The organism is Pseudoalteromonas sp. APC 3250, assembly GCF_030407915.1.
In the GTDB taxonomy this organism is placed as follows: domain Bacteria; phylum Pseudomonadota; class Gammaproteobacteria; order Enterobacterales; family Alteromonadaceae; genus Pseudoalteromonas; species Pseudoalteromonas tetraodonis.
In genome coordinates this window covers 57,672-115,342 of sequence record NZ_JASDCM010000010.1, presented here as the reverse complement: position 1 = coordinate 115,342, position 57,671 = coordinate 57,672, and the positions used below count along the sequence as shown (strand labels likewise).

Below are 57,671 nucleotides of genomic sequence, written 5' to 3'. Positions count from 1 at the left end.
TTGAGTCACTTGATTTTCAATGATGTAGCGTGCCATCATGCCGCGCGCTTTTTTAGCGTAAAAGCTAATCACTTTATATTGGCCGTTTTTACAGTCTTTAAAGTGTGGTGTAATAATGTGTGCGTTCAGCGTTTTTTTATCTACTGCTTTAAAGTATTCGTTAGAGGCTAGATTTACTAAGTATTGTGCATCTTGTGCCGCTAATACGTCGTTAAGTTTATTAGCAATAACACTGCCCCAAAACTCATATAAGTTTTTACCCCGACTATTTTCAAGTTTTGTACCCATTTCTAAGCGATAAGCCTGCATTAAATCAAGCGGCTTTAATACTCCGTATAATCCCGAAAGTATACGTAAATGGTCTTGAGCGTAATCAAGCTGCTTAGTAGTGAGGGTATTAGCATCTAACCCGCCGTATACATCGCCGTTAAAGGCAAGCACGGCCTGTTTAGCATTATCGGTAGTGAATGGTTGTGCCCACTCACTGAAACGCGCTGCGTTGAGGCCTGCGAGTTTATCGCTAATTTTCATTAAACTGCCAATTTGCGCAGGAGTTAGTTCACGGCATACTTTCATGAGCGCTTCGCTGTGCTCAAGTAATTCAGGTTGAGTGAACTTATCTGTTGCGGGTGGCGTGTCGTAATCAAGATTCTTTGCTGGTGAAATAACAGTGATCATAGTTAGCTATTGACTTGTAAATTATTTAATGTCAATTTCAACATTAAATGAAACGAAAAGCACGTTTTGTTTAAAATTATCCTACCTAAAACTCAACCGTTACCGTTTTTTTATTGATAAGGACATAAGACCTATCAAGCATTGTCACACTGTTGCAGTATAGCTATATTAAGGTAGTTTAGATTTTCTTTTAACTTGCTTGGAATGAGGAAAAGCAAATGACTAGCGCTCTACAAAGGCTTAAACAACATTCTTCTATCGTGGCCGACACGGGCGATATAGAAGCCATAAAAAAACATCAACCTGAAGATGCGACTACCAATCCATCGCTACTTTTAAAAGCGAGCGAGATTGAAGCTTACAAACCTTATCTAGATAAAGCATGGCAGTATGCAAAAGAAACAGAGCAGCAGCCTGCAAAACAGCTAGAGCTGGCTTGTGATTATTTTGCTGTATTACTTGGAAAAGAAATTAGTGAAATTGTACCGGGTTATATTTCTACCGAAGTTGATGCACGTTTATCATTTGACACCCAAGCAACAATTAATAAAGCACACACGCTATTGAGCCTTTACGAAAAAGAAGGCGTAAGCAAAGACAAAATTTTAATTAAAATAGCGTCAACATGGGAAGGTATTAAAGCGGCTGAGCAATTAGAAAAAGAAGGCACTAAGTGTAACCTTACTTTATTATTCAGCGATGCCCAAGCGCGCGCCTGTGCTGATGCAAACGTATTTTTAATCTCTCCATTTGTTGGCCGTATTTTAGATTGGCACGTGGCAAACGGTATGGAAAAACCAACCGATCCGCTTCAAGATCCGGGTGTGCAATCTGTACGTAGCATTTTTGAGTTTTACAAACGTCACGACTACAAAACCGTAGTTATGGGCGCAAGCTTTCGTAATACCGGTGAAATTATTGCACTTACAGGATGCGATAAGCTAACAATTAGCCCTAATCTTTTAGAAGATTTGGGTAATTTAGAAGGTGCTGAAGAATACTTGCTAGCAAGTGATATTACTAAAGAGCCAAAACCTGAGCCACTTAGCGAAACACAGTTCCGTTGGTTACATAACCAAGATGCCATGGCGACTGAAAAACTCGCTGAAGGTATTCGCTCATTTGCAGATGCACAGGAACAATTAGAAGCACGCTTTAAAGCGATGTAACTAACCGCTGTTTTAAGAGTTTAAAAACGTCGCTTATTGCGGCGTTTTTTTATACCTGCAATTTTATTTTAAATACTCGCCTTGCCCCCATTTAAGTGCTGTTCTCATTGATCTTCATCAAAATACCACCCATTAGTAACAGTTTCGTCACATTTATATTCTATTTTATTAATAGCTGTGGTATAGATACTGCCGAGGTTCAAAAAGTGGTCAATAGGAGATAATCAATGGATAGCCTAAACGAAATAATAGAGATATTAGAAGATTCTGATACATCGAAAAAAACCTCTCAAAAAAATAAAAAAAGAAAATGGCGCGAAATAGAAGCAATAAAAGATAAGCAACGTTTGCGCAAAGAACTACTGGAGCTTGACTATTTTGCAGATAGTGTTGCTATTGATGAGTTAGAGTTTTAACCAACATAAGCAACTAAAAAGGCTTTCATAAATGAAAGCCTTTTTTAATGCCTATTACCCTATACCTGCCAATTAATGGGCTGCGCCCCTTGCCCTATTAACAGTTCATTGGTTTTGGAAAAGTGCTGGCAACCAAAAAAGCCGCGATGCGCTGAAAGCGGCGAAGGATGAGGCCCTGCCAATACATGATGGCGCTGGCGATCAATACTTTTACCTTTTTTTTGTGCATGTGCGCCCCATAAAATAAACACCACACCTTGGCAGTGTTCATTTATATGAGCAATCACATTATCGGTAAATTGCTCCCAACCTAAGTGTTTATGGGAATGGGCTTGCCCTTGCTCTACGGTTAATACAGTATTGAGTAAAAATACACCTTGCTCTGCCCAGCCTTGTAAATAGCCGTGTTCTGGCGTGGTAAAGCCATTAATATCAGTTACTAACTCTTTATAAATGTTTTTAAGCGAAGGCGGGAGCTTTTTAACCTCAGGCAATACTGAAAAACACAAACCATGCGCTTGCCCTTCTCCATGGTAAGGGTCTTGACCTAATATAACCACTTTAATGTCGCTAAGTGGAGTTGCATCAAATGCGCTAAACACCTGTGATTTTGGCGGATATACAGCAGTGCCTTCGGCTCGTTTATTCGCAATATATTCAAGGGTTTGCTGCATATATGTTTGGCTAAGTTCATGGTTTAAAAAAGATGACCAGTTGCTCATAATTGACTCTTAATAAATTCTCTAGATATATCTACTTTGTCACACATCTGCGCTAATCCATCCAACATTCTGGGGGTAAACCGATGTAATAAATCAGCATTGACACTAATAAACTGCTCATACTTTACCGCAGGAATTTCAGGCCACTGCTGCCAATTTACCGTAGGCATTACCCTTTTTGATTTTTCATCGGGAATAATAATAACTTGTGGCTTAGTAACTATCACGTTTTCGATGCTAATTTGTGGGTAATCTGTGTCGCTGTTTGCAAATACATTGGTTACTTGGCACGTTTCGATTAACTGATTGATCCATGTATTTTTTGATACAGTCATCATAGGCTCAGGCCACAACTGATAAAACCCAGTAAGCGTGGTTTTATCTTTCTGTGTAACTTTAATTGCGTTGAGTTTGGCCGTAAATGTCTCGGCTACTTGTTTACTTTGCTCAATATGACCCGTTAATTGACCTAGTTTTAGTATTTCCGAAGCAACCCCTTCAATAAAGCGCGGATCACTTAAATATAATTCAATTCCTAAACGCTTTATTTTTGCTAAATCTTCAGCCTGATTACCACTTTTCCACGCAATCACCATGTCAGGTTTTAGCATGAGTAACTTTTCAATAGAAATGCCATTGTAGCCACCAATACGCTCAATTTTAGTCGCCTCTTGCGGGTAATCTGCGTAATCCAACGTGCCCACTATTAAATCACCCGCCCCAATAGCATATAAATTTTCAACTATGTGTGGTGCTAAAGCCACTATACGAAGCGGCTTGTCAGCTAGGGCTTGAGGTACATTAACAGCAAACAATAACAGCCCAAAAACAATACGCTTGAACATTAGTAATCAAAGCCTTTCAATGCTTTTACGCCCGACTCAAACGCATGTTTTACATTACGTACTTCACTTACCGTATCGGCAAGCTCTATTAAGGTGCGATGCGCAGCACGACCAGTAATAATTACCGATTGCATAGGCGGTCTATTATTTACAGCAACAACCACTTCTTCAAGGTCGATATAACCATAGGTCACCATATAGGTGAGTTCATCGAGTAGTACCACATCGATACTGCTGTCGCTTAGCATCCGCTTTGACTCTTGCCATGTTGCTTGCGCTGCCGCGGTATCGGCCTCTTTATTTTGCGTATCCCACGTAAACCCGGTGTTCATAACAGCAAATTCAACCCCAGCACCTTGCAGTAAATTACGCTCACCACACTCCCATGTGCCTTTAATAAACTGACATACCGCAGCTTTTTTACCGTGCCCAACACAGCGTGCAACCACGCCAAAACCAGAAGTCGATTTGCCTTTACCGTTACCAGTAATAACCTGAAAAATGCCTTTTTCTCGTTGCGCTGCGGCTACTCGCGCGTCAACCTGTTCTTTTACTTTTTGTTGACGCTGTTGGTGCTTGTCGTTAGTTGATTCAGTCATTGTTATGTCCTTGATAAATTTTAATAATTTGTTCAATATTTAAATGCGCTTTACACATATCAGCTAAGCGTTCTAACTGGCGTTCACGATGCTCATTTATACTAATCGCACTAATTGCACTTTCTGGTTTCACCCACTTTAACAGCTGTTCTGTGGCTGCAGGGCTGTCAAACAAGCCATGTAAATATGTACCAGCAATGGCATTATCGTCACTCAAAAAACCATCGGTTTTAAAGTCATTGGGGTGTTTATTAAAGCGAATAAGTGGTTTGTTGAGCGCTTGACCTTTACTGATCCCAGCATGTATTTCGTAACCCTGACAAGCAACCTGCTGCTGGTTTAAATTGAGTATTGCATTTACTTGGCTTAGCACTTTTTGCCCACCCAATAGCGTATCAAAATCGCTAAGCGCTAAACCCGTCACTTGCCCCAACGATGACTCCACCCCATTTGGATCACTGATAGTATTACCTAGCATTTGCATACCGCCGCAAATACCCAATACTTTGCCACCATAACGTAGATGGCGCTTAATTTGCTGATCCCAGCCTTCATTTTTTAAAAACGCGAGATCGCTGAGTACATTTTTACTGCCAGGTACAATAATTAAATCAACAGCAGGAATTGCTTGTGTATGGCGCACATAGGTTATATTTATATTCGGGTGTAATCGCAGAGCATCAAAATCGGTATGGTTACTAATATGTGGCACTAACAGTACAGCAATATTTATACTGGCATCGGTCACATTATTATCTATGGCCACAGCATCTTCTGCATCAAGTGCTAAATCGTGCAAGTAAGGTAATACCCCTAATACAGGTTTACCGGTGTACTCCTCGAGCCAATCTAGCCCACCTTGTAATAAACTAATATCACCACGAAAACGGTTAATCACAAAGCCTTTTACCCGTGCTTGCTCAGACTCGCTTAATAACGCCAAAGTCCCGACTAAGTGCGCAAATACTCCTCCTTTATCAATATCGGCAATAATAATAACAGGGCAATCCACTTGCTCGGCGTAACCCATATTTGCAATATCGTTTGCGCGTAAATTAATTTCGGCTGGGCTGCCAGCCCCTTCTACCAGTAATAAATCAAAGCGTTTAGCTAAACGCTTATGCGAGGTTAATACTGCATCCATAGCCACTTTTTTGTAGTCATGGTAAGCATCGGCTTCCATATTGCTGATAGCTCTACCATGAATAATAACTTGTGCGCCGGTATCACTATTGGGTTTGAGTAATATAGGGTTAAAGTCGATTTCAGGTTCAACTTTTGCGGCTATGGCTTGTAATGCTTGGGCTCTGCCAATTTCGCCACCATCGTGCGTTACGGCACTATTGAGCGCCATATTTTGTGGTTTAAACGGTGCAACATTAACCCCTTGGTTAGCAAACACTCTGCAAAGTGCTGCCACTAAGGTGCTTTTACCCGCATCGGAGGTGGTACCTTGTACCATTAATGTTTTCATTATTTACCCATCAGCTGGCGCTTACGAAAATACAAGATACTTAAAAAGAATAGACTACCAATGGCCGCCGTGATCACCCCTATTGGCAGCTCTTGGTTAGCGAGTAATGAACGTGCCAGTACATCGACCCATACCATAAATATACCCCCGACTAATCCGGTCATTAACAATCCAACACTACTGCCTTGAGAGATAAAAAAGCGCACTATGTGCGGCACCATTAAGCCAACAAAGCCAATTCCGCCACACATAGCAACCAACACGGCTGTGATCAATGAGCTTAAAATAAGCATTAAAACTCGAAAGCGATGCACCCGAACACCAAGCGTTGTTGCGCTTTCATCACCTAACAACATAGCATTAAGTTGACGTCTAAAACCTAACATAATGACTGTACATGTAATGATGACCAAGGCAGGTAATAACAGTGACGGCCATTGCGCCCTAGCAAAACTTCCCAAAGTCCAAAATAAAATAGCCGCGACGGCCTGCGGATCGCTCCAATAAAGTAACAAACTGGTAAAGGCGCTAAATAAAAATGATAAGGCCACCCCAGCCAATAACATCGACTCAACTTGGGCGTTGCGTTGACTGCCAGCAATTAAAATTAATAACCCCATTGCTACTAAACTGCCAATTAAGGCTGCTGCTGATAGCGCAATGCCTGCGCCTATTCCAACAAAAGCCATTAATACTACGACTCCTAATGATGCTCCCGACGAAATACCAAACAAATAAGGGTCAGCCAATGGATTACGAGTAACTGTTTGTAATATCAATCCAGCAATCGCTAAACCGCTGCCGGCCAAAAAAGCCAGTAACGTACGTGGCATTCTTAATTCAATAATAATGCGGCTGGTAAATGAGGCCTCGCTTGAAAAAGTTAAGCTATGGTATACATCTGCGAGCGAGGTAGGGGCAGCACCAAAGCTCAATGCCACAAATAAACTAAATACAGCGCATAACAGTGCAATAATTAACGCCACACCATGGTTAGACATAATCGTCATGTTATTGGTATCCATAATAATAGGTAATATGGGGAATAGACTCACCATTGGACGCCGTTTGAGGGTGAGTACTAACTTGCGCGCAAACACCAAAAACCTCATCAAGCATTTGCTCGGTAATCACCTTATTAGGCTTTCCCGCGCTAGCGATTTCTCCGTTTTTAATAACCACTAACTCATCGCACATAGCTGCCGCTAAATTTAAATCATGAAATGAAGCAAACACACTAATGCCCAAAGATTTAGCCAGCTCCATTAATTGAATTTGATATTTAACGTCAAGGTGGCTTGTGGGTTCATCCATAATGAGTAGCTGTGGTTGCTGCACAATCGCTCTGGCAATAAGCGCTCGTTGCTTTTCACCGCCAGATAGTGAGTCAAATGACTGATTGCAATGAGATTCAAGCCCAACACGACTAATAGCCTGCGCTATTTTTTGTTTATCTGCTTGGGTGGTCGAGCTAAATAGCGTTTTATGCGGAGTAAGCCCTAAAGCTACAACATCGAATAACGAGAGATTAAATTGCGACGGTGTTTCTTGTAGCACTACCGCAACTTGCTTGGCATAGTCTTCGCTTTTTAGCTGCCAAATATCGGTATCGTTAAATTTAATGTCGCCTGCTGATGGCTGATTAAATCGATATAAGCACCGCAGTAAACTCGACTTTCCTGCCCCATTAGGGCCAATTAAACCAATAAATTTACCACGCTCAATGCTTACATTAATGTGCTTAAGAATTAATGTATTGTCCACTCGCCAAGAAACGTTGTTAACGGTTAAAAGCGGTAAGTTTAAAGAGGTGTGAGTGTGCAAAAAATTATCCTAGGCAGGGAAACACCCACACTCAGTACTAATATGTACCAAAAAGAAAATGAGTTAACCCGCTCGTTATATGAAGTTTTAAGGCATTTGTATTTGACTTACAGTAAAACTGATCACAATTACGGGAATAGTTGAGGAGTCCCACCTCATTCCAAATGCTTGGCTATTATGCGCAGATACGTAAATAATTTAAAGCAAAAAAACCGCACTCAACTGAGTGCGGTTAAAAGGGAGTGTTTTAACTAAGGTTTAGTTAAAACTTATATTCCATACCTAAACCTAGGTAATCTTGGTCAACGTTGTTGTCCATATCAAAGCTTGAGTAAAAACCAAATATTTTAAGGTTTTTGTTTAGCTTATGGTCAACACCTACCGATATCGCGCTTTTATCATCGCTGTCATCAAAATCCATTGTTTGGTATTGCATTTTGAAAGTGTTGCTACCCATAAGGTAAGCTGCATTCACTAAGTAACCGTCAGCCTCAGCGCTGCCATCTACTTTTTCTTGTGTTTGGTACATAGCGCCAACTCTAAAATCTTCAATTTTACCTTGAACTGTTGCACGCACTACATCGTAACCATTGACTTCGCTATCAGCAGCAATGGCAGCATATACTGCGCTCTTTTTAAGTGCTGAGTCACCGTAGGTCACTGCCATTGAATAACCGTTATCTGCATCTACATCGTCTTCGGCAATAAATGTAGCAAGTACTTTAAAGCCTTCGTAGCTTTTAGATGTATAAGTGATCGAATCACCTAAGCGGTTTTCACCTTTAAAAACATTTTTAATATCGCCTTCAAGGTCATTAAATAAATCTAACTTACCTTGTGATTGTTTAAGCGCTGTATCGTTACGACCCACAACAACTTGACCATAGGCACCTTTTAAACCTACATACTGGTTACGTGCAGAAATATTGTCGTCATTATCACCTTTCGAGTCAGCATCAGATACATCAACTTGAAACTCAAACTTATAAACCGCTTCTAAACCGTCTGAAATTTTTTCAGACCCTTTAAGTCCGAAACGAGATGCATTACTTTTAATTTCAGTAAAAGACCCTTCACCATCGTCAGATGATTGAACGGTTACATTTGCTTTACCGTAAATATCTACCTCTGCAAGTGCATTAAAAGATAAACCACTAAGTAGGGCTAAGCATAAGCTCGATTTTGCAAATTTCATGTTATTTCCTCGATAACCACAATAGACTAATTTTTAAAACAGCAGCAGTGTGTCACCACTAAATGACAAAAATATTACAAAGGACACATTTTTGTCTTTTTAAGTTAATAAAACTGCATTAAATCTGAAATCAAAATAACATGTAAAATAAACTGCCTACCGACTACTTACTTTGTTTCAATAAACTCGGTGTCATTTGCGTTAACAAATTAACCAAGGTTTCTATCAGCTCTTTCTGTTCGTTATCTCTATGATAAGCAACAAATACATCTCTTGAGGTATTTTCTACCCCTTTTACATGAAAAAGTTCGCCTTTTTCTAAATGATCTTTAACTAATGCCTGTGGAATAAACGCACTGCCGCCACATTGCAGTATTAAATCAAGCGCAATACGCCCTGTACTGGTTCTAAAATAAGGCGGTGTTTTACCGGTAAACTGACGCGCATGCCAAAGAGAAAACGCGGTTCCCCAATCAACATACACATATTGATTATCAAAAAAGTTATCACTGGTTGCCGTATCGTAACCACTCACCGGAATAATAGGCAGTTCACAAATACGTTCAACCACAAGCTCATCAACTTTAGGGGGATCAAACAAAATGGCTAAATCAAGTGTGCGCTCCAACAATAAGCGAGTACTTTCTTGTTGCGCCTTCACTTCTGCCACCAGCGATACACCAGGCATAGCCGATACAATATTTGTAATACCAAACTGTAAAAATGCATCCCAAATATTAGGCGTACCTGCTAAACTAATTTGCTTATGCATATTATCTGCAAGTGCAACATCCACTTTGGCTCTTTGCATCCCGGTAATAATCATTTGCGCATGCGGTAACAAACGCTCACCTGGGGCGGTGAGTTGAATATTATTACGCTGACGAATAAATAAATTTACGCCTAAGCCCTGCTCTAATTGGCGAATTCTAAAACTCACCGCAGACTGCGTTATGTATAGGTTTTCTGCCGCTTTACCAAAATGGCGAGTACGCACCACTTCAACAAATGTTTTTAATAAATCTATGTCCAATTTTTTATCCTCACGATAAAAATTTTTTGTTTAAAAAAATAGCGATTATGTCTCATACTCCAGCTAATAATTGGTATGAGGGTACAGCTATGAGCAATGATATTTCACTACTTCGTCAAGCATTCGTAAGTCAACGTCAATTTTATGATGACCAAAACTTTCCACGCGGATTTAGCCGCAGCGGACACTTTACCCTGTTAGAGGCAAGTATTTTAGAACAGCATGGTGTTGTTTTAAAAAGCCTGTATAACAAAACAGTTGAGCCACAAAACGAACATCAGCAACAATTTGTAAATGCTGTCAGTGGCATAATAGAGCCAAGTAACCCAATTGAGCGAGCATGGGTTAAATATTTAAAGTTAACAACCTGCAAAACAAAATTCCATACATTATTTGGACGCTCAAAAATTTCAGGGCCAACACCAATAAGCCAAGATTATTATTCTGAGGCAGACAATCTATAAGTCACTACAATAGTTGCTTTTTGGCGTTTTAGCAGTTACAACTTGTATAAGCAAACACTTTTGCAAAATTTAAACAAGGCTGTTACGTGACGCACAGAATACTTATTGTTGAAGACACTCCGACTATTGCGCGAGTGCAAAAGCATATCGCGCAAAAAGTCGGCTACGAGGTTGATATTGCTCAATCCTTGGCTGAGACTAAAGAGCTTATAAGTAAGCACCATTATTTTTGCGCAGTGGTCGACTTCATATTACCTGACGCGCCACAAGGTGAAGCGGTTCCATGCACCATTGCAGCAGATATTCCTACCATAGTGATGACAGGCAATATCGATAAGCATACCCGTGACACCGTTGAAAAATACCCCATTATTGATTACATCATCAAAGGCAATAAACAAGCCTACGAGTATTTAGAAAAGCAGCTTTACCGCCTGCCCCGTAATAAGCATGTAAAAGTATTGGTTGTTGATGACTCTGCGTCAACACGCCAATACATATGTAGTTTATTAACACGTCACAAATATCAAATATTACAAGCAGCCGATGGTCTAGAGGCGCTTAAAGAGCTTGAAAACACCCCCGATATTTCTGTGATTATTACCGACAAAGAAATGCCTAATATGGACGGCATTGAACTGTGTAATGAAATTAGACGCATTTATAGTAATGACGAAAAAGCCATTATTGGTATTTCAGGTATCACTTCGTCTAACTTATCCACTTTATTTTTAAAAAATGGGGCAAATGACTACTTGTATAAACCATTTAATAGTGAAGAATTTTACTGCCGGTTAAGTCAAAACGTCGATATGTTAGAGCTCATAGCCACCATAAAACGACAAGCTAATACAGATTACTTAACTAAACTCCCTAATCGTCGTTACTTTTTTGAAGAGGCCAATAAGTCATTAAAGCAGTTTAAAAAAGCAAAAGCACCAGCCATGTTAGCTATGCTTGATATTGACCATTTTAAAGCTATTAATGATACCTATGGCCATGATGCCGGAGATGAAGTGCTTAAAGGGCTGGCGGTATGCTTTAATAAATATTTTGAAAACCAATTGGTTGCCCGTTTAGGCGGAGAAGAATTTGCGGTATTTTTTACTGAACTGACCGAACAAGAAGCGCTAAAACGACTAGAAAGCTTTCGATTATTTATTGAGCTTAATAGCCATGAGTTTAGCCAAGCACAAATCAAGTTTACGCTGTCGATAGGCTTCAGCCACAGTGAAACCTATCAAATTGACGAACTATTAAAGCAAGCCGACTTAAAGCTCTACAAAGCTAAAGAGTCGGGGCGTAATAAAGTGGTTTAGTTTAACTAAACCACACCTGAGGCGACAATGGCTGCTTTTCTGCGTTTACGCGACTGATGGTATGAATCCCAACTAAAAATAGCCAGTGCACTCCAAATACACGCAAAGGTAATTACACGCTCAGCATCAAACACTTCACCATAAAACACCACTGCTAAAATAAACATTAAGCTAGGCCCTATGTACTGAAAAAACCCAAGCGTTGTGTATTGCAATCGCTTAGCCGCGCCGGTAAAACACAGCAATGGTAGCGTAGTCACTATACCTGCACTTACTAATAGCGCATTAGTTAGCCAATCATTCGCTGGTAAATTAGACGTTTCAGTCGGCACCATTAACCACCAATAGGTCAGTGCCACCGGTAATAATATTAATGCCTCAATTAAAATCCCAGGCAGGGCATCAACCTGTAGTTTTTTACGTAATAGGCCATATAACGCAAAAGAAGTCGCTAACGAAAATGCCACAATCGGAAATGAACCAAAACTAATTAACTGTAATAAAACACCTGTAAAAGCCAAGGCAACAGCAGCTCCTTGCAACTTACGTAACCGCTCGTTTAAAAACACCATACCAAGTAATACATTTAACAAAGGATTGATATAGTAGCCTAAGCTGGCATCTAGCATGTGGTTGTTATTAATAGCCCATATAAACAGCCCCCAGTTAAACCCCAATAAGGTCGAGGTAACAACTAGCATCAGAATTAATTTAGGTTGGATTAAAATGCGTTTAATTTTATCCCAGTAGTTGAGCACACTCACCACTAAAATAAGAAACATCACTGACCAAATAACACGATGCATTAAAATTTCAAATGCTGATACATGTTGGATCATCTTAAAATAAATGGGTGCTAGGCCCCACATAAAAAAGGCGAGGCAGGCAAAAATGGCGCCCTTTCGCTGCTCGGTATCAATCGACATAGTAACCACTTGATGATTTAAAAGGCCGTAAGTTTACCCCCCTCTCACTTTTTAGCCAACTAAATACGTGCCCGTTCCAAAAGCAATTTGTACTGACTGCTCATTGTGTAACTCCATTCGGCACACACATACTTTATTTCCTGAGCGAATAAGTGTGGCGCTGGCAATAAATACCTCCCCTTTACCTGGGCGTAAATAATCAGTACGTAAATCTATGGTGCCCAGTGTTGCTAACTTTTTATGCACACTGGGTAAGTCGGCATCGTCTAGTTTTCCTATTACACTTGCTGCAGCAAGCATTCCGCCTACATTGTCGAGCACCGCAGAAATCACTCCACCGTGAAGAATCTTTTGCGCCGGATTACCAATTAATACGTCTTGCCAAGGAAATGATATTTTAGCTTGTTCAGTACTAAGTGACTCTACTGCTATTTTTAAAAACTGGTTAAAGGGCATGTTATTAACAAACAGCGCCCCTACTTGATCGATCAACATTTCTTTATTCATTATTATTCTCTATGTTTTTAGTGGTACGATGAGTAAAGCACAGCTTGAGGCTATTGTAACCCCCTGCAGATTTTAGTTTATCACTACAGATGTGTGTACCAAGTAATGAAAGCTAAAGACATCCTGATAAAAAACCACTAAAATAGCACCGATGAATACACTAACTCCTTCTCCTAATACGCTTGTGCGTAAACCCGAAACTGTACTCAAACAAGTGTTTGGTTACAGTGAATTTCGCGACGGTCAAAGTGCAGTAATTGATGCCGCCATAAATGGCCAAGATTCATTAGTATTACTGCCCACCGGTGGTGGTAAATCGGTGTGTTACCAAATACCCGCGTTGGTATTAGAGGGAGTCACCATTGTTATTTCTCCGCTGATCTCTTTAATGCAAGATCAAGTCACCCAGTTACAAGCACTGGGAGTTAAGGCCGCTTATGTCAATAACAGCCTAGCTCGCGAAGAACAACAATTAGTGTATCAGCAACTGCATCAAGGGCTGATAAAGCTACTTTATGTAGCTCCTGAAAAAGTGCTACAACGCGATTTTTTAGAACGGCTCTCTCATTTGAATGTTAGCTTGTTTGCTATTGATGAAGCACACTGTGTTTCTCATTGGGGTCACGATTTTAGACCGCATTATTTTCGTTTAAATGAGCTTAAACAACGCTTTGCACATGTGCCTATGATGGCACTCACTGCCACTGCCGATAAAGCGACTCGCTTTGATATTGTTGAGCAACTCAAGCTACAACAGCCCTACATTCATACCGGCAGTTTTGATCGCCCTAATATTCGTTACACCATAGAAGAAAAATTTAAACCTATGGTGCAATTACTGCGTTATTTAAAAGAGCAAAAAAATCAAAGTGGTATTATTTATTGCACCAGTCGTAAACGTGTTGATGATATAGCTGAAAAGCTTGCTGATGCAGGCCTTAATGCTGCCGCTTACCATGCGGGAATGAGTAACGAGCAACGTCAGTTTGTGCAAACCGGATTTGCCCGTGACGATATTCAAATTGTGGTTGCCACGGTTGCCTTTGGTATGGGAATTAACAAGCCTAACGTACGCTTTGTTCTGCATTACGACATTCCAAAAAGTATTGAAGCTTATTACCAAGAAACAGGCCGTGCTGGACGAGATGGGCTGGCTGCAGAGGCCATCATGTATTTTGACCCTGCCGATATAGGCCGAGTTAGACGCTTTTTTGAAGATATTGACGATGAACAACGCCGCCGCGTAGAAGAGCAGCGCTTTAATGCCATGGCCAGCTTTGCCGAAGCACAAACGTGTCGTCGTCAAATATTATTGAACTACTTCAGTGAGTACCAACGCGAGCCCTGTGGGAACTGTGACATTTGCTTAAATCCACCTAAAAGTTTTGATGGCACATTAGTCGCACAGCAAGCGCTTTCATGTGTTTATCGCGCGCAACAACGATTTGGATTGGGTTACATTGTAGAGTTATTACGCGGCGCGAATACTAGCCGCATTCGTGATAACAATCATCATGAACTTAGTACCTATGGCATAGGTAAAGATAAAAGCAGTGAATTTTGGCTTAGTATTTTACGCCAACTTATTCATCAAGGGCTATTAAGCCAAGATATAACCCAAGGCGCTTCATTGCGTTTAACGGAAGCTGCACGCGCTATTTTAAAAGGTGAATATGCGCTGCAATTGGCCGAGCCTCGCTTACAAGCTAAACACGTTTATCAGGATAAGTTAGCGAAGTTTAATTACGATAAAAAACTATTCGCTCGCCTGCGTGCATTGCGTAAAGAGTTAGCCGATGCCGATGATGTGCCGCCTTATGTAGTATTTAACGATAAAACGCTAGCCGAAATGGCGCAGCTTATGCCCACTAACGACAGTGAATTTTTAAAAGTGTCGGGGGTTGGTTTTACTAAATTAAACAAGTATGGCGGTGAGTTTTTAACCGCAATTCGACATTACCTAGCAACGCAATAAGCCCCTTATGACCGAACTTGAATACGATCACACACATCAATGTATTATTATTAAACCGGCAGAGCTGCCGCACGATGAAGACTTTGAATTGTGGGGAACGTTATTTTTGCACAGCGATGAAATTAGCATTAATGAGTATGCCGCTGGGGCAGATCGTCATCAACTGCGTTTTAACTATGCTAACCACACATTTAATTTAAATTTTGAGCATTACAGCCAAAGTGTGTGGATTAATGGTGAAGGGCAAGATGCCGACAACCTATTGGCAGCGTTAACATTTTATTTAAGCTAAGGCCACGTCTATTTATCGCTAATACCTTATAATTGCTATAAAAAATAAACTAAATTGGCACTTTTACTTACATATTAATAACAATGATGTAAGCTAAGAGTAAGTGTTTTATTTTGCAAAATAGCGCTAAAGAGGGTAAATGCTAAATAGAAAATGGATTGCACGTAGTTGTTTTAGCCTTTCTATTTTGAGTATGTTTATGCTCAGCGTTTGCGCGCAAGAAACGCCACTAGCCCAAAGCTGCCAAAATGACGATTCATTGAAAACTTCTGCAATTAACTTGCGTCGACAAATCGAGTCTCAACCTCCACCGCTTACGATAAATAGTAACGCTAAAATTGCCTCAATTAATCTTAAACAACTTAATGTTTTTAATACCGAACTCGAAGCTGAAAACAACGCACTGTTTCGCTTTGCTAATCGTGCACATATACAAACTGAGCCTGAGGTTATTAAAAGCATTTTATTGTTTAAAGCGGGTGATACTTTTAATCAAAAAACCTTGGCCGAATCTGAGCGGCTACTGCGTAAAAAAAACTATTTATATGATGCACAAATTATTGCTGACGAAAATTGTGATGGAAATATTGATGTAACAGTAATTACTCGAGACTTATGGACTTTACTGCCCGAACTTAGCTTTAGCCGCAGTGGTGGCGAAAATAAATCAAGTATTGGTTTTCGCGAATCTAACTTATTTGGTTGGGGCAAACGGTTATCGTTTGCACGTAAAACAGACAGTGACCGAAATGGTTATTTATTTGTTTACGATGATCCTAATATCTTATCAACTCGCTACCGAGGGCGTTTAGAGTATGCCGACAACAGCGACGGCAAAAGTCATTTAGTTGAACTAACCTACCCGTTTTATGCCATCGATACGCCCTATAGTTATGGCGTCCTGAGTTACTCAACCCAACGAGAAGAAGCCTTATACATCAGAGGTGAAAAGTTTAGTGAGTTTGAACAAAAAACCGACCTAAACCAGGTGTTTTTTGGCCACTCTAAAGCCCTTAGTCATAACTGGACCCAGCGCTTGAGCCTTGGTTATATTGATGAGCAACACACTTTCAAAGCGATTGATTCTACCACTACAGCAGTGGCTGAAAACAGAAGCTTAAGTTACCCCTACATCAGCGGCCATTGGTTTGAAGATAACTTTATAAAAGTACGTAACTTTGACAGTATTTATCGTACTGAGGATTTAAATTTAGGCTGGAATATCAAAGCCACCCTGGGCTACTCCGATGAATCAATAAGTAACGACGATAGCCGCGCTGTGTACTCGTTTAATTTTAACAAAGCCCATTTTAGCACTAACCATACCCTTTGGCGTTTTCATGCAGATATTCAAGGCTATTGGAATAACAAGAAAAAACAGCTCGAAAACTTGCTCACTACTAGCCAAATTCAATATTATTTAAATACCAGTATTGATCAATCTTGGTATGTAAAAGCAAGGCTGCAATACGCAAAAAACCTCACTAATGATAAACAGCTCACCCTAGGGGGCGAAACTGGACTTCGTGGCTATCCTATGGAATTTCAACATGGGGATCGGAGTTTTTTAGTCAGTTTAGAAAAGCGCTATTACTGGGAATATGACTTACTACAGCTGTTTAAAGTGGGAGGGGCGGCCTTTTTAGATATCGGTCGAGCTTGGTATAACAGCGACTCGAACACTCAGTATCAAGTTGAGAACACCCCAGTGCTAAAAAATGTGGGCTTAGGTTTGCGCCTTGCGCCAAGTCGCGCCAATGCGGGTACCATGATCCACCTTGATATAGCCGCGCCACTAAATAAATATGATGATGTTGACTCGGTACAGTGGCTACTGAGCGTTAAAAATTCTTTTTAAATCACTACTGCGCACAAAGTTAACGCGTTACACTTTACGCCTATCATTATTGTGAGAATACGTTTTGGAATTAATCTCTCTTTTAGAGCTTGTGGGCACACAATATAAGCTAATCGTAACCGTGATTGCGCTGTTGAGCTTTCCGTTATTGTTAAAGCTCACTAAAAAGTTACTCGAAAAAGCCATTAGAGGTAAAATCGATTTACACCGAAAATACCGAGCAGAGTTACTATTAAAAATAATACTCGCCTTTGTTATGTTGTGTTTAGTGTTAGTTTTTTGGGGAATAGAGCTGCGTGGTTTACTAGTATTAGGCTCTTCCTTATTTGCCATGTTAGGTGTTGCGCTGTTTGCGGCTTGGTCATTATTGAGCAACTTAACTGCTTTTTTACTGATGTTTATTCAAAATGACTGCCGTGTAGGTTATTGGGTGAGAATTGTGGATGGAGCTAACGCCATTGAAGGGCGTATTATTGAAATGGGGCTGATGAATGTCTTACTCGAACACGTTGATGGTCACAGAGTGATTTACCCTAATAACTTATTTGTTACCCGCCCGGTGTTAGTGCTTAATACGGAGCCTAAACCAACAAAAGCGCCTAAAATTAAACGCATTATTGGCCCTAAACCGCGTAGCTAAACAACACCTATTAAAAAACCGCGTTAGCTTAAAACTAAGGCGGTTTTTTATATCTACAGATAGAGTCATACCAATTCACTTAATTGAGCAAATTGGTATTAATTATTTAGTTCAGCCGTTTTCAGCTCATCATCTAAATCATTTATCTCATCAATAAACGTTTCTAACTGCTGCTCTACCAAACTATTTGCATGCGCAAAATAAGCAATATGGAATACGGCATCGCCTTCATTTACCAGTGGCATAGTTTGCTGGCCAATAATAATACCGCTTCGAGGAGCAAGGAGTTCAAGTTCTGAATCGCCAAGCGGACTGCTAATATAAGCAAGCACTTGGCCTTTCATTACTCGCTCACCTAACGATACTTGCGCTCTCACTATGCCGTCTACTTCAGCACGCACCCAACTAGTTGAACTTGCAATCACAGGATCAGGCAGTTTTTTAGGGCGTTTACCGCGTATCATTTTTAAATGTCGCATAACATAATCAACCCCTTGCACGCCTGCAGCAATCGCAATAGGGTCAAAGCGTAGTGCTTCACCCGCCTCATAAGTAATAACAGGTATACCTAAATTAGCGGCTTCACTACGCAGCGAGCCATTACGTAATGACGCATCTATAACCGCAGGCGTACCAAAGGCTTTAGCCATTTGCGCTGTTGCTTCATCGGCTAAATTAGCGCGAATTTGCGGTAAGTTAGTACGGTGAATCGCCCCCGTATGCAAATCAATAATATGCGTACAATGCACAGCTACTTGGTTAAAAAACATATACGCCATGCGACCTGCTAATGAACCACGCTCAGACCCCGGAAAACTCCGGTTCATATCACGGCGATCGGGCAGATAACGCGATTTATGAATAAAACCAAATACATTCACAATCGGGACCGCAATTAATGTACCACGCAGCTGATTAGGGTCGATTTTAGCCAGTAACTGGCGCACAACCTCAACCCCATTTAGTTCGTCGCCGTGTATAGCCGCACACACCATCAATATAGGGCCTTCCATTACACCGTTAACCACTTCAATAGGAATATTAAGCGGTGAATGGGTGTAAAGCTTTGCAGCTTCTAGCGCGAGTGTTTTACGTTCACCTACACCAATACTTTCACCTAATAGGGTGAAAGGCCGGTTAATTTTAACCTTTGCCACGAGTTGCCGTTCCTTTACTTGCAGCATTTTTCTCGATGAAATCAATCACCATGCCCGCAATGTCTTTACCTGTTGCCACTTCAATCCCTTCAAGACCTGGCGATGAATTTACTTCCATAACCAAAGGACCACGAGATGAGCGAAGTAAGTCAACGCCAGCAACGTTTAAGCCCATTGCTTTTGCCGCTGCAACCGCTGTTTTACGCTCTTCTGGCGTAATACGCACCAGTGTAGCGCTACCACCACGGTGAAGGTTTGAGCGGAACTCACCTTCTTGTGCTTGGCGTTTCATTGCAGCAATCACTTTATCTCCGAGTACAAAACAACGAATATCCGCACCACCCGCTTCTTTAATATATTCTTGTACCATGATATTGGCTTTTAAACCCATAAACGCTTCAATAACACTTTCAGCCGCTTTACGTGTTTCAGCAAGTACCACACCAATACCTTGAGTACCCTCAAGTAGCTTAATTACGACCGGTGCGCCACCTACCATTTCGAGTAAGTCTTTTACGTCATCTGGCTTGCTAGCAAAGCCTGTTACTGGCATGCCTACGCCTTTGCGTGATAATAATTGTAGAGAACGTAATTTATCGCGCGAACGAGAAATAGCCACAGATTCATTAACCGGATAAACACCCATCATTTCAAACTGGCGTAATACAGAACAGCCATAAAAAGTAACTGATGCGCCAATACGCGGAACAATGGCATCAAAATCTTTTAGGTTTTCACCACGATAATGAATTTCAGGTTGCTCTGAGTTTATATTCATATAACAACGTAGCGCGTTAATCACTTTTACTTCATGACCACGTTGCTCAGCCGCTTCAATTAAACGACGCGTTGAATATAAATTTTTGTTGCGAGATAAAATACCAATTTTCATAGTTAAAACCTTAACTAAATTATGTTGAGCAAGCACATATAAGTATGTTTGCTACTCAACGAATTCTTATAATAAATGTGATAAAGCCGGATCAACGACTATACGATTTTCCATAGCTGTGCGTCCTAATAACATTCTAAACTTCATTGACGCACGACTTGTTAATGTAATTTCTATTGGCCAACTAAATTCGCCGGCATGTAATGTAGTTTCAATAAAGTAACGCAATTCTTTTTGGCCACTAGAGCTGGTAACGTACTTCATCTTTTTAACTTTGGCATTGCAGGTAATTTGCGTTTGCTCGTCTTCTTGCAATGGTTGGGCTGTAAATTTAACCCATTTTTCGCCTTCCACTTCATATTCTTCAATATTAATTGCATGAATACAGGAAGTACGCGCACCAGTGTCTATTTTTGCTTTAATTTGCTCGATGCCCAGCTCGGGTAAACTTAACCACTCACGCCAACCAACTGTTATTTTTGTCGTCATAAATGTGCCCTTAGTAAAAAAAGTGTTTTATACGCTACAGCCAACAAAACACCAACAAAATAAATTCATCTACTCGATAAGCCGATTTGATTGACCTTTTAAGTTAACTCGTTTAACAATGCCCCCCTAACGTATGTACTTAACCATAGGCTAAAAAACAATTTTTTGTTGATTAACTCTACAAAGTAAAGCTAAGTTAAATACACTACAGTCAACTGTATTAAAAATATACTATCTATGAGAAATTATTATGATCAATGGCTTACTTCATGCGCTTATTCTTGATGAACAAGGCGGGGCTCGCCCAATAGAAAACAGTAAACAGTTACACCAATGGCAACCTACTGATGGAAAGCTGTGGGTGCATATGGATTACAGTCAAAAAGAAGCCGTAGATTGGTTAAAAAACTGCGGTCAATTAAACGACTACGAACTTGAATCACTCACAGCAGATGAAACACGTCCTCGCATTACTCCTACAATGAATGGCCATATGCTGTTTTTACGTGGAATCAATTTAAATCCAGCGCAAAGCCCTGAAGACATGGTGTCTATTCGCCTATTTATTAATAAAGACGTGGTGATCACTACCCGTAAGCGCCGATTATTATCAGTGCAAGATATTCTAGCCTCGTTGAATATTAATGAGGGGCCATGCAGTATTTCTGAATTGGTGTGTACATTAGCGCACAAGCTCACTTCACGTATGCAAACAGTAATTGATGAGCTAGATGAAAGCTTAGATGATTTTGAAGAGGAAATTGATGAGCCCAGTAAAAAGTTTGATAATCAAGGCTTGTCGCAACTTCGCCGTCAAACCATCGCGCTAAAACGTTACTTAAAACCACAAAAAGAAGCACTCAGTAGCATGGTTAATAATCATTACCCATGGCTTTTTGACGATGATAAAGCCAAGCTAAATGAAACCACCAATTTACTTATTCGCTATTTAGAAGAGCTCGATAGTTCAATAGAGCGCGCACTTGTTATCCAACAAACCATTACAAATCAGGTCTCTGAGCAATTAAATCAGCGGATGTATGTAATGTCGGTGGTGGCTGCTTTATTTTTACCACTGGGATTTTTAACTGGGTTATTGGGGGTCAATGTTGGCGGTATACCTGGAACAGAAAGTCCCTATGCATTTACCGCATTTGTGGTGTTTTTGGTTGTTTTGACTGGTGGGATTGGTATTTACTTTAAAAATAAAAAGTGGCTGTAATTACAATACAGATCCAACAAGGCACAAAAAAGGCGAATATCATTGTTCGCCTTTTGCATTGGTAACCCTTACTCTTGAAAGTAAGTGCCCCAACCGTCGTATTCTACGTCGCATTCAACCGCAAGCTGTGCAAGCTTATCAACGTCTTCCATTATCACGTCAACATCTAATTCGGCTTCAACAACAATGTCAAAACTCCAAATCTTTTCGCCGTCTTCAAGCTCAAGTTCTGCTGGCTCTTCTACATCGTAACCTAGTTTAAACGCAGCCAATGCCGCTTGTTCTAACTTAGTAAAATCTTCACATACAAAGTGGTGTTCTACTTCATAAAGAATTTCCGGATCGGAACCATCTTCAAGTAATGAAGTTACGATGTCTTCACTTATTTCACGCCAGTTTTCCATTATTTCTCTCTCACTTGAGCATCTAATTCTGTTATTTTAGCAGCCATAATACTGTGCACACTTTTAGCATGTTCACGGGCACTGATACTGTTATCAAGTGCTATGGGGGCTAACATTTCAATGTAAATTGTACCATTATCCCAGCGATTTAGTTTAATGGTTTTATCGGTTGTGTTCATACATACTGGCACAACAGGCACCTCTGCACTCATTGCGGTATGAAATGCACCGGTTTTAAAAGGGAGTAAACCACGACCATAACTACGCGTCCCCTCAGGGAACATCCACACCGATAAGCCTTTTTGTTTTATTTTAGCCGCTGCTTTTGAGATTGTGCCAGCCGCTTTTGAACGATTTGCTCTGTCGATTAAAATATTACCCGATAACCAATAAAGCTGACCAAAAAATGGGATCCATTTAAGACTTTTTTTGCCAACGCTCACACAATTTTTTGGTACCATGGCTGGAATAGTAAATAAATCGTAGCTATTTTGATGATTCGCTACATACACAGCAGGCCCCACCTTAAGCGCATCAGGATGATATTTTAGTTCTAATTTAACCCCAAGCATTTTAGTCATTGAGCCAAACCAACTTGCAATAACATGCACATTATTAGGATGAAATGGTCTAAATATTGATAACAACAAACCAAAAAAACAACTTAATAATATAAACAACAGCATTATTAAAATACGTATAACAGCTAGCAAGTGCGCCTCTCCAATATAACCACAATCATGTATTGTTTTATTATAACGTTATTTTGTTACGCAGACGAGAAAATAGCGCACAAGCGTGCGCTGAAATAAAACAGTCATAAAAAAACGGCTTACCTGAGTAAGCCGTTTTCTAATTTGATCTCAAGATTAACTTGACTCTGCGTCTGAGCTTGGCTCATCAACTTGTTGCGGTGTTAACTCTACCACAGCTTCATCAACGCGCTGTAAACCACGAGGTAACTTGTTCCCTCTGCGGCCTCGCTCGCCATGGTAATGCTCAAGGTCGCTTGGTTTAAGGGTCAGCTTACGCTTACCTGCATGCAGCGTTACACTGCTGCCTTGCGGCACAACAGCTAATACTTTTACAAACTCTTCGCGCGCTTGTACTTTAGCGCCCGGAATAGAAATAATTTTATTACCCTTACCTTTACCTAACTTAGGTAGGTCACGCAGTGGGAATAACAACATCCGCCCTTCGTTAGAAATCGCCATACAGTAGTCAGTAGCCACGTCGTTAACGCGAATTGGCGAAAGTAACACACCACCTTTTGGCACACTCACTAACGCTTTACCGTTTTTGTTTTTGCTGACTAAATCTTTAAAGTCAGTAATAAAGCCATAACCGGCATCAGAAGCCATTAGCAATACTTGAGCGTCTTCACCCATAACTACGTGCTCAAAGCTTGCGCCTGAGGTTAAGTTAAAGCGCCCTGTCATTGGCTCGCCTTGGCTTCTTGCAGAAGGAAGACTATGAGCATCAGTGGCAAATGCACGTCCAGCTGAATCTAAAAATACCGCAGGCTGATTACTTTTACCTCTCGCTGATGCTCTATAACCATCACCAGCTCGGTAATTTAATCCTTCTACATCTAAGTCATGACCCTTACCAACCCGTGCCCAACCTTTATCAGATAAAACAACAGTCACAGACTCTGAAGGGATTAAATCTTTTTCGCTCAGAGCTTTGGCTTCCACACGCTCAATAACAGGTGAGCGACGATCGTCGCCATACATTTCTGCGGCTTCTTGAATTTCTTTTTTAAGCAACGTCGACATGCGACGGTCTGAGCCTAATGTTTGCTCTAATTTGTCACGCTCTTTTGCCAATTCGTCTTGCTCACCACGAATTTTAAACTCTTCTAGTTTTGCCAAATGGCGAAGTTTTAATTCTAAAATGGCTTCTGCTTGAATATCGGTTAAATCAAAGCGCTCCATCAATATTGGTTTGGGCTTATCTTCAGAGCGGATAATTTCTATAACTTCATCAATATTTAAAAAGGCAGCCAGTAAACCTTCTAAAATATGTAATCGAGCCAGTACTTTATCAAGTCGATATTGCAAGCGACGACGTACCGTTTCGCGTCTAAAGGTTAACCATTCAGTTAAAATACTACGTAAATCTTTAACCTGTGGACGGCCATCTAAGCCCAGCATGTTTAAGTTTACGCGGTAATTTTTTTCAAGATCGGTGGTGGCAAATAAGTGCGCCATTAATGGCTCAGCTTTAATTCGGTTTGAACGCGGCACAATTACAATACGGGTTGGATTTTCGTGATCAGACTCATCACGTAAGTCAGCCACCATTGGTAACTTTTTAGCGTTCATTTGCGCTGCAATTTGCTCAAGTACTTTTGCACCCGAACATTGGTGCGGTAACGCAGTAATAACGATATCGCCCTGCTCTTCACAATACACAGCGCGCATTTTAATTGAGCCACGACCGGTTTTATAAATTTTGTGAATATCAGCTTTAGGCGTAATTATTTCAGCATCAGTTGGATAATCAGGCGCATGCACTAAATCCAGTAACTCTTCGAGCTCTGTTTTTGGCTTATCAAGTAATAAACAACAGGCACTGGCCACTTCACGCACATTATGCGGTGGTATATCGGTTGCCATACCTACCGCAATACCGGTGACACCATTAAGTAATATATGCGGTAAGCGCGATGGCAATACTAATGGTTCATCCATGGTGCCGTCGAAGTTTGGCGTCCAATCAACAGTCCCTTGGCCTAACTCTTTAAGTAATACTTCAGAGAATTTAGATAAACGCGCTTCGGTATAACGCATTGCCGCAAACGACTTCGGATCATCTGCTGCACCCCAGTTACCTTGACCATCAACTAACGGGTAGCGATAAGAAAACGGCTGCGCCATAAGTACCATGGCTTCATAACAGGCACTATCACCATGAGGATGGTATTTACCTAATACGTCACCCACGGTACGGGCTGATTTTTTGTATTTAGCACTTGCCGATAACCCCAACTCACTCATCGCATAAATAATACGACGCTGAACGGGTTTTAGGCCGTCACCAACGTGCGGTAAGGCACGATCCATGATCACGTACATTGAATAATTTAAATAGGCGTCTTCGGTAAAACGCCCCATTGTTTGTTGTTCAATTCCTTGCATTAGCAAGGTATCTGTATCACTCATTAAAGCTTACCTAGTTTTTCTTATAGCTTACGCGGTAAATTACGTTTGCGTAATCATCGCTTACCAATAGACTGCCATCATTTAATTGTGCAAATGCAACAGGGCGTCCAAATGTCGTTTCGTCTTGCATAAAGCCGGTGATCAGTGGCGTATACTTTGTTACCTTGGCATTTTCTATAGTTGCCACTGCCACTTTATAACCGACCTTTTTAGAGCGGTTCCATGAACCGTGCTCAGCTACAAATAACTGTTGTTTATAGCTATCAGGGAACTGCTTGCCGGTATAAAAATGAATACCTAATGGCGCAACATGCGCACCTAATGCCAATGCAGGATGAGTGTAGTCAGCAATGTTTTTGCCTTCACCAAACTCCGGATCAACAATAACGCCTCCATGCACGTATGGAAAACCAAAATGTTCTTCTTCTTTAGTGATGCGGTTTAGCTCATCGGGTGGAATATCATCCCCCATCATGTCGCGGCCATTATCGCTAAACCATAGCATTTGCGTGCTAGGGTGAAAGTCAAAGCCTACAGTATTGCGCACACCTTTGGCTAAAGTGGTTATTTCTTTGGTGTCGGTGTTTAACGAAAAAATACGACCAAACCGAGGATCTTCTTCGCAAATATTACAGGGAACACCCACCGGAATAATCAGCTCGCCGTTTGGCGCAAAGCGTAAAAACTTCCAGCCATGGTGGCGCTCTGACGGTAAATCGCTATAAAACACTTCATACTCAGGGTTTTTGAGGTGTTTATCGATATTTTTAAAACGAATAATACGGTGCACTTCACCGACATATAAGTCACCGTCTTTAATCGCTAAACCCGAGGGCATATTCAGTCCCTCTGCAATCACTATTTTTTTATCTGCAACGCCGTCGCTGTTATGATCAATCAATGCATACACATTACCCGCATTACGCGAACCTGCATACACTACACCTCGGCTTGATACTGCAATTTGCCGAGCATTTTCAACATCATCAGCAAATAAGCTTATTTCAAACCCTGGGGCAGCCGTCAGCTTGTCGAGAATATTTTTCGCCATCACTGGCGATGACATAAAGCAGAGTAACAACAGTGTGCTAAATAGTCTTTTCATTTGCCTCTCCTGTAGCCCAAAGGCTTATTAAACTTGTGCTTTGTTACCGTGATCTTCAAGCCATTGGCGGCGATCTGATGAACGCTTTTTAGCAAGTAACATATCCATCATTTCCATTGTTTGTTCTTCTTCATCAAGTGTTAGCTGCACTAAACGACGGGTATTTGGATCCATGGTTGTTTCACGCAATTGTAGCGGGTTCATTTCACCCAAGCCTTTAAAGCGTTGCACGTTTACCTTACCGCGTTTTTTCTCTGCTTCTATACGCGCTAAAATGCCCGTTTTTTCATCTTCATCAAGCGCGTAATAAACATCTTTACCAATATCAATTCTAAACAGCGGTGGCATAGCAACATACACATGCCCAGTTTTTACCAATTGTGGGAAGTGGCGCACAAATAAGGCACACAATAAAGTGGCAATGTGCAGTCCATCCGAGTCAGCATCCGCTAATATACATATTTTATTGTAACGCAGCCCTGATAAATCACTTGAATCGGGGTCAATACCCAATGCCACTGAAATATCATGCACTTCTTGAGAGGCCAAAATTTGCCCTGATTCTACTTCCCAAGTATTTAAAATTTTACCTCTTAGTGGCATGATTGCTTGGAACTCACGATCTCGCGCTTGTTTAGCTGAGCCACCCGCTGAATCACCCTCTACTAAAAACAATTCCGTGCGGTCATTATCAGCAGCACTACAATCGGTCAGTTTGCCTGGTAATGCAGGGCCTGAAGTAACACGTTTACGAACTACTTTTTTAGCCGCGCGTAAGCGACGCTGTGCATTTGAAATACACAATTCAGAAAGTAACTCTGCAGTGTCAGTGTGCTCATTTAGCCATAAGCTAAAAGCATCTTTTACGACACCCGATACAAACGCAGCACATGAACGTGATGAGAGTTTTTCTTTGGTTTGCCCTGCAAATTGTGGGTCTTGCATTTTTACCGACAATACATAACTACAACGTTCCCAAATATCATCTGGGGTGAGCTTTACACCACGTGGTAATAAGTTTCTAAATTCACAAAATTCACGCATCGCCTCTAAAAGCCCTTGGCGCAGGCCATTTACGTGGGTGCCACCTTGTGCGGTAGGAATTAAGTTTACATAACTTTCGGCTGTTGACTCACCGCCTTCAGGCATCCATACAACGGCCCAATCAGCGCCTTCAATAGAACTTGAAAACTCACCTACAAATGGGTCTTTAGGCAGTATTTCATAGCCTTTAACTGCTTCTACTAAGTAATCTTTTAAGCCGGTTTCATAAAACCACTCTTGGGTTTCTTTCGTTTGTTTATTTACAAACTTAATACGCAAACCTGGGCATAGTACCGCTTTGGCTTTTAATAAATGGTTAAGCTTAGTCAGTGAAAAGTTAGCAGAATCAAAATAGCTGGTATCTGGCCAAAAGCGCACGGTAGTACCGGTATTGCGTTTACCCACTGAGCCAATAACATTTAAATCTTCAACTTTATCGCCATGCTCAAAAGCCATTCTAAATTGCTGTGCGTCACGGCGAACCGTTACTTCCACGCGGGTAGATAGCGCATTAACGACCGAGATACCTACCCCATGCAAACCACCAGAGAACTGGTAATTTTTATTTGAAAATTTACCACCTGCGTGTAATTTGGTGAATATTAGTTCAACCCCAGGAATACCTTCTTCAGGGTGAATATCTATCGGCATCCCCCGACCATCATCGCTCACTTCAAGTGAGTTATCTTCATGCAAAATGACATCAATACGCGTCGCATGCCCGGCCATTGCTTCATCAACACTGTTATCAATAACCTCTTGACCTAAGTGATTGGGGCGCGATGTGTCTGTATACATGCCTGGGCGGCGTTTTACCGGCTCTAATCCATTAAGTACTTCAATGGCTTCGGCGTTATAATTTTGTTGAGTCATAGTTTTTATCTTTATATACGCTAATATCTGATTTTAAGAAAATCGACAATGCTTGAAAAAGCTCGCTCAAAGCCATTAAAGCTATGATCGCCGCCAAATTCAATTAACTGTTTACATTGTGAGTAATACTTTATTGCGTGCTGAAAATTTAACACTTCATCCCCTGTTTGCTGTAATAAATACAACAGCTCAGGGTGTTTTAACTCTGTCACCGTTAATGCTTTTAACGCATCTATATGACGAGATTGTAATTGGTAATTATAATCTTGATACGGATTATAATTAGGCCCAAGTATAGGCTCTAATAATGTATATGGGGCAACGGCAGGATTAATTACCACCGCAGGAATTTGATAACGCTGCGATAAATACGTGGCAAAAAAGCCACCTAAGGAGCTGCCCAATAATACGGTATTCGGTGTTAATAGTTGTTCAAGCGCTATAATCGCCTCTATAGGTTCATGATTTAAGCGTGGCACACAATAATCAACATCATAGTGTGCCATAAGCTCACGAAAGCGCACAGCTTTATATGATTTTTCAGAGCTATTAAAACCGTGAATATAGATTACTCGTTTAACCATACCACGTCCGTGCGTATATGCACCTTTTGTTGCTCAGCATTTAAGTGCAGCATACGATAAGCCGCCCCTTTATCTTCTTGCTGCCAAGTAGCACTGTGCTTTGTAAACTGCACGGAACTGGCCGGTGTCGCGTAAATATCAAGCTCTCTAAATTGCTGTTGGTAGTCATTGTGAACATGCCCATGAAACAGCGCATCAACGCGGCCATTATTAACTAATAAATTTAATAGCTGCGGCCCATTTTCTAGCATGTGTTTGTCTAGGTAGCCATTAATAGGCAATGGGTTGTGATGACAAAATGCAATATGACGATTATCTGAATCGACTAAACACGCCATAATTTCCTCTAAATGCGAGGGCGTCACCCACCCAGCAGGGGTATTTCCTTTAGAATTAATTAATATCAGTTCAAACCCTTGCGCCACAATATGTTTAGCGCGTTGTATTTGCCCGCCACTAATTAAATTGAGCTGATCAATTTCATCATGATTGCCGGGAACCCAAAATACGGGGCAATCAAGGTCACTATTATGAATCAGTTCAGCAAATAATAAATAGGAATTAAAGCTGTGATCTTGGGTTAAATCGCCACCAAATATCAAGGCATCAGGCTGCTGTTTTGCTATATCTGTAAGTGCCCTAGTAAAATGTTCTGCGGTGTTAACCCCAAAATACTCGCCCTGCTTATCGCTAAAAAGGTGACAATCCGTTATATGGGCTATACGAAGCTGGGCTTGCTCAAAATAATACGTATCATCAAACCAAGCCATTATTTACATCCCAATTAAGTGTTGATTGACCTCGCTCTACACAGGCAACCAACCAATCATATAAAAAAGCATTCAACTGATATTTTTCATCTTTTTGATGCATCTTAGGATTAGGGTAGCCATAGGAAGGTTTGATTCGTTGGTGGTAATCATGATGGACAATTTCGGCTACTTTAGCATCATTATATAAGCGCACTGTTAAATACAAAGGCGAAATACCACTTACCATTCCTGATAACTGTTTAATAGATACATCAAGGGTGTACTTGGCATTGTCATCTATGTTGATGGCAAATTCACTGTGGCCCAGTTTGATTTCTCTAACACTGCCAATCGCTCGTTCACTAGGTAGTAATTTTAAAAGGCGTACGTAATTATGCTCACAAAGTGTTAAATACTTTGGAAGGCTTTGAATGTATCGATTAGTCGTTAAAAGTGCTGTCAAAATACCGCCATTACTATTAAAAAATTAAAAACTATGCCCACTTCTTACGTATTCTGTCGCGATTTAGTGCTAACCATTGCAAGCAAATTACCGTAGCCGCATTATCTATCTCGCCACGATTGAGTCGCTCAAATGCTTCATCTAAATCCATAATATGCGTTTTAATATCTTCACCTTCGGTGTCTAAGCCATATATACCGGTATTAATTTGGCTTAAGTCGGCGTGAGCTAAATATAAATATAAACGCTCTGTAGTACCGCCGGGGCTTGAAAGGTAAGACAACATAAACTCAAGTTCTGTTAAATTAAGTCCCGCTTCTTCAAACGCTTCTTTTTTAACAACCGACTCGTAATCTTCACTGCCATCGGTCATGCCCGCTATACATTCTAACAGCCAAGGCGTGTGTTTGCTTTTAATTGCGCCAATTCGAATTTGTTCAATTAGCAGCACTTGCTCAGTTACTGGGTCATAAGGTAAAACTGCGACCGCATCTCCGCGTTCAAGAATTTCTCGACGAATTACCTCAGACTCTCCACCCGCAAATAAGGCATGCTTAAATTGATAAAGGTTTATTTTAAAAAAACCATCATACAAATTTTCAATTGGTTTTAATCTCACATCGTCATGGGTAAATTTAATACGACTTTTATTCGTCATCTATTCTTTCCTTTTTGAGGGTGCAAATACATCAACGTCATTTAGGTATATATTCTGTTACACTTGAGAACGCTGTTTTACTAATTTTTTTTTTAGTTATTAGTTAAAACAGGTTAACATGCTACTAGTACAAAAATTGTCTAAGGACCGAACATCACATGAAAAAGAACATCCTTGCTGCACTGGTTAGTTTATCATGCGCATTGGGCTCAACCGTAGCCAATGCAGAAGATTTACTTCAAGTTTTTGAAATCGCAACAGCCAACGATCCTACCGTTTTAAAAGCAAAAGCCCAAGCTGAAGCACAATCATACCAAAGCGATCGCGCTATGAGCGCACTATTACCGCAAATTGGTTTAAGCATGAGTTATGAAAAAAGTGACTCGACCTCTTTTCAAAGCATAGGCGATTTATCAAACCAAGTTAAAGTCGAAAGTGAAACGGACCAATTCAGACGTGGTATTAGCTTAAGCCAAACGCTATTTGATTTGGGCGCGTGGAATTCACTCGGCATTGCTGACAAACAAGCACTGCAAGCTAGTGGCCAGTACGATTTTGCTAAACAAAATTTAATAGTACGTGTGGCTGAAGGCTATTTTAACGTATTAAGCGCTATTGATAACCTTGAATTTGTACAAGCTGAAAAACGTGCCATTGAGCGCCAACTTGAACAAACTAAACAACGTTACGCTGTAGGTTTAACGGCTATTACCGATGTACATGAAGCACAAGCACAATTTGATAACTCAGTAGCGCAAGAAATCATTGCTAATAATGCGGTAGAAACAGCCCGTGAGCAACTACGTGAGATCACCGGTAAATACCATGCAAAGCTAGATATGTTAAACACCGAAACGTTTTCTACTGTTAAGCCAAGTACACCTGCAACTGATTTAGTTAAAATAGCGAAAGACAAAAACTTAAATCTGCAAGTATCAAAAATAACGGTTGATATCGCTAAAGAGCAAATTGAACTTGCTAAAGCAGGGCATTATCCAAAACTAACTTTAAATGCTAGTTACGGCGACTCATTAACAGATAGCGAGTTAAATGGCGCTAGTTTTGACGACCAGCCTCGTTCAGATTCAACATCTGTTGGACTTAACTTTAGCGTACCACTTTACTCAGGTGGCGCAACGGTTGCTGCAACAGATCAAGCACGTGCATTTTACGTTGCTGCGAGCCAAGATTTTGAAACGGATTATCGTGCTGTAACTCGCTCTGTTATTACTTCTTATAACCAAGTGGTATCTGATATTGCGACCTATAAAGCGCTTGAACAAGCGGTTATTTCAGCACAAAGCGCATTAAAAGCCACGGAAGCGGGTTTTGAAGTGGGTACACGTACCATTGTTGATGTGCTCGTCAGTACGCAAAACTTATACAACGCAAAGCGTAATCTTGCTGATGTGCGTTATCGCTATGTTGTGTCAACGCTTCGTCTAAAACAAGCAACAGGCACATTAAGCCGCGAAGACTTAGTGGGTATAAACCAAGGGTTAAATACCGTTAACTAAACACACGACTTCATTATAAATAATTACTAAAGCCAGCTTTTTGCTGGCTTTTTGTATTTTTGAGCGCATAGCGTTAAACTAGGGTCTGTTGACCTTTCAAGGTTAAATTTGCAGCAGCCTGTTTGGTATTTAGGCAAGGCAGAGTCTATGTGGTGTGGTTATTCCCCATAAATAGGCGATAACGTAGCATCAATGCCAAACAGGCGCTGCCTGAAGGGTTCTGCCTAGGGACAATTAACTCTTTGTTGCTCGGTTTTTACTTAGCCCACTAGGTTACAAACCTCGCGCCGCGATTAAATTGTCCCTAGTTTGAACAAATATTAATCCGCAAAGGTCACCAGACCCTAGCCTTTTATTTTTAGAGAAATTTTTGTGGTCAACTCATCCCCTTTTAAAGCCTCTTTTTTAGGTCCTCGTTATTGGCTAACTTGGATTGGTGTCTTATTTTTATATCTCATTTCATGGTTACCGCAAAAAATACAATTAGCTATGGGTAAGCAGCTAGGACGCTTGGTTCATAAATATATGAAGCGCAGAAGGCATATTGCTGAAGTTAATATTAAACACTGTTTCCCCACGATGAGCGAAGCTGAGCAACAACAGCTGGTACTTAAAAATATGGAAAATACCGGTATTGCTATGGTTGAAACCGGTATGGCTTGGTGGTGGCCACAATGGCGGGTCAAAAAAGTATTGGGATCAATAAAAGGGCTTGAGCACTTTGAGCGCGTACAACAATCAGGAAAAGGCGTTTTATTACTTGTTCCACATATACTTCACCTTGAAATGACAAGTCGTGTAATGGGTTTGAAGTGCCAAGGTATTGGCTTTTACCGCCCGCATAACAATCCGCTTATGGAATACTTTACCACCAATGGGCGTCTTCGCTCTAATGAATACATGGTTGGAAAAAAAGACGTAAAAGGATTATTAAAATCATTAAAAAATAAAAAACTGTGTTATTACTTACCCGATCAGGATTATGGCCGTAACCGCTGTGAGTTTGTGCCTTTTTACGCAGTACCCGATACAGCAACCACCACTGGTACACTAATGTTTGCAGGTAGTAAAAACTGCGAAACAATGAGCTTAATTGCTTATAGGGATAACAACGGAAAGTACCACTTAGAAATCGAGCCTGAGCTTGAAAACTTCCCGAGCGGCGATGATAAAGCCGATGTAACACGTGTTAATCAGCGCATGGAACAATCAATAAATGCCGCCCCTGAACAATATATGTGGCTACATAGACGCTTTAAAACACGACCCGATAAAGACGCCCCTTCTTTTTATTAAAGATGGGTTATTAAAATAACAAAGATGAGTAACAGCCATGTGGTTTTGGATTAGATATATACTTTTAGCTTTATTGTTAATTGGTGCAGCTATTTACTTTCTACTAAATGGTTCGTCGTCACTTAATTATCAACAAACCACTAACGCTGCGGCTGAAGGGTTATCGCGGTTTTATGCATCAATTCGAGATAGAATTACTGTCAATAAAGACAATGACAAATTTGTCATTGAACTCGAAAAACCCGATCTTAGCCTCGACAGAGCGCTAAACCAACGCTCTTTTGTAGTAGAGCCTATGCCTTTAAATTGGAGTGGAGAAGTAGGCCCGCGTCGCTTTCAACGTGACTCAACCTTGCGTACTGTACTGACCCAATATGCTAATAACGAAGGTATTACTTTAATGTGGTACTTAGACAAAGATTACGTAATAAAAGATCACTTTCGTATAGATAGCAGTTTTAACTCCGCTTTATACCGCGTTAGCCGCTCTATTAATGATGACTTTTCAAATGAAGTGTATGCGTTTTTCTGCCCTAAACAACGTGCAGCGGTGATTACCGAGCTACCGTCTGAATTTGTACGCTCAAACTGTTTAAAGCTAAGCAATTAACTACATTCGGTTTAATTTTGTTGATATGCGCTCAAATATTGCTGAGCGCATAACATTAAATTGCTCAATCTAGCCCAAATATTGCCTTCCAAACCGTGCTAACATTATTGATATTTTCACTAAACTCTTCGCGTTTAACGCAGCGACCTTGCTGGTCTAAGCTCAACACATGATAGCGTGAGCGATAGTCTATATACGCTTGAATAAGCTGCTGTTTTTGAATATCGCTGATACAGCCAATTTTAGCCGCATCAGTTAAAATTCTCACATTGTCAGAATTATCGCATAAGTGGGTAAACTCATGGGCATGTTTTAATACCAAGTATTGCGTTATAAACTCAATATCGGTCATGGCACCCACATCTTGTTTTAAGTCAAATTGCTGCACATTGCCTTTAGCCAAATGGCCACGCATTTTTTCGCGCATGTTAATCACGTCTGCTTTTAAAGTATCTTCATCACGTTGTTGGCACAATATCTCGGCGCGAATTTGTGCAAATCGTGTTACTAATTCAGCTTGACCTAAAATCAGCCTCGCTCTAACCAGCGCTTGGTGCTCCCATGTCCATGCTTGCGTTTGCTGATAATGATTAAAGCTTTCTAGATTAATAGCTAATAGCCCTGATGCACCTTCTGGACGCAGACGAGTATCTAACTCATATAAAATACCTGAGGCGGTACGGGTATTAAATAAATGCATTAATCGTTGTGCGAGTTTTAAATAAAACTGCCTTGAGTCAATCGCTTTATCACCATTGGTGTAGCTTGTACCATCATGGTTATGCACAAAGACTAAATCGAGATCCGAGTCATAACCCACCTCAAAACCGCCAGTTTTACCATACGCAATAACCGCAAACCCCTTGTTTTCATCATCGGTGTTAGGTGGCATACCAAAGCGTTTTACGCAGTGGTACCACGCAATATTTACAGCCTGATCGACTATCGCTTCAGCCAATGCTGTTAAGTGATCGCTTACTTTCATTACATCAATAACGCCCGTCGCATCAGCTGCGGCAATGCGTAATTGATGGGTTTGCTTAAACTGACGCAGCGCTTCCATTTGCTGCTCTAAATCGTCATGTTCAATGCGTAAAAAATACTGCCTTATTTCATCTTTATACGCAGTTAATGGGGTTGGCTTGTAAAGCACAGCTGGGTCGATAAGTTCATCGAGCAAAATGGGGTATAATGAAATATGCTCGCCAATCCATTTACTGTGACAACAAAGTAAAACCAATTGTTTTAGCGTTCCCGGATTTTCATACAGCAACTCTAGATAAGCGGTGCGCGAAATAATTTTATTTAATATTTGGCATACCGTTGCAAAGGCGCTAGCACTGGCATTAAAGTCGTTTAACTGTTTAAGTAATGCCGGCATTAATTTATCAAGAATATCGCGCCCACGATTGCCTACTTTAGCTTTAGAAAGTCGTTGTTTAAAGTCGTATAATGGTGTTTGCCACTCATCTCTGGGCTCATTTAAAAAGCTAACATCGCCGTGATCCCAAGCACTAATAAACGCCCCTTCACAGGTATCAAGTGGTTCAGTTTCTTCGCCTATAACCTGTGTAAATTCGTTATGTATTTGGCTCATCACATGCTCTATTTTCACAAGCGTTGCAGCAAAATCTGCCTGAGCGAGCAACACATTGAGTCGCTGTTGATTTAGCTCATCATCGGGCAGTGTTTGTGTTTGTTGATCATCAAATATTTGTAGGTATTGCTCTACTTTGCGTAAGTATAAGTAATTGCTTTTTAAATCTTTAGCTTCAAGCTCATCAATAACTTGGCTTAGTGTTAACTCTTTTAATGCAATTAATAAAGATTGCGTTTGTAAATTTGCCTCTCTGCCACCTCGCACCATTTGCAAAGCCTGAACAATAAACTCCACTTCGCGAATGCCACCACCACCTAACTTAATATTATTGGTTAAGCGCTTACGACGCACCTCTTGGGCAATCATAAGCTTCATTTTTCTTAGCGACTCAATAACCGAAAAATCAATATAACGGCGATACACAAAAGGCTTTAATAACGTATTAAACTCCTGCCAATAAATGTTAGGCGTGCCAATTAAGCGCCCTTTTAACATCGCGTAGCGTTCCCAATCACGCCCTTGCTCTTGGTAGTAATCTTCAATGGCATTAAAGCTCATTACCAACGGACCACTTTCCCCAAATGGTCGCAAACGCATATCTACGCGAAAAACTTGACCATCGACCGTACATTGATTAAGTGCTGTAATTAGCTTTTGGGCAACTTTAGTATAAAAGACAGATGCTTCAAGCGAGCGACGCCCACCTTGGGTTTTAACATTGCGAGGATATGCAAAAATAAGATCGATATCAGATGAGTAATTGAGTTCTTGTCCACCTAGTTTACCCATTCCTAATACCATTAACGGTAACGGGTTGTTGTGCTCATCTAATGGCTCACCATTGGTTTTAGCGACATTTTTATAGGCCCATTGATTAGCACTGTCGATCAGTTTATTAGCAAGTTCACTAATATATTTAATACTATTTTCAATTGGGTTTTTGCAGCATAAATCTAAAAAAGCCACCTTTAACCAGTATTTTTCTCGATATTGGCGCAGTAACTTATGGCACTCACTCTCTTCTATTTTAGTTATATCTAGCTGTGCAAAAGGGTCTAAAATTTCTCTATTTTTAATTTCGTGCTCACACAGTAACCAAGACAGTAGCGCAGGTTGAGAGCTTAAGCTGCGCCAAGCAAAATCACTTAACGCCAATAGCCGTATTATCTGCTGCTGGTTTTGTTGCTCTGGGTACAGCGCGGCAAAGCGTGTTTCACCGAGTTTTTGTAATTCAATAGGAAGCTGCGTGTCGTTACTCATCAATACCCTCTTTTATCTCACCAATAACCATACTAGAATGGTTAAAAACCTATCAAGGTAAATCTATTTAGGAACACCATGTCATATTTGTCATTATCTAACACTAGTTTAGTTGCGATTGCTATTAGTTTTGTGGTTATTTGTGTCATCATCATCAGTTTAAGAATTGTTACTCAAATAAAAGCAAAACAAGCACTTAAAGAAGAATTGGCGCAGCATGATAACTTTGCAATGGGGATTAGTTTTGCCTCTGAAATATCTGTTGTTATAGCCACCATGGCGTTTTTATTTGATGAAATTAGTATTAGCACCGCACAATCAAACCCATTAAAAGTGATTTTGTTAATTGTGCTGCTCTTTTCATTTATAAAAATGGGGCATTTAATCCATCGTAAATGGATATTACACCGCTTTAATGAAGAAGCCGCAATACTAAAGCAAAACGTCTGTGCTGCACTGGTTGACTCGGGGATGCTTATTGCCAATTGTATTTTAGCACTGGGTTTGTATACATGGACACATACTCAGGGGTTTAGTAATTTATTAATTGCCTCAGTAAGCTTTTTTGTGTTGCAAGGAATGTTTGCTTTGGACAGTAAAATACGTGAATACCGCTTTGCTAAAGCAAATCAAGGCGCCTCATTGCAAAGTAATTTTGGCTTAGAAAATACCTCTATTGGTATTCGCTATGCGGGTAAGTCAATTGGATTAGCACTTGCGGCGTATGCTGGTTTATCTAGTGCGGCCTTTCAAAATGGTAAAATGGTAGAAAACTTATTTACCTTGGTAATGCATTGCGGTGTGATGTGGCTGTTACTATACTGTTTAACGTATATTATAAAAATTATTTCAATGCCTAATATCGACACCGCACTTGAAGTCGATCATCAAGATAATATTGGTATTGCGTGTATTGAATTTGCTGTATTTTGTGCTATTGGTTACTTACTTATAAGTATGTTTTCAATTTAGTACCAAACTGGTTAAATTAAGCCGTTACAAAACGTCCCTATTTAATAGTCTGGTAAATTAACAGGGACTTTAGGCATATGGAAATAAAAACAGCGAGTTATCTCTTAATTGATATAGACAACGAGTTTAGCCATTCATTTATTAAACACTATATAAACTCAAATGATCCAGCTAAAAAAGACATCGTTATTGCCGGGGCTAACACCCAAAAGCTGGTTAAAATGATGTTTGATGAACTCGTTAAAGATTATTGCTATTGCGATATTGAAAACGAAATAAGCATTTCTGAGCTGGCAAGCTACCTACACGAACACCACAATATTCAGGGGGTACTGTTTAACCAAACAGATTACTTGCTCGCCGATGATACACAGCGCTTTATTTATAATTCACTGCATGAAAAACGCTATATGGTTATTCAAACAGATCAAGGGTATGAAATTAAGCCCATAAAAGATGAATGCCATTCAAACCATTTATCGTGTGATACCGACATAGCTCAAACTGCACAAGAGTTAACAGAGCTTTTAACCCCCGAATATGAAAAATAAATAATTGCACCCAAGCCTTTGCTTACTTACCATAGAGAGATATAACTTCTATGTAAAAAAGTGATTTGCCATGCGAGTGCCCCATATTTATCAATCATCACCGATTGCTCTCAACACCCCTTTAAATCTTGACGATGACGCTGCAGGCCATGTAGGTCGTGTGCTACGTATGAAAGTGGGCGAACAGGTTTCTATTTTTAATGGTGAAGGGGGTGAATTTCTCAGTGAAATTATTGAAGTGAGCAAAAAAACCGTGGTTGTTATGCCCCTTGAATTTAATCCTCATGACGTTGAATCGCCATTAAAGATTCATTTAGGCCAGTGTGTATCCCGTGGTGATAAAATGGATTTTACCATTCAAAAGTCGGTTGAATTAGGGATCACTGAAATAACGCCTATTTTTAGTCAGCGCTGCGGCGTAAAACTCAGTGGCGACCGCCTAGAAAAAAAACACCAGCAATGGCAAAAAATAGCCATTGCTGCTGCAGAGCAATCTGGGCGCAACTTTGTACCAATCATTAATCCTCCCGTAGATTTAAAACACTGGCTTGAACAGCAAACCGATGCAATTAAATTAACCTTACACCCGCGCGCCGAGCACAGCATTAAAACCATTACTGTTCCTGATGGTGGCGTGCGATTTTTAGTGGGCCCTGAAGGGGGATTTACCGATGATGAAATGGCGCAAACTAAACAACAAGAATTTGTAGATATTCGCTTAGGTCCGCGAGTACTTCGCACAGAAACAGCAGCGTTAACCGTTTTAAGTGCACTGCAATTACAATTTGGCGATTTAGCTAATTGAAATAACTAAAAGCACCCACATATCAAGATTACAGTTGTAAAAAACACATAAATTAAGGCACAGCGCATGGCAATTAAGTTAGGTATTATTTCAGATCCTATTAGTGGATTTAATATTAAAAAAGACACCGGTTTTGCAATGATGATGCAAGCACAAACTCGTGGCTACGAAATTTACTACATGGAAATGGATGATTTATCGCTGCGTCAAGGCAATGCCTACGCCACTGCAGCCAAAGCTCAAGTTTTTGATAACGAACAAAAGTGGTACCAACTTGAAGAAAAAGAAACCATAGCGCTGGCTGATTTAGACGTTATTTTAATGCGTAAAGATCCGCCTTTTGATACTGAATATATTTACGCAACGTATATTTTAGAGCGTGCAGAACAAGCAGGCACATTAGTGATTAATAAACCACAAAGCTTGCGCGACGCCAATGAAAAACTCTTTACAGCTTGGTTTAGTGAACACACGCCAGATACATTAGTAACACGCAGCCAAAAACAAATCCGTGAGTTTTTAGCCCAGCATAAAGATATTATTTTAAAACCGCTTGATGGCATGGGTGGCGCCTCTATTTTTAGAGTAAAAGCCGATGATGCTAATATAGGCGTAATATGCGAAACCTTAACCGAGCATGGTAGCCGCTTTGCCATGGCGCAAAATTATATCCCAGAGATCACTCAAGGCGATAAGCGCGTATTGGTTGTTGATGGTGAAGTGATTCCTTATTGCTTAGCGCGTATTCCACAAAATGGCGAAACACGCGGTAATTTAGCCGCAGGCGGTCGTGGTGAAGCACGCCCAATTAGCGAATCAGATCTTAAGATTGCAAAGGCGGTCGCCCCTACTTTGAAAGAAAAAGGCTTAATATTTGTAGGTTTAGATATTATTGGTGATAAGTTAACTGAGATTAACGTAACAGCCCCAACCTGCGTAAAAGAAATTGAAGCCGCTTACGATATTTCAATTACCGGCATTTTATTTGACGCCATAGAGAAAAAGCTTAATAAATAAATTATCACTGAATCAGTTCAAAGATATAAAGCGATGACGCTTATCGTGTCATCGCTGAAAACTCGAATAAATTTTTAGTGTTAAAACATGGGACTATGCCATACTCAAGATTCAATAACTAAAAGGGTAAAACTTATGCAGTCATTAGAAAATCACTTTTTAATCGCAATGCCATCAATGCAAGACCCTTTTTTTAAACGTGCCGTCACTTATATTTGTGAACACAACGAAGAAGGCGCTATGGGATTGGTGATCAATCAGCCGATTGATGTCACCGTAGGTGAGTTACTCGACAAAATTGATATTGATAACGATAAATCTCAACATGCCGCGCAAGTGAGTGTGTTTGCTGGCGGGCCGGTAAAAACAGACCGTGGTTTTGTACTACATTCTCCTAAACCTGGGTACTCGGCAAGCCAAAAGTTGAGCAGTGATATTATGATCACCACCTCAAAAGATGTGTTAGCCACGTTAACCACTGCCCAAGCACCCGAGCAATTTATTATTACTTTAGGCTACTCCGGTTGGGAACAAGGCCAATTAGAGCAAGAGCTACTTGATAATAGCTGGCTGATCATTAAAGCCGATCCTAAAATAATTTTTGATACTCCAGTAGAAAAACGCTGGGAAATGGCAGTCTCTATGCTTGGTTTTGATATTGGCCAATTAAGCCCCGAAGCTGGACATGCCTAATAACATAAAAGATAAACATGACTAAAAAAATAGTAAAGCCACAAGGTGAGCGCACCGTTATGGGATTTGACTTTGGTACCAAGAGTATTGGTATTGCTATTGGTCAAGAGCTCACTGGCAGTGCGACCAGCTTAAAGGCGGTGAAAGCCCAAGATGGCATCCCTAATTGGGATGACATTGCTGTGCAAGTAAAAGAATGGCAACCCGATTTAATGGTTGTCGGCTTACCGCTAAACATGGATGGCACCTCGCAAGAGGTTACCTTTAAAGCTAAAAAATTTGCTAATCGTTTACACAACCATTACGGCATTGCAGTTCATACTCAAGATGAGCGCTTAACGACTGCAGATGCAAAGGCACGGTTATTTGAACGTGGTGGCTATAAAAATTTAGGTAAAGGTAACGTAGATAATATGTCTGCAGTGATCATTCTAGAGAGTTTTTTTGAAGCCAGTTATGGTGAATAAAGAACTTAACCCACATAAAAAAAGCGCCTAAGGCGCTTTTTTTATGTGGGTTAAGACTAAGTCATATTGCCTTTGTCATCAAGGCCATCAATGGTCACACCTTGTAAGAAGCCTGCGCCTTGTTGCTCGTTATTACGTAGTTTAATCATCAAGCGTAAGTCATTTGGCGAATCCGCATGATGCAGCGCATCGGCATAATTAATACGTTGCTGTCTGTAAAGCTCAAACAGCGCTTGGTCAAAGGTTTGCATGCCCATCTCTGTTGATTTAGCCATGGTTTCTTTAATGCCACCAATATTACCGTTTTTAATTAGCTCACTGACCATTGGCGTATTAAGTAATACCTCAATGGCAGCAACACGCCCTTCCCCATCAGAGGTAGGAATAAGTTGCTGAGCAATGATAGCGCGTAAATTTAATGCTAAGTCATATTTAAGCTTATCGTGCTTTTCTTTTGGTACTAAGTGCATAATGCGGTCAATAGCTTGGTTAGCATTGTTAGCATGCAGGGTGGCAACACATAAATGACCCGTTTCTGCAAAGCTCAACGCATATTCCATGGTTTCTTGCGAACGAATTTCACCAATTAAAATAACATCAGGCGCTTGGCGCAAAGAGCTTTTAAGTGCCGATTCAAAGCTTTCAGTATCTAAACCCACTTCACGTTGAGTAATAATACTTTTTTGATGTTCATGCACAAATTCAATCGGATCTTCTATGGTTAAAATATGCCCACGTTGATTGCGATTTCTATAACCAATAAGTGCCGCCAAAGACGTTGATTTACCGGTTCCCGTACCACCTACAAATAACACAAGTCCGCGCTTTGACATAATCACATCGGTTAATGCAGAAGGTAATCCAAGCTCTTTAACGTCGGGAATCTTAGTGACGATTCGGCGAATAACCATGCCCGCTCTGTCGCGTTGCCAAAAAGCCGAAATACGAAAGCGCCCTTCGCTAGTTGCAATCGCAAAGTTACATTCTTTAGTGTTATGAAACTCTGCTTTTTGTTTTTCACTCATCGCTGATTCAACTAACTCTAGCGCTTGCTCATCTGTTAATTTATCGTCATTAAGAGGAGTTAGCTCGCCGTTAATTTTAGCGCTAATAGGAAGTTGGCTCGATACAAATAAATCAGAGCCTTTTTTGTCGATCATTATTTGTAAAAAGTGATTTAAAGATAAAGTCATAATAATTCCTTAAGCGCTAAACTGCGTCTTATCTTGCGCTTTTGTATACGCCGCTGAGTGAGTGATAATGCCACGGTTAACTAAGCTTGTTAAACATTGATCCATGGTTTGCATGCCTTGCGACGCACCGGTTTGAATTGATGAGTACATTTGTGCAATTTTATCTTCACGGATTAAGTTACGAATAGCAGGCGTTGCCAACATAATTTCGTGTGCAGCCACTCGCCCTCCCCCTACTTTTTTTATCAGTGTTTGCGAAATAACTGCACGTAATGACTCAGAGAGCATAGAGCGGATCATATCTTTTTCTTCGCCAGGGAATACATCAATAATACGGTCAATGGTTTTAGGTGCAGAGGTCGTATGCAAAGTACCAAACACCAAGTGACCGGTTTCCGCAGCGGTCATAGCAAGGCGAATAGTTTCTAAATCTCGTAACTCACCCACTAAAATAACATCAGGGTCTTCACGGAGTGCGCTGCGTAGTGCGTTAGAAAAGCTATGTGTATCACGATGAACTTCCCGCTGATTAATTAAGCTGAGTTTATTATCGTGAACAAATTCGATAGGATCTTCAATAGTCAGCACATGATGATGCTTAGTTTGGTTAATGTAATCGACCATCGCCGCAAGCGTGGTCGACTTACCTGAACCTGTAGGGCCCGTGACTAACACTAGGCCTCGTGGGTTATCTGAAATTTGTTTAAATATTTCAGGTGCGCCTAAATCTTCAAGAGTGAGTACGTCACTCGGGATAGTACGAAACACAGCAGCAGGGCCACGATTAGAGTTAAAGGCATTTACACGAAAACGTGCTAAATTAGGGACTTCAAAAGAAAAATCCACTTCGAGATTTTGTTCATAGTCCTTACGCTGGTTATCGTTCATAATGTCATAAACCAGACTGCTGACTTCTTTATCTCCAAGTGCTGGTATATTAATACGTCGCACATCGCCATCAACACGTATCATAGGTGATACCCCTGATGATAAGTGCAAATCTGATGCTTTATGTTGCACACTAAATGCCAATAATTCGGTGATATCCATTTATGACTCCACAACTAACTGATAAATATATGGTTACAATAGCAGAACGACTCACATCCGCCTACGCTAGAATTGCAGAGGCAGCGCACAAAGCACAACGTAATAGTAACGATATTACGTTACTTGCAGTATCTAAAACCAAACCCGCTACTGATATTATGGCAGCTTATGAGCAAGGGCAACGTCAATTTGGTGAATCTTATGTTCAAGAGGCTGTAGATAAAATAGCGCAACTAGACACATTTAGCGATATTGTTTGGCATTTCATTGGCCCTATTCAGTCAAATAAAAGTGCTTTAGTCGCTGCCAATTTTGCTTGGGTGCAAAGTGTAGACAGACTTAAAATAGCCAAGCGATTAAACAGTCAACGCCCTGAGACAATGCCGCCACTGAATGTACTTATTCAAGTGAATATTAGCGAAGAAGAAGCAAAGTCTGGTTGTCACCTCAATGAAATCAATGAGCTGGCGCAATATATAGATCAATGTGCCCATTTACAGTTGCGCGGACTGATGGCTATTCCCGCTAAAAGTGACGATGCAAACACGCAAATTCAATATTTTGAGCAATTACAAACTTGCTTTGATAAACTACAGACCCAATATCCTCATATAGATACGTTGTCGATGGGGATGAGTAACGATGTAGAGGCTGCCATAGCGGCAGGTTCAACCATGGTGAGGATCGGCACAGATATTTTTGGAACACGAACTTAAAAGGTGATAACAGACATATGTCAGATAAAAAAATCGCATTTATAGGCACAGGTAATATGAGCTACGCCATCATTGGTGGCATGGTAAAAAACGGCTTTAACGCAAATAATATTATTGCGACTAACCGCAACCAAGAAAAACTAGCTAAGGTAGCTGCCGACTTTAAGGTGCAAACCACCAGTGACAATAACGAAGCTATGCGCGATGCCGATGTCATTGTTTTGTCTGTTAAACCACAAATGATGGGCGATTTATGCCAATCATTTCAAGATTCAGGTGTCGACTTTAGCGATAAATTATTTATCTCAGTCGCGGCAGGCTTAACCGTTAAGCGCTTACGTGAAATGCTTGGTCAAGATGTAAAAATGGTACGTTGTATGCCAAATACGCCATCATTACTTGGTCGTGGTGTATCTGGCTTATATGGTGCAGGCGAAACCCAAAGCGAGCATGAGTTTGTACAGCAAGTATTTGAATGTACAGGCATTGTTGTATGGGTTGAAAAAGAGTCGCAAATAAACGACGTGATTGCTGTTACCGGCTCTTCACCGGCTTACTTTTTCTTATTTATGGAAGCCATTGAAGAAAAAGCCAAAGCGCTTGGGTTTAGTGATGAAGACGCACGCCGCTTAGTGCAGCAGACCGCCCTTGGCGCAGCTGAAATGGCACTTAGCCAAACTGATATTAGCATTTCACAATTACGTTCAAATGTGACATCAAAAGGCGGTACCACGCATGCAGCCGTTGAGCATTTAAAAGCACAAGGTTTAACTAAAACCGTAGGCGATGCAATGGATGCGTGTATTGCGCGTGCAGTGCAAATGGAACAAGAACTTTAAAACCATTTTTTATTGAAGGTTATACTATGAATGCCATGCAATTTTTAATTAGCACCTTGTTTGATCTATTTTTAATGGTGGTACTACTGCGTTTTTGGCTACAGTGGGCAAAAGCCGACTTTTACAACCCAATGAGCCAATTTGTGGTCAAAGCCACTTCGTTTGCAGTTAACCCGCTGCGAAAAATCATTCCAGGGCTAGGCGGGCTTGATTTAGCCTCTTTGTTGCTGGCATTTATAGTGGCTGCGGCAAAAATAAGTACCCTAATGTGGCTTATTTATAGCTCTTGGGCTATTCAGCCTGTGCTTATACAGGCGCTAATAACTGTTTTAAAAGAAGGTTTAAATTTAGTCTTTTGGGTGTTAATCATCCGCGCTATTTTAAGCTGGGTAAGCCAAGGCTATAACCCAATTGAAGCGGTATTCCATCAGCTTACTGAGCCAATGTTAAAGCCCATCCGTAAAATTTTACCGCCATTAGGGGGATTAGATTTATCGGTACTGGTACTAATCATCGGCATTCAGTTTTTACAAATGCTGCTAATGGACCTTTTAGCTTAAGCATAACGTAATATAAAAGAGGCCTAGTGCCTCTTTTTTACATACTCAGGAGTTAACTATGCAACGTTTAATAAAGTTTTGTTTTATTGCTTGTCTCGTTTTAGCATTTAATGCGCACAGCGCACAAGAACAAGGCGCTCAATATAAAGAACTAGGCCCTTGGCAAGTTCATTATATAGCCTTTCCATCAACGTTTATTCAGCCACAAATAGCCAAAACATATGACTTGGAACGCAGTGGCTACAAAGGTATTGTTAATATTTCCATCTTAAAAAATGATACTGATAAAACAGCGCAAAAAGCGACATTACAAGGCACCGCTAGAAATTTATTAGGCAATAAACAAAGCCTCAACTTTAAAGAAGTCGTTGAAGGCGATTCTGTTTATTACCTAGCACAAGTAGATTACACCAACGAAGAAATTTTACGTTTTGAAATTGAAATCCAACAAGGTAACCAGTTCCAAACATTAAAGTTTCAGCAAAAATTTTACGTAGATTAAATATGACCAACACCTTAGTACTTGCAACCGGCAATCCCGGCAAAGTAAATGAGCTGGCTAACATGCTCAGCTCGCTTAATATTAATGTAGTACCACAAAGCGACTTTAATGTCAGTGACGTGGCCGAAACAGGCACCACGTTTGTAGAAAACGCGATAATTAAGGCGCGTCATGCAGCTAAAATAACTGGATTACCGGCTATTGCTGATGATTCGGGATTAGAAGTTGATAGCTTAAATGGCGCACCCGGTGTTTACTCTGCTCGCTTTGCAGGTAAAGGCGCAAGTGATCAAGATAATATCGATAAATTACTGGCTGATTTAGGCGATAACCCTAACCGACGCGCTCGTTTTTGGTGTGTGTTAGTACTGATGCGTCACGCGGACGACCCTACCCCACTTATTTGCAGTGCTAGCTGGGAGGGCGAAATTACCCTTAGCCAACACGGTGAAGGTGGCTTTGGCTACGATCCTATCTTTTTTGTGCCATCAGAAAATTGTACCAGTGCAGAGCTGACAAAAGCGCAAAAAAATGCACTGAGTCATCGTGGGCAAGCACTTAAAATGTTACTGCAAGAGCTACAACACAAAGGCGGCCTGTGAACCTTCCTCCACTGAGTTTATATGTGCATGTGCCATGGTGCGTGCAAAAATGCCCTTACTGCGACTTTAACAGCCACGGACAAAAAGGTGACATCCCTGAAGCTGAGTATGTGCAGCATTTAATCGACGATTTAAAAGCTGATTTACACTTAGTACAAGGGCGTAAGATTCACAGTATTTTTATAGGTGGCGGCACACCAAGCCTATTAACCGGCGCGGCATACACCCGTTTACTCAAGGAAGTAGATAGCCTAATTGGCTTAAGCGATAACTGTGAAATAACCCTTGAAGCAAATCCCGGCACAGTAGAAACTGGCCGTTTCAAAGATTATGTAAAAGCAGGCATTAACCGTATCTCTATCGGCGTGCAAAGCATGCAGGACGATAAGTTAAAAGCCCTAGGTCGAATTCATGGTGCCGATGAAGCCAGTTATGCTGCACAGCAAGCCAGTGAAGCAGGGTTAAATAGCTTTAACCTTGACTTAATGCATGGCTTACCAGGGCAGTCTCTTGATGATGCACTGAGTGATTTAAAACAAATTATTGCGCTCAATCCACCGCATATTTCTTGGTATCAGCTCACCATTGAGCCCAATACGCAATTTGCTTCAAAACCGCCGACTTTGCCAAAAGATGAAACCTTATGGGATATTCAAGAGCAAGGCCAAGCATTATTAGCACAAGCTGGCTATCAGCAATATGAAATATCAGGGTATGCAAAACCTGGCTATCAATGCCAACATAACTTGAATTATTGGCGGTTTGGCGATTATCTTGGCATTGGCTGCGGCGCTCATGGTAAGGTTACTGATGCGAAAACGGGGGTGATAACACGCACTGAAAAGGTAAAACACCCTCGGGGCTATATGGATATTATTAAACCCTACTTGTACAAAAGCTGGCAAGTAGAGCAAGACGACTTAGCGTTTGAATTTTTTATGAATCGCTTTCGTTTAATAGAGCCATGCCCTATAAATGATTTTAATGCGCTGACGCAGCAACCACTGCAAAGCCAACAGCATGCACTAGATAAAGCCATTAATGCCGGTTTACTAACAAAAACAGACAGCCACTGGCACGTTACACTCCAAGGGCAACGTTTTTTAAATGATCTACTTGCGTTATTTGTTTAGTGACAATAATAGGTTTCTAACAACAAAAGGGAAACGAATGCGTAAACTTACTCTAATTGCTGCCACCATTAGTGTGGCACTGCTTGCAGGTTGCCAACAAGCAACACAACAATCAACGCCTGCACCTGCGGTTCAAGCTCAACCTGTTCAAAGTGAAATTGACAAAGCGAATGCTTTTTTTGAAGACACTTTTAATCGTGATGTAATGAGCAGCCCGGTTTATCAAACCTACATGGGCATCAAAAAAGATTACGATAAATGGGATGACAACAGCGAAGAAAAAGCCCTTAAAGACTTGGCACAAGCTAAAGCCGATTTGGTCACACTCAACAGCATTAATCGTGCGCAATTAGATACAGCAACCCAAGTAAGTTATGATTTAAAAAAACAAGATTTAGAAGCCAGCATTGCTGATTTCAAATGGCGTTACCATAACTACCCTGTAAACCAAATGTTTGGTACGCACTCTATGGTGCCAGCTTTTTTAATCAACCAGCATCAAATTAGCAACGTAAAAGAAGCTAACGATTACATTGCTCGTTTAAATGGGGTACCGGGTGTATTTGATCAGCTTATTACTGGCTTAGAAATTCGCGCCGATAAAAACATCATCGCGCCTAAATTTGTATTTCCACACGTCATTGATTCAAGCAAAAACATCATTAAAGGTGCGCCGTTTGAACAAGGTGAAGATTCTACGCTTTTAGCTGACTTTAAACGCAAAGTTAATGCCTTAGAAATAGACCAAGCTGAAAAAGATGCACTTATTAGTAAAGCGACTGAAGCATTAAAAACAGCGGTTAAACCTGCTTACTCTAAGTTAATTAACTACATTGCACAGTTAGAAAAACGTGCTGATGACCGTGACGGTGCTTGGAAATTCCCTGATGGCGAAGCGTTTTACAATAACGCACTGAAACGCACCACCACGACAGACCTTACAGCAAAAGAGATTCATGCCATTGGCCTTGCTGAAGTATCACGTATTCATGATGAAATGCGTGCCATTAAAGATAAAGTCGGTTTTGAGGGCGACTTAAACGCCTTTATGCAGTTTATGAAAACCGACAAGCAATTTTATTTAGCTAACACTGAAGCTGGTAAAGCACAGTACCTAAGTGAAGCTAAAGGCTTAATTGATAACATGAAAACACGCTTAGATGAGCTGTTTATTGTAAAACCAAAAGCCGACATGATTGTAAAACGTGTTGAAGCATTCCGTGAAAAAGCGGCAGGTAAAGCGTTTTATCAACAACCTGCGCCAGATGGTTCTCGCCCAGGTATTTACTACGCCAACCTATACGACATGGAAGCAATGCCTACTTACCAAATGGAAGCCTTGGCTTATCATGAGGGGATTCCGGGTCACCATATGCAAATTGCCATTTCACAAGAACTTGAAGGTGTACCTAAGTTCCGTAAATTTGGTGGTTACACAGCCTACATTGAAGGCTGGGGGTTATACTCAGAATTACTACCAAAAGAAATGGGCCTTTACGAAGACCCGTATTCAGATTTTGGTCGCTTAGCCATGGAATTATGGCGTGCATGTCGTTTAGTGGTTGATACCGGTATTCACGCAATGAAGTGGACGCGTCAAGAAGGTATTGATTACTACGTTAACAACACCCCTAACGCCACTTCTGACGGTGTGAAAATGGTTGAGCGTCACATTGTAATGCCATCTCAAGCAACGGCTTACAAAGTAGGTATGCTGAAGATTTTAGAACTACGTGAAGATGCTAAAATGCAACTTGGCGATAAGTTTGATATCCGCCAGTTCCACGATGTAGTGCTTAAAAATGGCCCTGTACCATTAAACGTACTAGAAAACTTCGTTAATGAGTGGATTGCCAGCAAACAAGCTTAATTTTTAAGTATTTACTTAAAGGTATAAAAGGTCGCAATTGCGGCCTTTTGTTTTATAAAGCAAAAAATTAAGCTAGGATAAAGTTGGAACTCAAGGAGAACAGAATGGATCTAAGCATACAGCTACTCAATGCGCGTATTAAACAACAGCAGTTTGATGAGCTAGATAACGATTTTAAAAAGCTCACTGAGGCACAGCAAGTAATACAGCTTAATTACCTGTTTGAAAGTGCGCTACGCATGAGTATTAAATACGATTTTATGCAAAACCTCGCCGTGCGTATTTTAACCACTAATACGCCACCAGCGCCGTTTATTGAAAAACTAACCAGTTTAGACGCGCTGAGCTTTTTTACGCCTGCACTTAAATTAAATAAGGGATTTATTAGTACAGACGACTCTGGCAATAACGCCCTGCATAATGTATTTAAGCAAGCAATGCCCACACAACTGCCTTTTAACTATGTTCGCTCGTTAATGTTATTTGAATCTAACGAAGAGTTACTACATGCATTAGCACATACAAATAAGCAAGGGCTCACTCCGGTTGCCAGTTACATCGCCTATGCACATAAGCCAAACATTCCGGTAAAACATGAATTTTCGGCCTTGCTCGCATTAATGGAAATAGAGCAAAAACAAAATCCTGCAGCAAAATTACAAATACTTGAGGCATTAAAAAATAATCCCCCAAGCGAGATAACCTTGCTACTGAGCGCCGCTTATTTACAGCGCTCTACTGAACAAGTGGCGGCTCTAATCTGATAAGTAATATTCTACGCTGGTAACAACACGTACGTTTTTAATTTGCGGCGTGTTTGAATCCCGATCGCTAATGCTAAACTGCCCTTGGCGAGCGGTTTTAATTTTACCTAAGCGTGAATTTGAATCTTTAGCAAACTTATCTGCCACTTCTCGGGCTTTTTCTGTGGCTTCTTGCACCATGGCTGGTTTTATATCGTTAAGCCCAGTAAAAATATACTCAATACGGGTTTGATAGTTGTCTTGCACAATAGCTATATTTTGTTTAGCTAGCTGACTCACTTTGCTCAGTGCGTTTTTAACTTTATCAGGAGCATTGGAGTAAACAATAATATTTGAGCTAATAACATACCTAAACTTTTGATTATCATTCGCGTATTCACGGGCTTGCTTATCTATAATAGATTGAGTGCCTGTCGATATTTCTTGATCATCAAAGCCGTGTAACTTTAAAAAGGCAATCACCGCAACGTTTTTTTGCTCAACTCGCTCAACAAGCTTTTCAAGATTGTTGTCGGCATCGTTAAACTGCAAAGGCCAAATAACGGTATCAGCCACAACTTCACGTTCAGCTAATCCTTTTACCTGCACCGTGCGCTCCATCCCTTTAATATCAAGCGCAGCCCCTTTTATAATAAAACCCAATGCAATTAGGCCAATGCTTAAACACGCTGCTGCCATAACAACGGTTACATTCGATATTTTATTCACCTTAGTCTCCTTGACCGATATCAATAATAAGCACGTTCACGCTCGAAAAAACACTATAAACAGGTTACATTGAGAAGGTATAGATAGCAAAACTTAATCAGCCAAGGAAACGCAATGAGTCTAAAACGTATTAGCCAGTTTTTTAATCCAAGCTCAGTCGCTGTTATTGGGGCATCAAACACCCCTACTCGGGCTGGTAATGTGGTAATGCGTAATTTATTACAAGGCGGGTTTAAAGGGCCCATCATGCCTGTTACACCCAATCATACTGCAGTGCATGGCGTATTGGCTTACTCAAGTATTGAAGCCCTCCCCAAAGTACCTGATTTAGCCGTTATCTGTACCAATAAAAACACCTTAATGAAAATTATTGAGCAGCTAGGTACGCTGGGGTGCCAAAGCGCTATTATTATTGCTGATGGCCTAACAGGTACCCAAAAACAAGAACTTAAAGATAACGCTGCAAAGCATAAAGTGACGCTGCTTGGCTCAAATTGCTTAGGGTTACTAATTCCGCATATAGGTTTAAACGCGAGTTTTTCGCACACTGTTGCCACGCCAGGTAAACTGGCTTTTGTGTCGCAATCAGCGGCTGTTTGTTCAACGATTCTTGATTGGGCTAAAAATAAAGAAATTGGCTTTTCATACTTTGTATCTATGGGAGATTGTTTAGATATTGAGTTTGACGAAATACTCGACTTTTTAGGCCGCGACGCTAAAACCAAAGCTATCCTACTTTACATAGATAACATTAATGATATTCGCAGCTTTATTTCTGCCGCGCGTGCGGCGGCATTTTCTAAGCCCGTGATCGCTATTAAAACAGGCAGAACCAGTGCAGGCGCTCTTGCCGCTGAAATACACACCGGCGGAAAACAAAGCTCAGATGCAGTATATGATGCCATGTTTCAACGTGCAGGGATGTTGAGAGTAAATGATTTACGCGAACTCTTTGCCGCCACTCAAACCTTGGCAATGCACCCCAAATTACTGCAAGTAGAGCAGCTAACTATATTAACTAATGGCGGCGGCCCTGGAGTGATGGCCGTTGATGAACTTATTCAAAGCTCAGGTAAACTTGCTCAGCTTAGTGATGAAACGCGCGAAGCACTCAATAAAGTGATCCCACATTCAGACACAACATCAAACCCTGTCGATATATTTGGCGATTCTGCGCCAGTGCGTTACAAACACGCATTAGAAATACTGCTTAATGCTAAAGAAGTTAAAAACTTACTGATCATTCATACTCCATCGGCATTGGCCCCGAGTGAAAATTACGCTCAGGTTATTGTTGAGGCACTGAACAAATTACCAAAAATGGCACGCCCGTATGTGATCACTAATTTCATGGGAGAAGATGCCGCCTTCGCAGCCAGACGCATCTGCGCAAATAACGCCATTCCGACCTATCGTACCCCAGAAGGCGCAGTAGGTGCCTTTATGCATTTAGTAAGCTATCGTCGTAACCAAAAACATTTAACCCAAACGCCAGAATCAAACACCGATGATGCGACTATTAATAAAGTAGCAGCGAAAGCAGCTATTAAAGAGTTTTTAAATGATGAGCAACATTACTTATCAACCCATCAAGCGAGTCAAATTTTAAGTAGCTACGGTATAGACTGTATCCAAACTGAAGTAGCCTACACCCCTACCGAGGCAAAAGAGCAAGCAATAGAGCTAGGTTTTCCGGTCGCATTAAAATTGATGAGCCCCAGTATTCCCTCTAAGTCTGAAGTCGGTGGCGTAGTACTCAACCTCAATGATGCACAAGAGGTCGAGCAAACGGCATTTGCCATGCTGTTAAGAATAAAAAACACCTACCCTGATGCTATTATTGATGGCTTTTCATTACAAAAAATGGCACCGAGAGCAGGCGCCAATGAGCTGCGCATAGCCATTAAAACAGAGCCTAATTTTGGGCCAGTTATTTTATTAGGTGAAGCTGGCACAGGGCTTGAGTACGCTCAAGCGGCGGTGGCCTTGCCACCACTGAATATGAACCTAGCTAAATATTTAATTGCCGCCGCCCATGATAAGGGAGTTCTTAAAGATCGCATTCTGCCAGAAAAAGTAGATAAATATCGTTTATGTGCGCTACTGACCCGAATTTCTCAACTCGTTGTCGATCAACCCGATATCACCTCATTAGAGCTAAATCCTATTTTAGCCAGTAATGGGCAGTTTTTAGTCCTTGATGCCACCATGAACTTAAATCAGTATCAGGTTCAGGCGCACCGAAAACGTTTATCAATCCGCCCTTATCCTATTGAGTTGGTTGAAACCGTGACCCTAAAAAATAAGACCTTAGCAACGCTCAGACCAATCAAACCAGAAGATGAGCAGGCACATCAAGAGTTTGACCGCTCCTTAAGCAAAGAAGATAGGTACAAGCGCTTTTTTGGTGAATTGCCACAATTTAACCATGATCAACTCGCTAAAATGACGCAAATTGATTACGACCGCGAAATGGCGTTTATTGTTACCCAAACACAAGACGAGCAACAACACACATTAGGGGTTTCGCGAGTGATTATGGATCCCGACAACTTACAAGCAGAGTTTGCCATTGTGGTACGTTCTGATTGCCAAGGACTTGGGTTAGGGCGTATTTTAATGAACGCGGCTATTTCTCACTGCAGACGCCAAGGCGTGAAAACGGTTGAAGGTATCACCCTGCCAGAAAATACCGGCATGATTGAGTTGGCTCGTAAACTCGGGTTTAAAATAAGTCGTGATTTTGAAGAAGGCAGTATCAATATGCTGCTCACATTGTAATAGGTACTATGCGTAAACTAAGACAAACCATAAACCAAGTATTTGAAGCGTCAGGTAAGTATCAGCGAGCGGGACACATTTTAGATGTCATACTGATCAGCATAATTATGATTAATGTGGTGGCGATTGTGCTTGAGTCGGTGCACAGCATCGCAACCGAGTACTATAGCGAGTTTTTAATCTTGGAGCTGGTATCAGTGGCTATATTTAGTGCTGAATACCTAATACGTGCTTGGACTTGTGTCGATCGCGTAAAGTACGCCTCCATGAATTGCTCAAACACACAAAAACGGATTCGATATATTTTATCACCTCTGGCAATTATCGATTTAATTGCCATTTTGCCTAGTTTATTAATGTTTTTCTTTGCTATCGATTTACGTTTTTTACGGGTACTGCGGTTGTTGCGGGTATTTAAGCTCACCCGTTACTCTCGAGCAATGCAATTGTTATTGCAGGCGTTTATTGATGAGTCGAGTTCATTACTGGCGGCATTTTTTATTATGTCTGTGGTACTTATTTTAGCCTCTTGCGGTATTTATTTATTAGAGCACGACATTCAACCAGACAAGTTCGGCTCTATTCCTGCAGCCATGTGGTGGGCAATGGCAACCCTAACTACGGTTGGTTATGGCGATGTTGTGCCTATAACGCCTATTGGTAAACTATTTGGTGGCGTAATCACTTTGGTGAGTATGGGGATGGTTGCCATACCAACCGGTTTATTAGCGTCGAGTTTCTCAGAGCAAATACGCAAACGTCGCCAGCTATTTGAAGATGCCACCCACGAGAAAATAACCGATGGTAAGCTCACTGATGAGCAGATGCATCACCTTGAGGAGTTACGCTACAAGCTAGGGCTAAGTAAGCTAGAGGCCAATAAAGCGATAAAAGCAGAGCTAAATAAACGCAGCTCACACTTATTTTGCCGTCACTGTGGTAAGCGTCCTTAATAAAATAATGTATTAAGCGGCGCTTTAAGCTTGTGAGAATACAGGGTGCCAATCGTGCTCAATAAGCTCAAGCACCTGCTCTTTAGGCACCGCTTTACTAAACAAGTAACCTTGAAAGTAGCTACAACCTTGCGCTTTTAAAAAAGCCAACTGATGTGCGCTTTCAACCCCTTCAGCAATGCACTCTTTACCTAAACTGCTTGCTAAAGTTAGTGTAGATTGAATAATCGCTTCGTTATCAGAATCAATACCAATATCTTGCACAAAGCTGCGATCTATTTTTAATACATCAATCGGAAAGCGCTTCAAATAAGTTAACGAGGCATACCCGGTTCCAAAATCATCCATGTACAACTTACAGCCTAGTTGTTTTAATAAGTCCATATTTTTAAGCGCATGTTCTGAGTCGCGCATTAAAATAGACTCTGTTATTTCAAATACAATAGCCTCGGGCGGCAGTGCTGCATTGTTTAGTGCTTGGGATATTTCAGGGACGAGTCCGATAAATTCAAAATCCAGTGCTGAGAGGTTAATTGATAGGTATAGATCAGGACACACTTTACGCCAACGAGCTAACTGCACCAAAGCACGCTTAAATGTTTGTAGCATTATTTTAGTGATTAAACCTATATTTTCAGCTACGTTTGCAAACTCTTGCGTACTCGCTAACTGATTATCAGGCCAGCGTAGTAACACCTCAAAGCCCACTGTTTTTTGCGTAGACGCATTAATAATGGGTTGATAATAATTACAAAATTCATGTTCATGATAAGCTTTGATCAACTGTGATTCTAAATGCATCGCTCTTTCAACACGTTGATTCATTTCTTGTTTGTAAAACTTATAACACCCTTCCAAGCCATCTTTAGCATAATAAAGCGCCACATTTGATGCTTTCAATAGTGCTTTATAATGCGCGGCATCATCAGGGAAAATAGCCACACCAATACTTAGGTGCACATTGACGCTTTGCTGGTTCATAACGATGTCTTTACTCACGCAATCCATTAGTTTGGTGCATATAAGTAATACTTCTTCTATTTGCTGAATATCTTCAACTAGAATTACAAATTCATCACCGCCTAAACGCGCGACGCTATCACAAGGACGTAATGCTGTTTTCAAGCGGTTTGCCACCAGCTTTATTATCTCATCGGCGTTTTCTGTGCCAAATGAATCATTAAAATACTTAAACCGTTTTATATTAACGTGTAACAAAGCCACTTTACACTGATGGCGGCGTGCCTGATCGATGGCATGTATAGCTCTGTCGTTAAACAAGGTTCTATTTGGCAGCCCTGTAAGTGAATCGTAATTAGCCAGTATATGCAGTTCGCTCTCAGCTGACTTTTGTGCATGAATATCCGTTAAAATAATCACGTAACTACTCAGCCTTTGGCTTTCATCAGCTACGGCGCTTATTTTAACCAGTACATGGCGTTGCTCTTTGTTTGCCAGAACGACAGTGTCTTCACATGTAAAATGTTCGCCCACTTCAAGCTTTTGCATAATTCTTAAATAATCAAAATAGCTACTGCGGGACATTCCCAAATTAAGCGCACGGGTTGAACGAGGCTCTGCTGATAAGCCAAAAGCGCTTTGCAGTGATTTATTTGAGGCACGTATATTAAAGTTTTTATCTAAGATAAACACCCAATCTCGGGTTTGTTCAAACGCGGCGGTAAATAACCGTGCATGCTCTTCAAACACCCTTTCGCGTGTCATATTGGTATACGTACCGGCTACTTTTTGCGGCGTTTTTTTGTCCCATTCAACCACCTTGCCAAAATCTTTGTACCAGCGCCAATGACCTTTGGCGTGGCGTAATCGGTAGGTACAATTAAAATACCCTTTATCTGTTGATAAAAATTCTAACCACTCCAACCTAAAAATAGCACGCTCTTGAGGGTGAATTTTTTCTAGGTAGTCATCTAAACTCACAGAGTCATCCTCGTAGCCTAATTCGTTGACTAATCTAGGCTGATAAATATTTAACTGGCTCGCCTGCCAATCCCATACCCCGGACTCACTTCCCTCTAGTGCAAGCTTTAAACGCGCCTCACTGTCTTGGCTTTCTTTGTGTGCTGCCAATAAGATACGCTGTATTTTGTTGCGCCTCATTACCCATGCAGTCACTATGGTGATCAATAAAATGGCATAAAGCGCTAAAAAGTATGGAGCACGCCATAGCGGATATTTCACTTTAATATTTAACGTTGCTGGCGCAGTATAGTCGCCGGTCAGTGGATCTTTTGCCCAGACTTTTAACTGGTAACTGCCGGGGTTTAATTTAGGAAACACCACTCGATTATTTCGGGTATAACTTTTTTTACCTTTATCGAGCTGATATTCATAAATAATGCGCTCTTGGAAGCTAAATGACATCGCTGAAAATGCAATCTCAAGCCCGATATCATCATGATTTAAAGTGATATTTTTTAATGGCTGCTGTAAATTTATAGACAA

Annotated in this window: 56 protein-coding genes (2 of these 56 cut by a window edge); 28 read left to right on the top strand and 28 right to left on the bottom strand. The window is 40.8% G+C overall.

What is annotated here, in order from left to right; all coding sequences use genetic code 11:
• Positions 1 to 678 carry the 5' portion of a peroxide stress protein YaaA gene (gene yaaA, locus QL986_RS12055; RefSeq protein ID WP_008110649.1) on the bottom strand. The gene continues 102 nt to the left of window position 1, outside the view, so 678 of the gene's 780 nt are visible here — the first part of the coding sequence; its start codon is at positions 676 to 678; its stop codon lies off the left edge, out of view.
• A 218-nt stretch (positions 679 to 896) separates the two neighbouring features.
• Here yaaA and tal point away from each other — a divergent pair, with 218 nt between their 5' ends.
• A complete protein-coding gene (gene tal / locus QL986_RS12050) occupies positions 897 to 1,847 on the top strand; it encodes a transaldolase (protein ID WP_076922089.1) in 951 nt (316 codons plus the stop codon).
• Positions 1,848 to 2,074: 227 nt separating this feature from the next.
• A complete protein-coding gene (locus tag QL986_RS12045; protein WP_013465815.1) occupies positions 2,075 to 2,263 on the top strand; it encodes a DUF3545 family protein in 189 nt (62 codons plus the stop codon).
• A 59-nt stretch (positions 2,264 to 2,322) separates the two neighbouring features.
• Here QL986_RS12045 and ung read toward each other — a convergent pair whose 3' ends face one another.
• From ung to QL986_RS12005, 8 genes are all read right to left on the bottom strand, one after another.
• Positions 2,323 to 2,985: a uracil-DNA glycosylase gene (ung, locus tag QL986_RS12040; RefSeq protein ID WP_290191582.1), complete on the bottom strand. Its 663-nt coding sequence runs from the start codon at positions 2,983 to 2,985 to the stop codon at positions 2,323 to 2,325.
• Positions 2,982 to 3,830 carry a cobalamin-binding protein gene (locus tag QL986_RS12035; protein WP_290191581.1) on the bottom strand — a complete coding sequence of 283 codons (849 nt, stop codon included), beginning with the start codon at positions 3,828 to 3,830 and terminating at the stop codon, positions 2,982 to 2,984. The genes ung and QL986_RS12035 overlap by 4 nt, the downstream gene beginning before the upstream one ends.
• Complete coding sequence (gene cobO, locus QL986_RS12030; RefSeq protein WP_028835663.1) at positions 3,830 to 4,429, bottom strand: cob(I)yrinic acid a,c-diamide adenosyltransferase; 600 nt, start codon at positions 4,427 to 4,429, stop codon at positions 3,830 to 3,832. Before cobO ends, QL986_RS12035 begins: the two co-directional genes overlap by 1 nt.
• On the bottom strand, positions 4,422 to 5,903 hold the full coding sequence (locus QL986_RS12025) for a cobyric acid synthase (protein ID WP_290191580.1): 1,482 nt from the start codon (positions 5,901 to 5,903) through the stop codon (positions 4,422 to 4,424). Before QL986_RS12025 ends, cobO begins: the two co-directional genes overlap by 8 nt.
• Positions 5,903 to 6,913 (bottom strand): iron ABC transporter permease, encoded by a 1,011-nt coding sequence (locus QL986_RS12020; RefSeq protein ID WP_290191586.1) that lies wholly within the window; start codon positions 6,911 to 6,913, stop codon positions 5,903 to 5,905. Before QL986_RS12020 ends, QL986_RS12025 begins: the two co-directional genes overlap by 1 nt.
• A 1-nt stretch (position 6,914) precedes the next feature.
• A complete protein-coding gene (locus QL986_RS12015; protein ID WP_290191579.1) occupies positions 6,915 to 7,727 on the bottom strand; it encodes an ABC transporter ATP-binding protein in 813 nt (270 codons plus the stop codon).
• A gap of 262 nt (positions 7,728 to 7,989) precedes the next feature.
• Positions 7,990 to 8,922: a porin gene (locus QL986_RS12010; protein ID WP_290191578.1), complete on the bottom strand. Its 933-nt coding sequence runs from the start codon at positions 8,920 to 8,922 to the stop codon at positions 7,990 to 7,992.
• 163 nt (positions 8,923 to 9,085) lie between these two features.
• Positions 9,086 to 9,955 (bottom strand): LysR family transcriptional regulator, encoded by an 870-nt coding sequence (locus QL986_RS12005; protein WP_290191577.1) that lies wholly within the window; start codon positions 9,953 to 9,955, stop codon positions 9,086 to 9,088.
• Between the two features lie 89 nt (positions 9,956 to 10,044).
• Here QL986_RS12005 and QL986_RS12000 point away from each other — a divergent pair, with 89 nt between their 5' ends.
• A complete protein-coding gene (locus QL986_RS12000; protein ID WP_008110628.1) occupies positions 10,045 to 10,419 on the top strand; it encodes a DUF413 domain-containing protein in 375 nt (124 codons plus the stop codon).
• Positions 10,420 to 10,505: 86 nt separating this feature from the next.
• On the top strand, positions 10,506 to 11,738 hold the full coding sequence (locus QL986_RS11995; RefSeq protein WP_262976692.1) for a diguanylate cyclase: 1,233 nt from the start codon (positions 10,506 to 10,508) through the stop codon (positions 11,736 to 11,738).
• Positions 11,739 to 11,743: 5 nt separating this feature from the next.
• Here the strand turns inward: QL986_RS11995 and rarD are convergent, their stop codons facing one another.
• Both rarD and QL986_RS11985 read right to left on the bottom strand, forming a co-directional pair.
• Positions 11,744 to 12,664: an EamA family transporter RarD gene (rarD, locus tag QL986_RS11990; RefSeq protein WP_028835657.1), complete on the bottom strand. Its 921-nt coding sequence runs from the start codon at positions 12,662 to 12,664 to the stop codon at positions 11,744 to 11,746.
• A gap of 51 nt (positions 12,665 to 12,715) precedes the next feature.
• Positions 12,716 to 13,171: a thioesterase family protein gene (locus QL986_RS11985; RefSeq protein WP_028835656.1), complete on the bottom strand. Its 456-nt coding sequence runs from the start codon at positions 13,169 to 13,171 to the stop codon at positions 12,716 to 12,718.
• Between the two features lie 151 nt (positions 13,172 to 13,322).
• Between QL986_RS11985 and recQ the strand changes: the two genes are divergently transcribed.
• The 4 genes from recQ to QL986_RS11965 all read left to right on the top strand — a co-directional run bounded on the left by recQ (position 13,323) and on the right by QL986_RS11965 (position 17,936).
• On the top strand, positions 13,323 to 15,146 hold the full coding sequence (gene recQ, locus QL986_RS11980; RefSeq protein WP_290191576.1) for a DNA helicase RecQ: 1,824 nt from the start codon (positions 13,323 to 13,325) through the stop codon (positions 15,144 to 15,146).
• A 7-nt stretch (positions 15,147 to 15,153) separates the two neighbouring features.
• On the top strand, positions 15,154 to 15,438 hold the full coding sequence (locus tag QL986_RS11975) for a DUF3630 family protein (protein ID WP_290191575.1): 285 nt from the start codon (positions 15,154 to 15,156) through the stop codon (positions 15,436 to 15,438).
• A gap of 139 nt (positions 15,439 to 15,577) precedes the next feature.
• Complete coding sequence (locus QL986_RS11970) at positions 15,578 to 17,296, top strand: POTRA domain-containing protein (protein WP_290191574.1); 1,719 nt, start codon at positions 15,578 to 15,580, stop codon at positions 17,294 to 17,296.
• A 64-nt stretch (positions 17,297 to 17,360) separates the two neighbouring features.
• A complete protein-coding gene (locus tag QL986_RS11965) occupies positions 17,361 to 17,936 on the top strand; it encodes a mechanosensitive ion channel domain-containing protein (RefSeq protein ID WP_024600801.1) in 576 nt (191 codons plus the stop codon).
• A 98-nt stretch (positions 17,937 to 18,034) separates the two neighbouring features.
• Here the strand turns inward: QL986_RS11965 and QL986_RS11960 are convergent, their stop codons facing one another.
• The 3 genes from QL986_RS11960 to QL986_RS11950 form a co-directional block, all read right to left on the bottom strand.
• Positions 18,035 to 19,093: a succinylglutamate desuccinylase/aspartoacylase family protein gene (locus tag QL986_RS11960; protein ID WP_262976696.1), complete on the bottom strand. Its 1,059-nt coding sequence runs from the start codon at positions 19,091 to 19,093 to the stop codon at positions 18,035 to 18,037.
• Positions 19,080 to 19,985: a 30S ribosomal protein S6--L-glutamate ligase gene (rimK, locus tag QL986_RS11955; RefSeq protein WP_024600802.1), complete on the bottom strand. Its 906-nt coding sequence runs from the start codon at positions 19,983 to 19,985 to the stop codon at positions 19,080 to 19,082. The genes QL986_RS11960 and rimK overlap by 14 nt, the downstream gene beginning before the upstream one ends.
• Positions 19,986 to 20,051: 66 nt before the next feature.
• Positions 20,052 to 20,474, bottom strand: coding sequence for an ATP-dependent zinc protease (locus QL986_RS11950; protein WP_024600803.1), 423 nt, complete (start codon positions 20,472 to 20,474; stop codon positions 20,052 to 20,054).
• A 250-nt stretch (positions 20,475 to 20,724) separates the two neighbouring features.
• Here QL986_RS11950 and QL986_RS11945 point away from each other — a divergent pair, with 250 nt between their 5' ends.
• Positions 20,725 to 21,696: a zinc transporter ZntB gene (locus tag QL986_RS11945; protein ID WP_290191573.1), complete on the top strand. Its 972-nt coding sequence runs from the start codon at positions 20,725 to 20,727 to the stop codon at positions 21,694 to 21,696.
• Between the two features lie 68 nt (positions 21,697 to 21,764).
• Here QL986_RS11945 and rraB read toward each other — a convergent pair whose 3' ends face one another.
• The 9 genes from rraB to QL986_RS11900 all read right to left on the bottom strand — a co-directional run bounded on the left by rraB (position 21,765) and on the right by QL986_RS11900 (position 30,746).
• Entirely contained in the window at positions 21,765 to 22,100 is a 336-nt protein-coding gene (rraB, locus tag QL986_RS11940) for a ribonuclease E inhibitor RraB (protein ID WP_008110603.1), read from the bottom strand.
• Positions 22,100 to 22,813, bottom strand: coding sequence for a 1-acylglycerol-3-phosphate O-acyltransferase (locus tag QL986_RS11935; RefSeq protein ID WP_262976698.1), 714 nt, complete (start codon positions 22,811 to 22,813; stop codon positions 22,100 to 22,102). The genes rraB and QL986_RS11935 overlap by 1 nt, the downstream gene beginning before the upstream one ends.
• A gap of 156 nt (positions 22,814 to 22,969) precedes the next feature.
• The gene (gene parC, locus QL986_RS11930) at positions 22,970 to 25,267 is read right to left on the bottom strand and encodes a DNA topoisomerase IV subunit A (protein ID WP_290191572.1); all 2,298 of its coding nucleotides are present in this window, start codon (positions 25,265 to 25,267) and stop codon (positions 22,970 to 22,972) included.
• A 10-nt stretch (positions 25,268 to 25,277) separates the two neighbouring features.
• Positions 25,278 to 26,372: a PQQ-dependent sugar dehydrogenase gene (locus QL986_RS11925; RefSeq protein WP_248473777.1), complete on the bottom strand. Its 1,095-nt coding sequence runs from the start codon at positions 26,370 to 26,372 to the stop codon at positions 25,278 to 25,280.
• A 27-nt stretch (positions 26,373 to 26,399) separates the two neighbouring features.
• Positions 26,400 to 28,289: a DNA topoisomerase IV subunit B gene (parE, locus tag QL986_RS11920; RefSeq protein ID WP_013465836.1), complete on the bottom strand. Its 1,890-nt coding sequence runs from the start codon at positions 28,287 to 28,289 to the stop codon at positions 26,400 to 26,402.
• 20 nt (positions 28,290 to 28,309) lie between these two features.
• Positions 28,310 to 28,873, bottom strand: coding sequence for a YqiA/YcfP family alpha/beta fold hydrolase (locus QL986_RS11915; RefSeq protein WP_248473776.1), 564 nt, complete (start codon positions 28,871 to 28,873; stop codon positions 28,310 to 28,312).
• A complete protein-coding gene (locus tag QL986_RS11910) occupies positions 28,858 to 29,643 on the bottom strand; it encodes a metallophosphoesterase (RefSeq protein WP_013465837.1) in 786 nt (261 codons plus the stop codon). Before QL986_RS11910 ends, QL986_RS11915 begins: the two co-directional genes overlap by 16 nt.
• Positions 29,630 to 30,088, bottom strand: a complete 459-nt coding sequence (locus QL986_RS11905) for a DUF1249 domain-containing protein (RefSeq protein ID WP_013465838.1) — start codon at positions 30,086 to 30,088, stop codon at positions 29,630 to 29,632. The genes QL986_RS11910 and QL986_RS11905 overlap by 14 nt, the downstream gene beginning before the upstream one ends.
• A 31-nt stretch (positions 30,089 to 30,119) precedes the next feature.
• The gene (locus QL986_RS11900) at positions 30,120 to 30,746 is read right to left on the bottom strand and encodes an NUDIX domain-containing protein (RefSeq protein ID WP_076922103.1); all 627 of its coding nucleotides are present in this window, start codon (positions 30,744 to 30,746) and stop codon (positions 30,120 to 30,122) included.
• 158 nt (positions 30,747 to 30,904) lie between these two features.
• Between QL986_RS11900 and tolC the strand changes: the two genes are divergently transcribed.
• The 3 genes from tolC (at position 30,905) to QL986_RS11885 (ending at position 34,169) form a co-directional block, all read left to right on the top strand.
• A complete protein-coding gene (tolC, locus tag QL986_RS11895) occupies positions 30,905 to 32,263 on the top strand; it encodes an outer membrane channel protein TolC (RefSeq protein WP_076922104.1) in 1,359 nt (452 codons plus the stop codon).
• A 372-nt stretch (positions 32,264 to 32,635) separates the two neighbouring features.
• Complete coding sequence (gene lpxL / locus QL986_RS11890) at positions 32,636 to 33,559, top strand: LpxL/LpxP family Kdo(2)-lipid IV(A) lauroyl/palmitoleoyl acyltransferase (protein ID WP_290191571.1); 924 nt, start codon at positions 32,636 to 32,638, stop codon at positions 33,557 to 33,559.
• 37 nt (positions 33,560 to 33,596) lie between these two features.
• Positions 33,597 to 34,169, top strand: a complete 573-nt coding sequence (locus QL986_RS11885; protein WP_290191570.1) for a toxin co-regulated pilus biosynthesis Q family protein — start codon at positions 33,597 to 33,599, stop codon at positions 34,167 to 34,169.
• Positions 34,170 to 34,233: 64 nt separating this feature from the next.
• Here the strand turns inward: QL986_RS11885 and glnE are convergent, their stop codons facing one another.
• On the bottom strand, positions 34,234 to 37,029 hold the full coding sequence (gene glnE, locus QL986_RS11880) for a bifunctional [glutamate--ammonia ligase]-adenylyl-L-tyrosine phosphorylase/[glutamate--ammonia-ligase] adenylyltransferase (protein ID WP_290191569.1): 2,796 nt from the start codon (positions 37,027 to 37,029) through the stop codon (positions 34,234 to 34,236).
• Between the two features lie 78 nt (positions 37,030 to 37,107).
• Between glnE and QL986_RS11875 the strand changes: the two genes are divergently transcribed.
• From QL986_RS11875 to ruvX, 6 genes are all read left to right on the top strand, one after another.
• Positions 37,108 to 38,001 carry a hypothetical protein gene (locus tag QL986_RS11875; protein WP_290191568.1) on the top strand — a complete coding sequence of 298 codons (894 nt, stop codon included), beginning with the start codon at positions 37,108 to 37,110 and terminating at the stop codon, positions 37,999 to 38,001.
• Positions 38,002 to 38,078: 77 nt separating this feature from the next.
• Positions 38,079 to 38,552 (top strand): hypothetical protein, encoded by a 474-nt coding sequence (locus QL986_RS11870; RefSeq protein WP_013465845.1) that lies wholly within the window; start codon positions 38,079 to 38,081, stop codon positions 38,550 to 38,552.
• Positions 38,553 to 38,622: 70 nt separating this feature from the next.
• On the top strand, positions 38,623 to 39,357 hold the full coding sequence (gene rsmE, locus QL986_RS11865) for a 16S rRNA (uracil(1498)-N(3))-methyltransferase (protein WP_273001729.1): 735 nt from the start codon (positions 38,623 to 38,625) through the stop codon (positions 39,355 to 39,357).
• Between the two features lie 66 nt (positions 39,358 to 39,423).
• Complete coding sequence (gshB, locus tag QL986_RS11860; protein ID WP_024600818.1) at positions 39,424 to 40,374, top strand: glutathione synthase; 951 nt, start codon at positions 39,424 to 39,426, stop codon at positions 40,372 to 40,374.
• Positions 40,375 to 40,509: 135 nt separating this feature from the next.
• On the top strand, positions 40,510 to 41,067 hold the full coding sequence (locus QL986_RS11855) for a YqgE/AlgH family protein (protein ID WP_273001728.1): 558 nt from the start codon (positions 40,510 to 40,512) through the stop codon (positions 41,065 to 41,067).
• 17 nt (positions 41,068 to 41,084) lie between these two features.
• Positions 41,085 to 41,534 (top strand): Holliday junction resolvase RuvX, encoded by a 450-nt coding sequence (ruvX, locus tag QL986_RS11850; protein WP_033102541.1) that lies wholly within the window; start codon positions 41,085 to 41,087, stop codon positions 41,532 to 41,534.
• A gap of 56 nt (positions 41,535 to 41,590) precedes the next feature.
• Here the strand turns inward: ruvX and QL986_RS11845 are convergent, their stop codons facing one another.
• The gene (locus QL986_RS11845; RefSeq protein ID WP_013465850.1) at positions 41,591 to 42,727 is read right to left on the bottom strand and encodes a PilT/PilU family type 4a pilus ATPase; all 1,137 of its coding nucleotides are present in this window, start codon (positions 42,725 to 42,727) and stop codon (positions 41,591 to 41,593) included.
• A 9-nt stretch (positions 42,728 to 42,736) separates the two neighbouring features.
• Positions 42,737 to 43,777, bottom strand: coding sequence for a type IV pilus twitching motility protein PilT (locus QL986_RS11840; RefSeq protein WP_013465851.1), 1,041 nt, complete (start codon positions 43,775 to 43,777; stop codon positions 42,737 to 42,739).
• A gap of 2 nt (positions 43,778 to 43,779) precedes the next feature.
• On the opposite strand from QL986_RS11840, the gene QL986_RS11835 reads away from it, so the two are divergent.
• The 8 genes from QL986_RS11835 (at position 43,780) to QL986_RS11800 (ending at position 50,763) form a co-directional block, all read left to right on the top strand.
• The gene (locus tag QL986_RS11835) at positions 43,780 to 44,493 is read left to right on the top strand and encodes a YggS family pyridoxal phosphate-dependent enzyme (protein WP_128583160.1); all 714 of its coding nucleotides are present in this window, start codon (positions 43,780 to 43,782) and stop codon (positions 44,491 to 44,493) included.
• 17 nt (positions 44,494 to 44,510) lie between these two features.
• Complete coding sequence (gene proC, locus QL986_RS11830) at positions 44,511 to 45,332, top strand: pyrroline-5-carboxylate reductase (RefSeq protein WP_024600822.1); 822 nt, start codon at positions 44,511 to 44,513, stop codon at positions 45,330 to 45,332.
• 26 nt (positions 45,333 to 45,358) lie between these two features.
• Entirely contained in the window at positions 45,359 to 45,892 is a 534-nt protein-coding gene (locus tag QL986_RS11825; protein ID WP_008113334.1) for a YggT family protein, read from the top strand.
• Positions 45,893 to 45,950: 58 nt separating this feature from the next.
• On the top strand, positions 45,951 to 46,394 hold the full coding sequence (locus QL986_RS11820; RefSeq protein ID WP_128583159.1) for a DUF4426 domain-containing protein: 444 nt from the start codon (positions 45,951 to 45,953) through the stop codon (positions 46,392 to 46,394).
• Between the two features lie 2 nt (positions 46,395 to 46,396).
• Entirely contained in the window at positions 46,397 to 46,996 is a 600-nt protein-coding gene (locus QL986_RS11815; RefSeq protein WP_069439858.1) for an XTP/dITP diphosphatase, read from the top strand.
• Positions 46,993 to 48,129, top strand: coding sequence for a radical SAM family heme chaperone HemW (hemW, locus tag QL986_RS11810; protein WP_128583158.1), 1,137 nt, complete (start codon positions 46,993 to 46,995; stop codon positions 48,127 to 48,129). The genes QL986_RS11815 and hemW overlap by 4 nt, the downstream gene beginning before the upstream one ends.
• Before the next feature lie 37 nt (positions 48,130 to 48,166).
• Positions 48,167 to 49,999 (top strand): DUF885 domain-containing protein, encoded by a 1,833-nt coding sequence (locus tag QL986_RS11805; protein ID WP_033102538.1) that lies wholly within the window; start codon positions 48,167 to 48,169, stop codon positions 49,997 to 49,999.
• Positions 50,000 to 50,103: 104 nt separating this feature from the next.
• Positions 50,104 to 50,763: a hypothetical protein gene (locus tag QL986_RS11800; RefSeq protein WP_128583157.1), complete on the top strand. Its 660-nt coding sequence runs from the start codon at positions 50,104 to 50,106 to the stop codon at positions 50,761 to 50,763.
• On the opposite strand, the gene QL986_RS11795 is transcribed toward QL986_RS11800, so the two are convergent.
• A complete protein-coding gene (locus QL986_RS11795) occupies positions 50,755 to 51,471 on the bottom strand; it encodes an SIMPL domain-containing protein (protein ID WP_273001735.1) in 717 nt (238 codons plus the stop codon). The two genes, QL986_RS11800 and QL986_RS11795, sit on opposite strands and share 9 nt — an antisense overlap.
• 114 nt (positions 51,472 to 51,585) lie before the next feature.
• Here QL986_RS11795 and QL986_RS11790 point away from each other — a divergent pair, with 114 nt between their 5' ends.
• A complete protein-coding gene (locus tag QL986_RS11790) occupies positions 51,586 to 54,252 on the top strand; it encodes a bifunctional acetate--CoA ligase family protein/GNAT family N-acetyltransferase (protein ID WP_024600829.1) in 2,667 nt (888 codons plus the stop codon).
• 8 nt (positions 54,253 to 54,260) lie between these two features.
• Positions 54,261 to 55,205: an ion transporter gene (locus tag QL986_RS11785; RefSeq protein ID WP_024600830.1), complete on the top strand. Its 945-nt coding sequence runs from the start codon at positions 54,261 to 54,263 to the stop codon at positions 55,203 to 55,205.
• 24 nt (positions 55,206 to 55,229) lie between these two features.
• Here QL986_RS11785 and QL986_RS11780 read toward each other — a convergent pair whose 3' ends face one another.
• Positions 55,230 to 57,671: the 3' portion of an EAL domain-containing protein gene (locus QL986_RS11780; protein ID WP_290191567.1), read on the bottom strand. 2,064 nt of this gene lie beyond the right edge of the window; only the last 2,442 of its 4,506 coding nucleotides appear in the window; the start codon falls outside the window, past its right edge — the gene reads right to left on this strand; it ends in the stop codon at positions 55,230 to 55,232.

Excerpts from the sequence above, each read along its gene's own strand:
- QL986_RS11885 (WP_290191570.1), top strand. The coding sequence starts at position 33,597 with ATGTGGTTTTGGATTAGATATATACTTTTAGCTTTATTGTTAATTGGT.
- QL986_RS11900 (WP_076922103.1), bottom strand. The coding sequence starts at position 30,746 with ATGACGAATAAAAGTCGTATTAAATTTACCCATGACGATGTGAGATTA.
- QL986_RS11870 (WP_013465845.1), top strand. The coding sequence starts at position 38,079 with ATGGAAATAAAAACAGCGAGTTATCTCTTAATTGATATAGACAACGAG.
- QL986_RS12045 (WP_013465815.1), top strand. The coding sequence starts at position 2,075 with ATGGATAGCCTAAACGAAATAATAGAGATATTAGAAGATTCTGATACA.
- QL986_RS12010 (WP_290191578.1), bottom strand. The coding sequence starts at position 8,922 with ATGAAATTTGCAAAATCGAGCTTATGCTTAGCCCTACTTAGTGGTTTA.
- parC (WP_290191572.1), bottom strand. The coding sequence starts at position 25,267 with ATGAGTGATACAGATACCTTGCTAATGCAAGGAATTGAACAACAAACA.
- QL986_RS12025 (WP_290191580.1), bottom strand. The coding sequence starts at position 5,903 with ATGAAAACATTAATGGTACAAGGTACCACCTCCGATGCGGGTAAAAGC.
- proC (WP_024600822.1), top strand. The coding sequence starts at position 44,511 with ATGTCAGATAAAAAAATCGCATTTATAGGCACAGGTAATATGAGCTAC.
- cobO (WP_028835663.1), bottom strand. The coding sequence starts at position 4,429 with ATGACTGAATCAACTAACGACAAGCACCAACAGCGTCAACAAAAAGTA.
- rraB (WP_008110603.1), bottom strand. The coding sequence starts at position 22,100 with ATGGAAAACTGGCGTGAAATAAGTGAAGACATCGTAACTTCATTACTT.
- QL986_RS11790 (WP_024600829.1), top strand. The coding sequence starts at position 51,586 with ATGAGTCTAAAACGTATTAGCCAGTTTTTTAATCCAAGCTCAGTCGCT.
- QL986_RS11785 (WP_024600830.1), top strand. The coding sequence starts at position 54,261 with ATGCGTAAACTAAGACAAACCATAAACCAAGTATTTGAAGCGTCAGGT.
- rimK (WP_024600802.1), bottom strand. The coding sequence starts at position 19,985 with ATGAAAATTGGTATTTTATCTCGCAACAAAAATTTATATTCAACGCGT.
- QL986_RS11840 (WP_013465851.1), bottom strand. The coding sequence starts at position 43,777 with ATGGATATCACCGAATTATTGGCATTTAGTGTGCAACATAAAGCATCA.
- QL986_RS11805 (WP_033102538.1), top strand. The coding sequence starts at position 48,167 with ATGCGTAAACTTACTCTAATTGCTGCCACCATTAGTGTGGCACTGCTT.
- QL986_RS11855 (WP_273001728.1), top strand. The coding sequence starts at position 40,510 with ATGCAGTCATTAGAAAATCACTTTTTAATCGCAATGCCATCAATGCAA.
- QL986_RS11815 (WP_069439858.1), top strand. The coding sequence starts at position 46,397 with ATGACCAACACCTTAGTACTTGCAACCGGCAATCCCGGCAAAGTAAAT.
- rsmE (WP_273001729.1), top strand. The coding sequence starts at position 38,623 with ATGCGAGTGCCCCATATTTATCAATCATCACCGATTGCTCTCAACACC.
- QL986_RS11970 (WP_290191574.1), top strand. The coding sequence starts at position 15,578 with ATGCTAAATAGAAAATGGATTGCACGTAGTTGTTTTAGCCTTTCTATT.
- QL986_RS11845 (WP_013465850.1), bottom strand. The coding sequence starts at position 42,727 with ATGACTTTATCTTTAAATCACTTTTTACAAATAATGATCGACAAAAAA.
- ruvX (WP_033102541.1), top strand. The coding sequence starts at position 41,085 with ATGACTAAAAAAATAGTAAAGCCACAAGGTGAGCGCACCGTTATGGGA.
- tolC (WP_076922104.1), top strand. The coding sequence starts at position 30,905 with ATGAAAAAGAACATCCTTGCTGCACTGGTTAGTTTATCATGCGCATTG.
- QL986_RS11945 (WP_290191573.1), top strand. The coding sequence starts at position 20,725 with ATGATCAATGGCTTACTTCATGCGCTTATTCTTGATGAACAAGGCGGG.
- QL986_RS12035 (WP_290191581.1), bottom strand. The coding sequence starts at position 3,830 with ATGTTCAAGCGTATTGTTTTTGGGCTGTTATTGTTTGCTGTTAATGTA.
- recQ (WP_290191576.1), top strand. The coding sequence starts at position 13,323 with ATGAATACACTAACTCCTTCTCCTAATACGCTTGTGCGTAAACCCGAA.
- tal (WP_076922089.1), top strand. The coding sequence starts at position 897 with ATGACTAGCGCTCTACAAAGGCTTAAACAACATTCTTCTATCGTGGCC.
- QL986_RS11975 (WP_290191575.1), top strand. The coding sequence starts at position 15,154 with ATGACCGAACTTGAATACGATCACACACATCAATGTATTATTATTAAA.
- QL986_RS12020 (WP_290191586.1), bottom strand. The coding sequence starts at position 6,913 with ATGACGATTATGTCTAACCATGGTGTGGCGTTAATTATTGCACTGTTA.
- rarD (WP_028835657.1), bottom strand. The coding sequence starts at position 12,664 with ATGTCGATTGATACCGAGCAGCGAAAGGGCGCCATTTTTGCCTGCCTC.
- parE (WP_013465836.1), bottom strand. The coding sequence starts at position 28,289 with ATGACTCAACAAAATTATAACGCCGAAGCCATTGAAGTACTTAATGGA.
- QL986_RS11875 (WP_290191568.1), top strand. The coding sequence starts at position 37,108 with ATGTCATATTTGTCATTATCTAACACTAGTTTAGTTGCGATTGCTATT.
- QL986_RS11985 (WP_028835656.1), bottom strand. The coding sequence starts at position 13,171 with ATGAATAAAGAAATGTTGATCGATCAAGTAGGGGCGCTGTTTGTTAAT.
- gshB (WP_024600818.1), top strand. The coding sequence starts at position 39,424 with ATGGCAATTAAGTTAGGTATTATTTCAGATCCTATTAGTGGATTTAAT.
- QL986_RS11915 (WP_248473776.1), bottom strand. The coding sequence starts at position 28,873 with ATGGTTAAACGAGTAATCTATATTCACGGTTTTAATAGCTCTGAAAAA.
- QL986_RS11825 (WP_008113334.1), top strand. The coding sequence starts at position 45,359 with ATGAATGCCATGCAATTTTTAATTAGCACCTTGTTTGATCTATTTTTA.
- glnE (WP_290191569.1), bottom strand. The coding sequence starts at position 37,029 with ATGAGTAACGACACGCAGCTTCCTATTGAATTACAAAAACTCGGTGAA.
- QL986_RS11835 (WP_128583160.1), top strand. The coding sequence starts at position 43,780 with ATGACTCCACAACTAACTGATAAATATATGGTTACAATAGCAGAACGA.
- QL986_RS11925 (WP_248473777.1), bottom strand. The coding sequence starts at position 26,372 with ATGAAAAGACTATTTAGCACACTGTTGTTACTCTGCTTTATGTCATCG.
- QL986_RS11820 (WP_128583159.1), top strand. The coding sequence starts at position 45,951 with ATGCAACGTTTAATAAAGTTTTGTTTTATTGCTTGTCTCGTTTTAGCA.
- QL986_RS11910 (WP_013465837.1), bottom strand. The coding sequence starts at position 29,643 with ATGGCTTGGTTTGATGATACGTATTATTTTGAGCAAGCCCAGCTTCGT.
- ung (WP_290191582.1), bottom strand. The coding sequence starts at position 2,985 with ATGAGCAACTGGTCATCTTTTTTAAACCATGAACTTAGCCAAACATAT.
- QL986_RS11950 (WP_024600803.1), bottom strand. The coding sequence starts at position 20,474 with ATGACGACAAAAATAACAGTTGGTTGGCGTGAGTGGTTAAGTTTACCC.
- QL986_RS11800 (WP_128583157.1), top strand. The coding sequence starts at position 50,104 with ATGGATCTAAGCATACAGCTACTCAATGCGCGTATTAAACAACAGCAG.
- QL986_RS12000 (WP_008110628.1), top strand. The coding sequence starts at position 10,045 with ATGAGCAATGATATTTCACTACTTCGTCAAGCATTCGTAAGTCAACGT.